This window comes from Duganella sp. 1224 (assembly GCF_013408245.1).
GTDB lineage: Bacteria > Pseudomonadota > Gammaproteobacteria > Burkholderiales > Burkholderiaceae_D > Rugamonas.
In genome coordinates, this window is record NZ_JACBYS010000002.1 from 398511 (window position 1) to 455028 (window position 56518).

50 protein-coding genes (2 of these 50 only partly in view) are annotated in these 56518 nt (G+C 67.6%); 25 read left to right on the forward strand and 25 right to left on the reverse strand.

Annotation, left to right across the window (positions count from 1 at the left end; all coding sequences use genetic code 11):
- From FHW58_RS13805 to FHW58_RS13815, 3 genes are all read left to right on the forward strand, one after another.
- Positions 1-1184 carry the 3' portion of an ABC transporter ATP-binding protein gene (locus FHW58_RS13805; RefSeq protein WP_179673715.1) on the forward strand. It extends 571 nt beyond the left edge of the window, so only the last 1184 of its 1755 coding nucleotides appear in the window; its start codon lies beyond the left edge, outside the window; it ends in the stop codon at positions 1182-1184.
- Positions 1174-2964, forward strand: coding sequence for an ABC transporter ATP-binding protein (locus tag FHW58_RS13810; protein WP_179673716.1), 1791 nt, complete (start codon positions 1174-1176; stop codon positions 2962-2964). The genes FHW58_RS13805 and FHW58_RS13810 overlap by 11 nt, the downstream gene beginning before the upstream one ends.
- A gap of 169 nt (positions 2965-3133) precedes the next feature.
- The gene (locus tag FHW58_RS13815; RefSeq protein WP_373996676.1) at positions 3134-5194 is read left to right on the forward strand and encodes a diguanylate cyclase; all 2061 of its coding nucleotides are present in this window, start codon (positions 3134-3136) and stop codon (positions 5192-5194) included.
- 33 nt (positions 5195-5227) lie between these two features.
- Here the strand turns inward: FHW58_RS13815 and FHW58_RS13820 are convergent, their stop codons facing one another.
- Together FHW58_RS13820 and FHW58_RS13825 are read right to left on the reverse strand one after the other, a co-directional pair.
- The gene (locus tag FHW58_RS13820) at positions 5228-5563 is read right to left on the reverse strand and encodes an apolipophorin (protein WP_179673717.1); all 336 of its coding nucleotides are present in this window, start codon (positions 5561-5563) and stop codon (positions 5228-5230) included.
- A gap of 81 nt (positions 5564-5644) precedes the next feature.
- Complete coding sequence (locus FHW58_RS13825) at positions 5645-6100, reverse strand: hypothetical protein (RefSeq protein ID WP_179673718.1); 456 nt, start codon at positions 6098-6100, stop codon at positions 5645-5647.
- A gap of 152 nt (positions 6101-6252) precedes the next feature.
- On the opposite strand from FHW58_RS13825, the gene FHW58_RS13830 reads away from it, so the two are divergent.
- On the forward strand, positions 6253-7302 hold the full coding sequence (locus tag FHW58_RS13830; RefSeq protein WP_179673719.1) for a hypothetical protein: 1050 nt from the start codon (positions 6253-6255) through the stop codon (positions 7300-7302).
- A 57-nt stretch (positions 7303-7359) separates the two neighbouring features.
- The gene (locus tag FHW58_RS13835) at positions 7360-8895 is read left to right on the forward strand and encodes a S10 family peptidase (RefSeq protein ID WP_179673720.1); all 1536 of its coding nucleotides are present in this window, start codon (positions 7360-7362) and stop codon (positions 8893-8895) included.
- A 140-nt stretch (positions 8896-9035) separates the two neighbouring features.
- Here the strand turns inward: FHW58_RS13835 and FHW58_RS13840 are convergent, their stop codons facing one another.
- Positions 9036-9305, reverse strand: a complete 270-nt coding sequence (locus tag FHW58_RS13840) for a DUF2164 domain-containing protein (protein ID WP_179673721.1) — start codon at positions 9303-9305, stop codon at positions 9036-9038.
- A 10-nt stretch (positions 9306-9315) separates the two neighbouring features.
- The gene (locus FHW58_RS13845; RefSeq protein WP_179673722.1) at positions 9316-9915 is read right to left on the reverse strand and encodes a TetR/AcrR family transcriptional regulator; all 600 of its coding nucleotides are present in this window, start codon (positions 9913-9915) and stop codon (positions 9316-9318) included.
- A 191-nt stretch (positions 9916-10106) separates the two neighbouring features.
- On the opposite strand from FHW58_RS13845, the gene FHW58_RS13850 reads away from it, so the two are divergent.
- Positions 10107-10868 (forward strand): SDR family NAD(P)-dependent oxidoreductase, encoded by a 762-nt coding sequence (locus FHW58_RS13850; protein ID WP_179673723.1) that lies wholly within the window; start codon positions 10107-10109, stop codon positions 10866-10868.
- A 311-nt stretch (positions 10869-11179) separates the two neighbouring features.
- Here the strand turns inward: FHW58_RS13850 and FHW58_RS13855 are convergent, their stop codons facing one another.
- Complete coding sequence (locus FHW58_RS13855) at positions 11180-12229, reverse strand: LysR family transcriptional regulator (protein WP_229265319.1); 1050 nt, start codon at positions 12227-12229, stop codon at positions 11180-11182.
- Between the two features lie 109 nt (positions 12230-12338).
- On the opposite strand from FHW58_RS13855, the gene FHW58_RS13860 reads away from it, so the two are divergent.
- Positions 12339-13178, forward strand: a complete 840-nt coding sequence (locus tag FHW58_RS13860) for a phytanoyl-CoA dioxygenase family protein (protein WP_179673724.1) — start codon at positions 12339-12341, stop codon at positions 13176-13178.
- Positions 13178-13993 (forward strand): sugar phosphate isomerase/epimerase, encoded by an 816-nt coding sequence (locus FHW58_RS13865; RefSeq protein WP_179673725.1) that lies wholly within the window; start codon positions 13178-13180, stop codon positions 13991-13993. The genes FHW58_RS13860 and FHW58_RS13865 overlap by 1 nt, the downstream gene beginning before the upstream one ends.
- On the opposite strand, the gene FHW58_RS13870 is transcribed toward FHW58_RS13865, so the two are convergent.
- A complete protein-coding gene (locus FHW58_RS13870) occupies positions 13984-15912 on the reverse strand; it encodes a CHASE domain-containing protein (RefSeq protein WP_218892761.1) in 1929 nt (642 codons plus the stop codon). The genes FHW58_RS13865 and FHW58_RS13870 overlap by 10 nt on opposite strands.
- 3 nt (positions 15913-15915) lie before the next feature.
- A complete protein-coding gene (locus FHW58_RS13875) occupies positions 15916-17001 on the reverse strand; it encodes an HD-GYP domain-containing protein (RefSeq protein ID WP_179673726.1) in 1086 nt (361 codons plus the stop codon).
- A gap of 115 nt (positions 17002-17116) precedes the next feature.
- Here FHW58_RS13875 and FHW58_RS13880 point away from each other — a divergent pair, with 115 nt between their 5' ends.
- The 8 genes from FHW58_RS13880 (at position 17117) to FHW58_RS13915 (ending at position 26917) form a co-directional block, all read left to right on the forward strand.
- Positions 17117-17575 carry a MarR family winged helix-turn-helix transcriptional regulator gene (locus FHW58_RS13880; protein WP_179673727.1) on the forward strand — a complete coding sequence of 153 codons (459 nt, stop codon included), beginning with the start codon at positions 17117-17119 and terminating at the stop codon, positions 17573-17575.
- A 5-nt stretch (positions 17576-17580) separates the two neighbouring features.
- Entirely contained in the window at positions 17581-18321 is a 741-nt protein-coding gene (locus FHW58_RS13885) for a 2OG-Fe dioxygenase family protein (RefSeq protein ID WP_179673728.1), read from the forward strand.
- 52 nt (positions 18322-18373) lie between these two features.
- Entirely contained in the window at positions 18374-19729 is a 1356-nt protein-coding gene (locus FHW58_RS13890) for a response regulator (protein ID WP_179673729.1), read from the forward strand.
- A gap of 301 nt (positions 19730-20030) precedes the next feature.
- Positions 20031-20741 carry a CerR family C-terminal domain-containing protein gene (locus FHW58_RS13895; protein WP_179673730.1) on the forward strand — a complete coding sequence of 237 codons (711 nt, stop codon included), beginning with the start codon at positions 20031-20033 and terminating at the stop codon, positions 20739-20741.
- Positions 20738-22228 (forward strand): efflux transporter outer membrane subunit, encoded by a 1491-nt coding sequence (locus tag FHW58_RS13900; protein ID WP_229265320.1) that lies wholly within the window; start codon positions 20738-20740, stop codon positions 22226-22228. Before FHW58_RS13895 ends, FHW58_RS13900 begins: the two co-directional genes overlap by 4 nt.
- Positions 22229-22243: 15 nt before the next feature.
- Positions 22244-23353 (forward strand): efflux RND transporter periplasmic adaptor subunit, encoded by a 1110-nt coding sequence (locus FHW58_RS13905; RefSeq protein WP_179673731.1) that lies wholly within the window; start codon positions 22244-22246, stop codon positions 23351-23353.
- A gap of 8 nt (positions 23354-23361) precedes the next feature.
- Positions 23362-26487, forward strand: a complete 3126-nt coding sequence (locus FHW58_RS13910; protein ID WP_179673732.1) for an efflux RND transporter permease subunit — start codon at positions 23362-23364, stop codon at positions 26485-26487.
- Positions 26459-26917 carry a GyrI-like domain-containing protein gene (locus FHW58_RS13915; RefSeq protein WP_179673733.1) on the forward strand — a complete coding sequence of 153 codons (459 nt, stop codon included), beginning with the start codon at positions 26459-26461 and terminating at the stop codon, positions 26915-26917. Before FHW58_RS13910 ends, FHW58_RS13915 begins: the two co-directional genes overlap by 29 nt.
- A 67-nt stretch (positions 26918-26984) precedes the next feature.
- Here the strand turns inward: FHW58_RS13915 and FHW58_RS13920 are convergent, their stop codons facing one another.
- From FHW58_RS13920 to FHW58_RS13940, 5 genes are all read right to left on the reverse strand, one after another.
- Entirely contained in the window at positions 26985-28406 is a 1422-nt protein-coding gene (locus FHW58_RS13920; RefSeq protein ID WP_179673734.1) for an efflux transporter outer membrane subunit, read from the reverse strand.
- Positions 28403-29587, reverse strand: a complete 1185-nt coding sequence (locus FHW58_RS13925) for an HlyD family secretion protein (RefSeq protein WP_179673735.1) — start codon at positions 29585-29587, stop codon at positions 28403-28405. The genes FHW58_RS13920 and FHW58_RS13925 overlap by 4 nt, the downstream gene beginning before the upstream one ends.
- Positions 29588-29591: 4 nt before the next feature.
- Positions 29592-31223 (reverse strand): MFS transporter, encoded by a 1632-nt coding sequence (locus FHW58_RS13930; protein WP_179673736.1) that lies wholly within the window; start codon positions 31221-31223, stop codon positions 29592-29594.
- A 108-nt stretch (positions 31224-31331) separates the two neighbouring features.
- Positions 31332-33752: a catalase gene (locus FHW58_RS13935; protein ID WP_179673737.1), complete on the reverse strand. Its 2421-nt coding sequence runs from the start codon at positions 33750-33752 to the stop codon at positions 31332-31334.
- An 84-nt stretch (positions 33753-33836) separates the two neighbouring features.
- A complete protein-coding gene (locus FHW58_RS13940; protein ID WP_179673738.1) occupies positions 33837-34190 on the reverse strand; it encodes a YqjD family protein in 354 nt (117 codons plus the stop codon).
- 185 nt (positions 34191-34375) lie between these two features.
- Between FHW58_RS13940 and FHW58_RS13945 the strand changes: the two genes are divergently transcribed.
- A complete protein-coding gene (locus FHW58_RS13945; protein WP_179673739.1) occupies positions 34376-36844 on the forward strand; it encodes a hypothetical protein in 2469 nt (822 codons plus the stop codon).
- Positions 36845-37302: 458 nt separating this feature from the next.
- Positions 37303-38424: a branched-chain amino acid ABC transporter substrate-binding protein gene (locus FHW58_RS13950; protein ID WP_179673740.1), complete on the forward strand. Its 1122-nt coding sequence runs from the start codon at positions 37303-37305 to the stop codon at positions 38422-38424.
- On the opposite strand, the gene FHW58_RS13955 is transcribed toward FHW58_RS13950, so the two are convergent.
- A complete protein-coding gene (locus tag FHW58_RS13955) occupies positions 38387-38971 on the reverse strand; it encodes a biliverdin-producing heme oxygenase (protein WP_179673741.1) in 585 nt (194 codons plus the stop codon). The two genes, FHW58_RS13950 and FHW58_RS13955, sit on opposite strands and share 38 nt — an antisense overlap.
- Positions 38972-39091: 120 nt before the next feature.
- Here FHW58_RS13955 and FHW58_RS13960 point away from each other — a divergent pair, with 120 nt between their 5' ends.
- The gene (locus tag FHW58_RS13960) at positions 39092-40726 is read left to right on the forward strand and encodes a response regulator (protein ID WP_179673742.1); all 1635 of its coding nucleotides are present in this window, start codon (positions 39092-39094) and stop codon (positions 40724-40726) included.
- Here the strand turns inward: FHW58_RS13960 and FHW58_RS13965 are convergent.
- From FHW58_RS13965 to msrA, 8 genes are all read right to left on the reverse strand, one after another.
- Positions 40713-41168, reverse strand: a complete 456-nt coding sequence (locus tag FHW58_RS13965; protein WP_179673743.1) for a response regulator — start codon at positions 41166-41168, stop codon at positions 40713-40715. The two genes, FHW58_RS13960 and FHW58_RS13965, sit on opposite strands and share 14 nt — an antisense overlap.
- An 8-nt stretch (positions 41169-41176) precedes the next feature.
- A complete protein-coding gene (locus FHW58_RS13970) occupies positions 41177-43399 on the reverse strand; it encodes an ATP-binding protein (RefSeq protein WP_179673744.1) in 2223 nt (740 codons plus the stop codon).
- Between the two features lie 71 nt (positions 43400-43470).
- Complete coding sequence (locus FHW58_RS13975) at positions 43471-43956, reverse strand: arsinothricin resistance N-acetyltransferase ArsN1 family B (RefSeq protein ID WP_179673745.1); 486 nt, start codon at positions 43954-43956, stop codon at positions 43471-43473.
- Complete coding sequence (locus FHW58_RS13980; protein ID WP_179673746.1) at positions 43956-44654, reverse strand: TetR/AcrR family transcriptional regulator; 699 nt, start codon at positions 44652-44654, stop codon at positions 43956-43958. The genes FHW58_RS13975 and FHW58_RS13980 overlap by 1 nt, the downstream gene beginning before the upstream one ends.
- An 18-nt stretch (positions 44655-44672) precedes the next feature.
- A complete protein-coding gene (locus tag FHW58_RS13985; RefSeq protein WP_179673747.1) occupies positions 44673-45404 on the reverse strand; it encodes a YoaK family protein in 732 nt (243 codons plus the stop codon).
- Between the two features lies 1 nt (position 45405).
- Positions 45406-46407: a cupin-like domain-containing protein gene (locus tag FHW58_RS13990; RefSeq protein WP_179673748.1), complete on the reverse strand. Its 1002-nt coding sequence runs from the start codon at positions 46405-46407 to the stop codon at positions 45406-45408.
- Between the two features lie 24 nt (positions 46408-46431).
- The gene (locus FHW58_RS13995; RefSeq protein WP_179673749.1) at positions 46432-46830 is read right to left on the reverse strand and encodes a DUF1842 domain-containing protein; all 399 of its coding nucleotides are present in this window, start codon (positions 46828-46830) and stop codon (positions 46432-46434) included.
- Between the two features lie 109 nt (positions 46831-46939).
- The gene (gene msrA, locus FHW58_RS14000) at positions 46940-47443 is read right to left on the reverse strand and encodes a peptide-methionine (S)-S-oxide reductase MsrA (RefSeq protein WP_179673750.1); all 504 of its coding nucleotides are present in this window, start codon (positions 47441-47443) and stop codon (positions 46940-46942) included.
- Positions 47444-47638: 195 nt separating this feature from the next.
- Here msrA and FHW58_RS14005 point away from each other — a divergent pair, with 195 nt between their 5' ends.
- Complete coding sequence (locus FHW58_RS14005; protein ID WP_179673751.1) at positions 47639-48046, forward strand: response regulator; 408 nt, start codon at positions 47639-47641, stop codon at positions 48044-48046.
- Here the strand turns inward: FHW58_RS14005 and FHW58_RS14010 are convergent, their stop codons facing one another.
- The gene (locus FHW58_RS14010; RefSeq protein WP_179673752.1) at positions 48047-48700 is read right to left on the reverse strand and encodes an energy transducer TonB; all 654 of its coding nucleotides are present in this window, start codon (positions 48698-48700) and stop codon (positions 48047-48049) included.
- 56 nt (positions 48701-48756) lie between these two features.
- On the opposite strand from FHW58_RS14010, the gene FHW58_RS14015 reads away from it, so the two are divergent.
- A complete protein-coding gene (locus FHW58_RS14015) occupies positions 48757-48996 on the forward strand; it encodes a hypothetical protein (RefSeq protein WP_179673753.1) in 240 nt (79 codons plus the stop codon).
- A gap of 244 nt (positions 48997-49240) precedes the next feature.
- Here the strand turns inward: FHW58_RS14015 and FHW58_RS14020 are convergent, their stop codons facing one another.
- Together FHW58_RS14020 and FHW58_RS14025 are read right to left on the reverse strand one after the other, a co-directional pair.
- Positions 49241-50074, reverse strand: coding sequence for an alpha/beta fold hydrolase (locus FHW58_RS14020; RefSeq protein WP_179673754.1), 834 nt, complete (start codon positions 50072-50074; stop codon positions 49241-49243).
- 243 nt (positions 50075-50317) lie between these two features.
- Positions 50318-51583, reverse strand: coding sequence for an aminotransferase class V-fold PLP-dependent enzyme (locus FHW58_RS14025; protein ID WP_179673755.1), 1266 nt, complete (start codon positions 51581-51583; stop codon positions 50318-50320).
- A gap of 107 nt (positions 51584-51690) precedes the next feature.
- On the opposite strand from FHW58_RS14025, the gene FHW58_RS14030 reads away from it, so the two are divergent.
- Positions 51691-52656 (forward strand): LysR substrate-binding domain-containing protein, encoded by a 966-nt coding sequence (locus FHW58_RS14030; protein WP_179673756.1) that lies wholly within the window; start codon positions 51691-51693, stop codon positions 52654-52656.
- Positions 52657-52680: 24 nt separating this feature from the next.
- Positions 52681-53430 (forward strand): ABC transporter substrate-binding protein, encoded by a 750-nt coding sequence (locus FHW58_RS14035; protein WP_179673757.1) that lies wholly within the window; start codon positions 52681-52683, stop codon positions 53428-53430.
- Here FHW58_RS14035 and FHW58_RS14040 read toward each other — a convergent pair.
- A complete protein-coding gene (locus FHW58_RS14040) occupies positions 53418-54305 on the reverse strand; it encodes a LysR family transcriptional regulator (protein WP_179673758.1) in 888 nt (295 codons plus the stop codon). The genes FHW58_RS14035 and FHW58_RS14040 overlap by 13 nt on opposite strands.
- Positions 54306-54409: 104 nt before the next feature.
- Here FHW58_RS14040 and dld point away from each other — a divergent pair, with 104 nt between their 5' ends.
- Entirely contained in the window at positions 54410-56119 is a 1710-nt protein-coding gene (gene dld, locus FHW58_RS14045; protein WP_179673759.1) for a D-lactate dehydrogenase, read from the forward strand.
- A protein-coding gene (locus FHW58_RS14050; RefSeq protein WP_179673760.1) for an FUSC family protein crosses the window boundary here: on the forward strand, positions 56112-56518 show its 5' portion. Its footprint extends 655 nt past the window's final position; the window shows 407 of its 1062 coding nt (coding positions 1-407); it begins with the start codon at positions 56112-56114; the stop codon falls past the right edge of the window. Before dld ends, FHW58_RS14050 begins: the two co-directional genes overlap by 8 nt.

Consider the following 56518-nt stretch of genomic DNA (forward strand, 5'->3'; position numbering starts at 1 on the left):
TGAAACGCTTCAGCGCCCTCAACGGCCACGTGCAGGAAACCCTGTCCGGCGTGCGCACGCTGCGCGCCCTCGGCCTGGAACAACGCAGCGCGCGGCAATTCTCCGAACTGGCCGCGCAAGCCTCCGACGCCAGCCTGCGCGCGCAAGTGTGGGAAGCGGCTTACGAGCCGGCCGTCGGCCTGACGCTGACCGCCGCCACCGGCCTGACGCTGGGCCTCGGCGGCTACCTGATCTGGCACAACCAGCTGACCATCGGCGCGCTGACCAGCTTCACCATGTACCTCGGGCAGCTGATCTGGCCGATGTTCGCCGCCGGCTGGGTGCTGTCGCTGATCGAGCGCGGACGCGCCGCCTGGCAGCGCCTGCAGCCGATGCTGGACGCGCCGCTGGCCATCGACGACCACGGCACACTGACCGCCGTCCCGGCCGGGCCGCTGTCGCTGCAAGGCATCAGCTACGCCTACGCCGAGCAGAGCACGCCGGCCATCAGCGACATCACGCTGGAACTGAAGCCCGGCCAGACGCTCGGCCTGGTCGGCCCCACCGGCAGCGGCAAGTCGACGCTGCTGCGGGTGCTGCTGCGCCAGGTCACGCCGCAACACGGCCGCGTGCAATGGAGCGGCCGCGCGCTCGATGACTACAAGCTGCAAGCGCTGCGCGCTGCCATCAGCTGGGTGCCGCAGGAATCCTTCCTGTTCTCCGCCTCGATCGCCGACAACATCGCGCTGGCGCGGCCGGACGCCACGCGCGCGCAGATCGAACACGCCGCCAACCTGGCCGCCATCCACGACGACATCCTGCTGTTCGCCGACGGCTACGACACCCAGGTCGGCGAAAAGGGCATCACGCTGTCCGGCGGCCAGCGCCAGCGCGTCGCCATCGCCCGCGCGCTGTTGGCCGACAACGACCTGCTGCTGCTCGACGATGCGCTGTCCGCCGTCGACACCGGCACCGAAACGCGCATCCTGCAACACCTCGAAGAACTGCGCGCCGCCCGCCAGGGCCGCAGCGCCGTCATCGCCAGCCACCGCCTCAGCTCCGTGGTCAGCGCCGACGTCATCGTGGTGCTGCGCGATGGCCGCATCAGCGAAACCGGCAGCCACGAGCAGCTGCTGGCACTGGACGGCTGGTATGCCAGCCAGTGGCGCTATCAACAATTGGAAGCCAGCCTTGATGAAGCCTGAAACAAAGTCCGACACCGCCTCCACGCGCGGCCAGATGCGCCAGGCGCTGTCGCTGCTGCGCCGCGCCGCCCTGCCCGACCAGCACCACCTGGGCTGGGCCATCCTGTGGCTGATCGCCGCCGCGCTGCTTGAAGTGCTGGGGCCCATCATGGGCAAGGCGCTGATCGACGAACACCTGCTGCCGCACCACCTGGACTGGCCGCGCATGGCCGCGCTGCTGGCCGGCGTGGTGCTAACCGGCTGGATCGCCAGCGGCCTGCGCTACCTGCAACTGGTGCGCCTGTCCGGCCTCGCCATGCGCTCGGTGATGCGCCTGCGCGAGATGGTCTACACCCACGTGCTGCTGCTGCCGATGTCCTTCTTCGACCGCGCCATCACCGGCCAGCTGGTGTCGCGCGTCACCAACGATACTGAAGCGGTCAAGAGCCTGTACATCCAGGTGCTGTTCGTGATGCTCGACTCCACCATCGTGCTGGTCGGCACCGTGTGTGCCATGGCCTTCCTCGACTGGCGCCTGATGCTGATCGTGCTGGCGCTGCTGCCGGCGGTGCTGCTGATCGTCTGGCTATACCAGCGCTGGAGCGCGCCGGCCGTGACGCGCGCCCGCGCGCTGCGCAGCGAGATCAACGGCCAGATGGCCGAATCCATCGGCGGCATGAGCGTGCTCCAGGCCAGCAACGCCGAACAGCGCTTCGGCCAGCGCTTCGCCAACACCAACCAGGAACACTACACCGCGCGCCTGGCCGAGCTGCGCGCCAACGCCTGGCTGCTGCGCCCCGCGCTGGACCTGTTCAACATCATCCTGCTGGCGGCGGTGATCTTCGTCTTCGGCCACCGCGAAATGACCGCCACCGAGGTCGGCATCCTGTACGCCTTCATCAGCTACCTGGCGCGCGTGATCGAGCCGCTGATCCAGATCACCATGCAGTTCAGCCAGTTGCAGCAATCGGTGGTGGCCAGCGCGCGCGTGGCGACGCTGCTGGACGAAGGCGCGGCCAGGGAGCATACCGGCGCCCGCGCCGTGCGCGCCGCCGCCAACGACAGCAACGCCCCCGCCATCGCCATCCGCCACCTGGACTTCGCCTACAACCCCGGCCAGCCGGTGCTGCACGACCTGTCGCTGGAGATCCCGCAGGGCGATTTCGTCGGCATCGTCGGCCATACCGGCAGCGGCAAGTCGACGCTGCTGTCGCTGCTGCTGCGCTTCTACCCGGCGCCGCACGGCAGCATCCTGGTGCACGGCGTGCCGCTGGACGACATCGACAACGAACGCTTCCGCGCCGAAGTGGGCCTGGTGCCGCAAGACCCCTTCCTGCTGGCCGCCTCCGCGCGCGACAATATCGACATGGGCCGCGGCCTGACGCCGGCGCAGATCGAGGCCGCCGCGCGCGCCGCCCACGCGCACGACTTCATCGCCGCGCTGGACCAGGGCTACGACACGCCGCTGGGCGAAGGCGGCTCGCGCCTGTCGGTCGGCCAGAAGCAGCTGATCGCCATCGCCCGCGCGCTGGCCGGCGCGCCGCGCATCCTGCTGCTGGACGAGGCCACCTCGCACATCGACTCGCAAACGGAGCAGATCGTGCAGGTGGCGCTGGACGAGTTGCGCGGCAAGGTGACGGTGATCGCCATCGCCCACCGCCTGTCCACCATCCGCGACGCCAACCGCATCATCGTGCTCAATCATGGCCGCATCACGGAAACCGGGCCGCACGAGCAACTGATGCAGATCGACGGCGGCTTGTATCAACGTCTATACCTTTTGCAGCAACTAGCTGCTTAATGTAGTTTAAAAGCCATCGAAAACTGTGCGATTTGCGGGAAAAATCGTGCCCCGCCGGGCTTTCTCGCTTGCAACACGCATATAATTGTCTAGACATTGCGAGGTTTGCGGGGGCGTCAAGTTGGCTGGATCAAGAAAACGTGGATGGCGGCACAGCGGGCGGGTGGCCGTGGCGGCAGCCATGGCGCTGGCGCTGGCGCCGGCGTGGGCGCAAGACCCGGCCACGCTGGATGAACGCATCCTCGACATCCGCGAACAAAGCCGCTTCGTCCCCGACAAGGCGCTGACGCAGCTGCAGAAACTGCAGCCCGAACTGGCCGGCGCGCCGCCGGCCACCCGCGCCGAATTCCTCACGCAGATGAGCGCCGTGCGCATGCGCCTGGGCCAGAACGACATGGGCATGGAGGCCGCCGAACAGGTCATCGCGCTCGGCAAATCGCTGCACGACAACGCCCTCATCGCCAAGGGCATGCTGGCCAAGACCTATGTGCTGTTTGCCCAGGCCGACGTTGAGGCCGCCCACCGCCTGGCGTTCGAGGCCGAGGCGCTGGCCATGACCACCAGCGACAGCGCGCTCAAGGTGCAGGCCACCATCACCGCCGGCCAGTCCTACGCCGAGCAGGGCAACTTCCCGGCCGCGCTGCTGAAACTGCAGCATGCGGTGGACCAGGCGCGCCCGCCGGCCGGCGACCGCATCAGCCTGGTGGCCGCGCTCAACGCGCTGACCAAGCTGCACGTGCAGATGAAGGAATACGACAACGCCGGCGAAACGCTGACCGAGCTGCTGGCCGAAACCGAGCAACTCAACTCGCCCGGCCGCATGGCCATGGCCAAGAACACCGAGTACGGCCTGGCCATGGACGCGGGCCAGCCCAAGCGCGCCTTGCGGGTGCTGCAGGAAAGCCTGGCGCTGGAGCGCAAGCTGGGCGCGGAACGCATGGTCGGCGTCACGCTGGTCAACCTGTCCGACAACGCGCTCAAGGACCGCGACTACGCGCGCGCCGCGCAATACGCGCAGGAGTCGCTGCTGTCGGCGCAGAAGACCGGCGACAAGAGCACCGAGGCCACCGCCCGCATCAACCTGGGCCAAACCTATCTCGGCACCGGCCGCCTGGCCGAGGGCAAGAAGCAGTTCGAGCTGGGCCTGGCGCGGCTGGAGCAGGAGAACAACAAGCCCGATCTGCAGGCGGCGCTGCGCGAATACGGCGAGGCGCTGGAACGCGCCGGCGACCTGGCCGGCTCCATCGCCGCCTACCACCGCGAACGGAACATCTCCAACGAGCTGTTTGAGAAGCGCCGCCAGCAGGCCATGCTGGAGCTGCAGGAAAAATACGAGGCCGAGAAAAAGCAGCGCCAGATCGAGCTGCTGAGCCGCGAGAACCAGGTCAAGGGCGCCGAGATCGACAACCGCCGCCTGCAGCAGCGCGTGTGGTGGCTGCTGGCCCTGGTGTTCGCGCTGGCGGCGGCGGTGGTCGGCCTGTTATACCGCAAGGTGCGCCACACCAATGCCCAGCTGGAGGTCAAGAACCTGGAGCTGAAGGCGCAATCGACGCTCGATCCCTTGACCTCGCTGTACAACCGCCGCCACTTCCAGGACTACATGCGCAGCCTGACCACGCACGACCAGGCAGGCGACACCGTCGGCGCGCTGTTCCTGCTGGACGTCGACCACTTCAAGCATATCAACGACAACTACGGCCACGCGGCCGGCGACGCGGTGTTGAAGATGATCGCCGAGCACCTGCGCATCGCGCTGCGCGAAACCGACATGATCGTGCGCTGGGGCGGCGAGGAGTTCCTCGCCTTCCTGCCGGCGATCCCGCGCCACGGCGTGGACGAGGTGGCGCGCCGTATCCTCACCACCATCTCGTCGCAGGCGCTGAAGTACGGCGAGCATGAGATCACGGTGAATGTGTCGGTGGGCTTTTCGCCGTATCCGCTGGTGCCGGGCGGTGGCGAGGCGCTGGCATGGGAGCGCGCGGTCAACCTGGTCGACATGGCGCTGTACCTGGCCAAGGCCCACGGCCGCAACCGCGCCTACGGCGTGCGCGGCTTCGAGAACTTCCACCTGACGTCGATGGAAGCCATCGAACAGGACCTGGAACGCGCCTGGCGCGCCGGCTTCGTCGACCTGACGGTGGTGCTGGGCGGCGAACCCGGCAGCCATCCGCCGACGCCCACCGAACACACCAACGTGGTGTCGATCAAGCAGGCCGCGCACAAGCACTGAGCCGCCGGCGCGCGCCCTGCGGCGGCATTATCATTACTTCTTGGCCTCGCGCTCCTCGGCCGCGCTCTGCATCTTCTCGCCGGCGCGTTCCAGCTTGCGGCCGGCCTCCTTGGTGGCCTGGTTCAGACTGTCGCTGGCCTTGTCGGCGGCCTGGTCGAGTTTCTGGCTGGTGTCCTTGGCGGCCTCGGACAGCTGCTGGCTGGCCTGCTGGGTTGCACTGTCCAGCTTGGCGCCGGCCTGCTCGGTGGCCTGATCGATCTTGCGGCCGGCACGTTCGGCCGGACCGGCCTCGCTCGGATCGTCCTTCTTCTGGCAGCCGCCCAGCAGCGCCAGCGCCGTCAACGTCACCGCTACATAACGCATCATCATATTTATCTCCTGAAAGAATGACTTCTTGCCAAGAGCATACAACGACCGGCGCCGACGCAGCGCACGGCAGATACGGCCCGCTTACAGGCTTTCGACGATCTTCTTGGGCGGCGGTGGCGGCGTGAAGGCGATGGTTTCCGACTCCGGGCCGGTATCGGCCATGTCCGACTGGGCCAGCCAGTGCTGCAGCTTTTCCATGCGGCGGATCAGGATGCCCTTGTTGCTGATATAGCCCACCTGCTCGAAGTTTTCCGGCTTGCTGACCATCTTCGACACCGTCGGCAGATTCTCCGCCAGCCGCTCGAAGGCCTTGCGCGCCTTGTGCTCCCACTTGACCAGATTGGGCTCGTTGAAGCGGTTGCTTTCGTAGTAAATCGTCAAGGTGCGGTCATGGTTGCCGAAACCGACAATGGCCGCGCCCATCCGCACCGTCTCCAGCACGTCGCCCTTGATCGCCGCCGTCGGCACGAACAACGCAGCACGGCCGGTGGCGTCCGGCCGCTCCAACGGCAAATCCTGTCCCATCACTCTGGTCATCTTGCTTCCTGTCTTTATCGCCACGGAGTTGCTGCTAGGCTATTTTTTTCATTCTATATCGCTCTTTTCGCCAATACAAGGAGAAAGCGCACCGCCGTGGCGCGCCCGGCAACTCCCTTATAATGCGGGCTGAACCTGATAACCGCCTCACCATGACCACCTCCGCCTCCCGTTTCGGCGCCATTCCGGAAGCCGCCGTCGACACCGCCGCCGGCCACCTGCGCGACACGCTGACCATCGCCATCGAACACCGCCCGCCGCACGCCGCGCTGATCGTCTACGACACCCGCACCGACCTCAATCGCGCGCTGACCGAGGCCTACCGCCGCGCCGCGCCGGACGCCCGCTTCATCGACTTCGACGCCACCACGCCGGACGCCGTGCTGGCCCTGTTCGACCAGTTGCACGCCGGCGACCTGGTGGTGCTGGTGCAATCGACCAGCTTCCGCATGGACGCCTACCGCATCCGCATCGAACTGTTCAAGCGCGGCCTGAAGGTGATCGAGCACGTGCACCTGTCGCGCATGCCCGGCGCGCAGGGGCTGCACTACATCGACTCGCTGGCCTATGACCCCGCCTACTATCGCGGCGTCGGCCACGCGCTGAAGCAGCGCATCGACCGCGCGCAACACGGCATGGTCGATACCGGCAACGGCGAGCGGCTGGTGTTCGCCTCGCCGTTCGAAGCGGCCAAGCTGAACATCGGCGACTACAGCGGCATGACCAACATCGGCGGCCAGTTCCCGCTGGGCGAAGTGTTCACCGAGGCGCAGGACCTGGAAGCGGTCAGCGGCCGCGCGCGCATCCACGTGTTTGGCGACACCAAATTCCTGGTCAACCGCCCGGCCACGCCGCTCACCATCATCGTCGACCAGGGCCGCGTGGTGGGCACTGAAAACAGCACGCCGGAATTCGACAACATGCTGGCCATCATCCGCGAACACGAGGGCGAGGTATGGCTGCGCGAACTGGGCTTCGGCATGAACCGCGCCTTCTCGCGCGAGCGCATGGTGGACGACATCGGCACTTATGAGCGCATGTGCGGCATCCACCTGTCGCTGGGCGCCAAGCACGGCGTCTATACCAAGCCGCAGCTGAAACGCAAGGACGCCCGCTACCACATCGACGTCTTCGCCGTCACCGAGGGCGTGTACCTGGATGACCAGCGCGTCTACCAGGACGGCGCCTGGCGGCTGGCATGACATTTGCCGGGAGGCTGTGCTACTGTTGCGCTGGTTCTATTTTTCTCTAAGGATGCCATGCGCCGCTCACCCCACTCAGCCGTCTCCCAGCTGCTTCGCACCACCGCCCTCGCCAGCCTGCTGCTGGCCGCCCTGCCCGCCGTTACTGCGCATGCCGCTGATGCGCCGGGCGCTGCCGCCGCGGCCGACGCCAAGGGCAACAAGCCCGACCTCGACCTGCCGCCGCTGTCGGAAGACAAAACCATCCACCAGACCATCCGCCTGAACGGCAAGCCGTTCAACTACGACGCCACGGTCGGTTCGATCAAGGTGCGCGATGCCAAGGGCAAGGTGATCGGCGAAGTGGTGTACACCGCCTACACCGTGCCCAACAGCGGCGCCCAGCGGCCGGTGACGTTCGCCTTCAATGGCGGCCCCGGCGCCTCGTCGGTCTACCTGAACCTGGGCGCCATCGGCCCGCGCCGCGTGCAGTTCGGCGCCGCCGGCGACACGCCGTCCGACTCGTCCGAGCTGCAGGACAACCCGCACACCTGGCTGGACATGACCGACCTGGTCTTCATCGACCCGATCGGCACCGGCTACAGCCGCGCGCTGGAAGAACCGGCCAAGGCCAAGACCGATTTCTACGCCACCGAGGCCGACATCAAATACCTGTCGCGCGTGGTGTATGACTGGCTGGTCAAGAACGGCCGCCTGCGCTCGCCCAAATTCCTGATGGGCGAATCGTACGGCGGCTACCGCGCGCCGCGCCTGGCGCGCGAGCTGCAGACCCAGGTCGGCGTCGGCATCAAGGGCCTGTTCATGGTCTCGCCCTACCTCGACCCGGCCGCCATCGGCGACGACACCGCGCTGTCGCCGCTGCCGTGGATGATCAACCTGCCGTCGATGGCCGCCTCCCACCTCGAAGCCGAGAAGCGCCTGACGCCGGACGCCATGCGCGGCATCGAAGCCTACACCCGCGGCCAGTTCGCCACCGACCTGCTGGCCGGCCGCTCGGACCCGAACGCCGTCACCCGGCTGGTCGGCAAGGTCAGCGAACTGACCGGCATCGACGCCGGCCTGGTCGCCCGCCTCGACGGCCGGCTCGACATCAACACCTTCCTGCGCGAACTGCACCGCAACGACCGCAAGATCGGCTCGGTGTACGACGCCAACGTCACCGCCTACGACCCATTCCCGTCGTCGGCCGAGCGCAAGTCGGGCGACCCGATCCTGAACGCGCTGATCGCCCCGACCACCAGCGCCATGGTCGACTTCATCACGCGCGAAGTGGGCTGGAAATCGGACGCGCAATACAAGGCGCTGTCGTATGAAGTGAACAGCGCCTGGGACCGCGGCGCCAGCCAGGACAAGCCGGTGAGCGACCTGCGCCAGGCCATGGCCAACGACCCGAAAATGGGCGTGCTGATCGCGCACGGCTACAACGACCTGTCGTGCCCGTACTTCACTTCCGCGCTGATCCTCGACCAGATGCCGGCCGCCATGGCCGCCCCGGCCAAACTGTCGGTCTACCCCGGCGGCCACATGTTCTACAGCCGCGACGGCTCTGCGCAATCCTTCAAGCGCGACGCGCAAACCTTGTTCACCAAGTGAGGTAGCGTGCGGGAATCGCAAAACCCACACTGCGGCGCACTGGGGTCGGACCCCGCATGGGGTCCGACCCCGACCTTTTCGGGTTGCGACAACGCTCAATCCGGCAGCGCGACTTCGTCCCCAACTGGCCGCGTAAAGCCCTAGCGCCGGCGCGGCTGGTCGATCTTGCGCCAGTACTGCGACGCTTCCTCATGCACTTCAAATTCAAGGTCCGCCACCCGGACCTGAAGATGCTGCTGCACGTCGGCCACCGCCTGGTTGTAGATGACCGGGCCGATCTCCTCCAGTACAAATCCCAGCAAGCCGCCGGCGGCGATATTGCCGATTTTTTCGTCCATGTTCACGTCAAAGTAACGCTGGATGGAGCGAACCAATTCCTCGCGCACTTCCTTTTTTAACTCAATCGCCACGAAGGCCTCCTCAAAGATCGTTATCCACCGGGGACGGCCACCCCGCCAGCGCCTGCGCCGCGATTGCATCCAGCGTGGCGCGTTCGACGCCAGCCTTGGCCTGCACCGCCATCCCATGCAGCACCATCAGCACGAAACCCGCCAGGATCGCGGGATCCGCATCGGCCGGCAGATCGCCCTGCCGTCGCGCCAGTTCCAGCCGCTGGCGCAGCGTCTGCTCGCCGGCGTTGCGCGCGTCGATCAGCGCGGCCTGGATGGCCGTCACCTCGTCCGAGCCGGCCAGCGCGCCATGGATGCCCAGGCAACCGCGACGGTCCTGGTAACGGGTGTGCAGTTCCGCCGCGTCCGCCAAAATTTTCTCGACCACCTTGCGCGCGCTCGGCTGCGCCATCGCGGCCGGGAAAAACGCCAGGTACTCCGCGTAATAGCGGGTCAGCACCTGGCGGAACAAATCCTCCTTGTTGCCGAACGCCGAATACAGCGCCGGACGCGCCACGCCAGTCGCCTCGGTCAGATCGGTGTACGAGGTACCCTCGTAGCCCTTGCGCCAGAACACCCGCAGCGCGGCTTCCAGCGCCTGGTCCACATCAAACTCGCGGTGACGACCCATGATCTTGCTTCCTCCTGTAATGAGCCACCCATGGTAAAGCACCGGGCGCGCCGCGTCAAAATATCGTACTGATCGTTATTTTACCCTTGACGGACGCTCGGCGGATAAGATAACGTTCGTTACCGTACTGGTCGTTATGAAATGTGCCGATCCCCGGCGCAATGCCGGCCAGTCGCTTGCAGGGGAAATCCATGTCGCAATCATTGAAGGGTAAAACAGTACTGATCACGGGCGGCTCGCGCGGCCTGGGCGCGGCCATGGCGGAAGCGTTCGCCGCGCATGGCGCCGAGGTCGCCATCAGCTACGCCGCGTCGGCCGACAAGGCGCACGCCGTGGTGGAAAAACTGAGGGCCATGGGCGCGCGCGCCATTGCCATCCACAGCGATCAGGCCCAGCCCGGTTCCGCCCGGCCGCTGATCGACGCCGTGTTCGCGGAATTCGGCAAGCTCGATATCCTGGTCAACAACGCCGGCATCGCCATCCAGGGCACGCTGGTGGATGATCCGGCGCTGGACGAAGACAAGTTCAACCGCCAGTGGCAGGTCAACGTGATGGGTTCGATCGCCAACACGCGCGCGGCGGCACCGCGCCTGACGGATGGCGGCCGCATCATCTTCATCGGTTCGCTGCTGGGCGCCTACGTGCCGTTCAAAGGCGTGGCCGATTACGCCGGCACCAAAACGGCGCTGGTCGGCTACGCCCGCGGCATCGCGCGCGACCTCGGCGCCCGCAACATCACGGTCAACGTGGTACAGCCAGGCGCCATGCCGACCGACATGAACAAGGAAGTGGCCGGCGAGCTGCCGGAGATGGAGACGTTCCTGAACATGCACCCGATCCGCCGTTTCGCCACGCTGGAAGAGGTGTCGGAAGTCGTCTGCTTCCTGGCCGGACCGCATGGCGGCTACATCACCGGCGAAACCCTCAACATCGCCGGCGGCCTGGGCATCTAACCCCGCCACACCGGGGTCAGTGCCGACATTCGGACACGCACTCAACGTTAATACGCATCAGCTCGTGTCTAAATGTTGGACCTGACCCCGCCGTTCGCTCAACATCGCCGGCGGCCTGGGCATCTAACCCCGCCACAACGCACAACAGGGTCAGTGCCGACATTCGGACACGCACTCAACGTTAATACGCATCAGCTCGTGTCTAAATGTTGGACCTGACCCCGCCGTTCACCGCTCAACGTTAATACGCATCAGCTCGTGTCTAAATGTTGGACCTGACCCCGCCGTTCACCGCTCAACGTTAATACGCATCAGCTCGTGTCTAAATGTTGGACCTGACCCCGCCGTTTATGTTCGGACACGCACTCAACATTAATACGCATCAGCTCGTGTCTAAATGTTGGACCTGACCCCGCCGTTTTGACCCCGCCGTTTAAGAGGCCGGAGGCTTGCAGTTCGCGGTCCCACGGCGGCACGGGGTGGTATTCGGCGACCAGGAAGTCGATCAGCGCGCGCACTTTGGGGGATGGCTGGCGGCTGGCGGGGTACAGCGCGCTCAGATGGTTGAGCGGCAGTTCCCAGTCGCCCAGCACCGGCACCAGTGTGCCTTCCAGCAGGCTGCGCCAGGCGAGGAAGGTGGTGTTGTAGACGATGCCCAGCCCCTGCTGCGCCGCCTGCTGCAGCACCAGGCCATTGTTGGCGGTGAAGGCGGCCGGCACGCGCACCGATTGCTGTTGGTCGCCGCGCGCGAAGTGCCATTGCGTGCCGTCGGTCAGATGGCTGAAGTGCAGGCAGCGGTGCTGCAGCAAATCCTGCGGCGTGGCCGGCACGCCGTGCCGCGCGAGGTACGACGGCGACGCGCACAGCACGCCGCGGCACGGCGCCAGCGGCCGCATCGCCAGCGCATGCACGTCCGGAATGCCGCCCACGCGGATGGTCAGGTCGAAGCCGTGTTCGATCGGGTCGAGCAGCGCGTCGTCGACGAACAGCATCGGCTCCAGCGCCGGGTGCAGCAGCGCGAACCGCGCCAGCGCGCCGGCCAGCCATTCGCTGCCGAAGCTGGACGGCGCCTGGATGCGCAGCGGCCCGGCCAGCTCGTCGCCGGCCTGCGCCACCACCCGCGCCGCTTCCCGCGCCTGTGCCACCGTCGCCATGCACGGCGCCAGGTAGGCCTGGCCGACGTCGGTCAGGCTCACTTCGCGCGTCGAGCGGTGCAGCAGCCGCGCGCCAAGCTTGTCTTCCAGTTGCAGGATGTGCTTGCTGACCATGGCGCGCGTCAGCCCCAGGCGACGGCCGGCCTCGCTGAAGCTGCGCAGCCTTGCCACCTCGACAAATATTTCCATCGCCCGTAACTGGTCCATGCGTCGATTGTCGCCACTTCAGCGACAATGTGTCAACCTTTTACCGATTGTGACGCCCCGCCGGTCGCCGTAAAATGCCATGCATCGACTTTCCGCCATGGAGCCAGACATGCTGACAGAAGCACAAAAACAACAATATCAACGCGATGGGTTCATCGTTATCCCCGGTTTCAAGAGTGCCGGGGAAATCGCCACGCTGCGCGCCCGCGCCGGCCAGATTGTCAACGATTTCGACCCGAGCGCGCAATCCGGCATCTTCAGCACCATCGAGCAGGAAAAGACCACCGACGATTACTTCCTCGGCTCCGACAACACCATCCGCTGCTTCTTCGAAGAGGAAGCCTTCGGCCCGGACGGCCAACTGAAACAGGCCAAGGAACTGTCGATCAACAAGATCGGCCACGCCATGCACGACCTGGACCCGGCCTTCCGCGCCTTCACCGCCGACGCCCGCCTGGAAGAACTGGCGCGGGAACTGGGCCTGAGCGATCCCCGGGTCTGGCAGTCGATGTACATCTTCAAGCAGCCGGGCATCGGCGGCGAGGTGCGCTGGCACCAGGACGCCACCTACTTCGACACCGATCCGGTCAGCGTCACCACCTTCTGGTTCGCGCTGGAAGACGCCACGCTGGACAACGGCTGCATGTGGGCCGAACCGGGCGGCCATCGCGGCCCGATGCGCGAACGCTTCCTGCGCAACGGCGACCACGTGCGCATGGAAAAACTGAGCGATATGCCATGGCCGGACAACAGCACCGCCGTGCCGCTGGAATGCAAGGCCGGCAGCCTGGTATGCTTCCACGGCCTGCTGCCGCACTACAGCGCGCCGAACCGCTCGCCGGTGTCGCGCCACGCCTACACGCTGCACGTGACCGACGGCGCCACCCGCTACTCGCCGCAAAACTGGATCCAGCGCGACGACAAGCTGCCGGTGCGAGGTTTCCTGTAATGCGGATCGAAATTTTCGCCGCCCACTGGGGCAACAACGAGCTGCCGGCGCCGGTGTTCATCGAGCGCGTCAAGGCGGCCGGTTTCGACGGCATCGAGATGTCGCTGCCGCTGGACGCCACCGCGCGTGACGACTGGACCCGTCAGATCGCCGACGCCGGCCTGGGCCTCATCGTCGCCCAATGGGAGACGGTGTTCCACCCGACCTTCGCACCGCACAAGCAAGCGCTGGCCGAACTGCTGCACAACGCCTGCGCCGCCAGGCCGCTGCACGTCAACTCGCACACGGGCAAGGACTACTTCACGACGGAGCAGAACAGCGAGCTGCTGGAACTGGCGGCCGACATCTCGCGCCAGCACGGCGTGCCGATCGTCCACGAGATCCACCGCAGCCGCTTCAGCGGCCATCCGATGCTGCTGCTGCCCTACCTGAAGCAGATGCCGCAGCTGCAGCTGACCGCCGACCTGTCGCACTGGTGCTGCGCCTGCGAGTCGCTGCTGGAAGACCAGCCGGAGACGCTGGCCGCAACCCTGCCGCACGTGCGCCACATCCACGCCCGCGTGGGCCACGCGCAAGGGCCGCAGGTGGCCGACTTCCGCGCGCCGGAATCGCAGGCGGCCTTGCAGGCGCACCTGTCGTGGTGGGACGAGGTGATCCGCCTGCGCCGCGCCGCCGGCGCCGAGCGCATGACGCTGACGCCGGAATTCGGCCCGGTGCCGTACACCCAAACCCTGCCCTACACGCAGCAGGAAGTGTCCAACGCGTGGGAGCTCAACGTGGCGATGCTGCAGCTGCTGCGCCAGCGCTACGCCTGAAGCGTCTCCTCTTCCGGCGCCGGCGACAACGGCAGCACCAGCAGCACGCTGGTGCCGCCTGCCGGCACCGACTCCACGCGGATGGTCCCTTTCAGCACGCCGGTCACAATGTTATAAACGATATTCATCCCCAGGCCGGAACCGCCCTGCCCCATCTTGGTGGTGAAGAAGGGATCGAAGATCTTGTGCAGCACCACGTCGGTCATGCCGATGCCGTTGTCCTTCAGCTGCAGCGCCACCAGATCCTTGCCCTCGCGCCGCGCGCTGATCGCCAGCACGCCGCTCTCGCGGCCATCGAAGCCGTGCAGCAGCGCGTTGCCGATCAGGTTACTCAGCACCTGGCTCAAGCTGCCCGGATACGAATCGAACACCAGGTCGGCCGGCACGTCCACCGTCACCGCGCAGGAGGCGCGCCGCAGCTGCGCCGCGTAGGTGGCCAGCGTATCGTGCAGCACCTCGTCCAGGCGGAAGCGGCGCCGCTGGCCGCTGGCCTGGTCCACCGCCACCTGCTTGAATGAGGTGATCAGATCGGCCGCCCGCGTCAGCGAATGCGCCATGATGTCGCAGGCCTTGCGGGCGTCGGCCAGGTGCGCGTCCAGCGCCGAGCGTTTCAGGCCGCCGTCCTCGCGCAGGCGGCGCTCGAAGTCGCGCACCATGTCGGCCAGCGCGGTGGCGGTCAGCAGGCTGTTGCCGATCGGCGTATTCAGCTCGTGCGCCACGCCGGCCACCAGCGCCCCCAGCGACGCCATCTTCTCCGACGTCTGCAGATTGGTCTGCGCCTGCTTCAGCGTGGCCACCACGCGCGACAGGTCGTTGCGCGCATGCTCGGCGTGCTGCTTCTGCAGCTCCAGTTCCTTGAGGCTGAATTCCAGTCCCTGGCGGGCATCCGACTCGCGCCGGTTGGCCACCATCAGCGCGGCGATCAGCGCGCTGATGATCACGCCCGCCATGCCGATCAACAGCACCGGCAGCTGCGAGCGGCCGTAGCGCGCGCCGGAACGGCCCTCGAACTTGACGATCCAGTGGCGCTGCGCCACCGGCAGCACCGTCTGCGCGGTCAGCCCCGGCACGTTCTCGCCGCGCTCCTGGTGCGACTCGACCTTGCCGTCGCTGTCGTACAGCAGCGTATCGATGCCGGCCGGCGGCGGTTTCCCCTGCTGGAAGCCGCCGTCCTCGATGCGCACGTGCAGGTGCTCCAGCAGCGCCGGGTCGAGCAACTCGCGCATCAGCGCGTTGACGCGGAACACCACGGCCACGAAGCCTTCCAGCGCCGCGCGCCGCTGCGCCGTGGTGTCCAGCGGCACGCCGTTGCGGTACACCGGCGCGCGCGCCACGAAGCCCGGCTCGCCGCTGGCGTCCTGCACCAGCGTGATGCGCTCGGTGGCGACGATGTCGCCGCTGTCGCGCCCCAGCTCCAGCGCCTTCAGGTGCGGCGGCAGCGCCGACAGATCGAGGCCGAAGGCGTTCTCGTTGCCTTTCAGCGGCTCGGTGTATTCGATGATGTAATGCAGCGGACGGCGCGTGGCCGGGTGCACGTGAAAATCCGGATAGCCCCGCGGCGCCAGCGAAGTGTCGCACCGGACCTGCTCCACAAACGCCGGCAGTTCCGCCTCCGGCACCACGCGCACAAACTGCAAGGCCTGGTAGCCGGGATAGCGCTGGTCGATCTTCAGCTCATTGACGAAGCGGTTGAAACGCAGGCGGTCGATCTGGTCGTTGACCGCGTACACGCCCTTCATGCTGTGCAGCGTGTCGAAGTAGATCTGCAGCCGGTTCTGCAGGTCGCGCGCCACCTTTTCGGTGTCGCGCTGGAAGCCGGCGCGGATTTGCTGCTTCTGCTGCTCCTCCATCACGAAGTAGCAGGTCCACGCAGTCAGGCAGATCCCGACAAAGAACGCCAGGTAGCCGCGCCCGCGCATGATTCAGGCGGCGGAATCGCTGTAACGGTTGGCGATGGCCATGAACTCCTCCTCCACCGTCAGCATGGCGTCGACCACGTCCGGATCGAAATGCTCGCCGCTGCCCTGGCGTATCATCTCCATCGCCGTCTCGTGGGTGAAGGCCGGCTTGTAGACGCGCTTGGAAATCAGCGCGTCGTACACGTCGGCCACCGCCATCAGGCGCGCCGCCATCGGGATGGCGTCGCCCGCCAGCCCCTGCGGATAGCCCGAGCCGTCGTACTTCTCCTGGTGCGAGTAGGCGATTTCGCGCGCGTAGCGCAGGAAGGTGTTGGTGTAGCCCAGCGTGTTCTCAACGTTGGCGATGGCGTCGCGGCCGTACACGGTGTGCTGCTTCATGATCTCGAACTCTTCGTCGGTCAGGCGGTCGGGCTTGAGCAGGATGGCGTCCGGGATAGCCACCTTGCCGATGTCGTGCAGCGGCGCCGCCTTGAACAGGGCCTTGATGTTGGCCTCGCTCAGTTCCTCCTCGAAGCGCTTGTGCTGGCGCAGCTGGCGCGCCAGCGCCGCCACGTAGTGCTGCACGCGGCGCAGGTGGTTGGCGGTTTCGTACTCGCGCGTTTCGGCCAGCGACGCCAGCGCCCAGATCATCGCGTCCAGCATCTGGCTCAGTTCCAGCGTCACCTCCTCCACCACGTGCTCCAGCAGATTGCGCTGCTGCTTGAGCAGCTCGCGCGAGTGGCGCAGCTGCAGGTGGGTGTCGATGCGCGCGCGCAGCACGCTGGCCACCACCGGCTTGGACACCACGTCGGCCGCGCAGGCGTCCAGCGCGCGCTGCTCGTCCGGCGCGCGTTGCAGGAAAATGACAGGGATGTCGGCGGTGTCGGGGCTGGACTTGAGCTGCTGGCAGACGCTGTAGCCGTCCACGTCCGGCAGTTCGGCGTCCACCACCACCAGGTGCGGGCGCGGCACGTGCTGCATGATGTCCAGCGCCGCGCGGCCGCTGTTGGCCAGCCGGACTTCGTACTGATCCTCCAGCATGCCGTTCATCTGGATCAGGTTGTCCGTCGCTTCATCCACGATGAGTACGATGGCCTTTTTGACATTCATGCGCCGCTGCTCCCCGAGTGTTCTTACCACCATCATAACCGAGCGGAATTGCCGGCCAAAACTATTTTTCCCCGTCGAGCTTGCAATTATATAGTGCACTACCTATACTGGGAACATGGATACGCAAACCACCCCCACCTCCGGCGTGCCGCAACTGGACCAACAGCTGTGCTTCGCCCTGTACTCAACCTCACTGGCGATGAGCAAGCTGTATCGCAAGCTGCTGCGCGGCCTGGGGCTGACCTACTCCCAGTACCTCGTGATGATGGTGCTGTGGGAGAAAAACGAACTGACCGTGTCGGAGGTCGGCGAACGCCTGTTCCTCGACTCGGCCACGCTGACGCCGCTGCTCAAGCGCATGGAGGCGGCCGAGCTGATCACCCGCACCCGCGCCGCCAGCGACGAGCGCCAGGTCATCATCAAGCTGACGCCGCACGGCGACGCGTTGCGCCACGAGGCGGCCAAGCTGCCGCCGTCGATTTTGCAAGCCACGCAATGCACGCTGGACCAGGTGGTCGGCATGAAACAGCAGCTGGACGAATTGCGTTCCAGCCTGATGGCCTCCGCCGGTTGAGCGCCATGACGACACCCCTGTACACGCCGCTGGCGGACGCCGTGACGGCCCTGCGCCAGGACGGCTACGCGCTGCTGCAGCCGGAGGACGTGGCCACGCTGGCCGGCCTGCCGCTGGCCGCGCTGGATGCGCTGATTCCCAGCTGGGACGCGCTGGAACCGGACCAATACCTGAAGGACGGCGGCCGCTACCGGCGCCGCCGCCATTCCTGCTTCGTGCAGGACGGCGGCCAGCTGACGCAGACGCCGCACCGCGCCCACTGGCAGCCGCTCGAATACAACGCCCTGCACGGCGGCATGCACCGCCTGTTCGCGCCGGTGCAGCCGGCCACCGTGGCGCAGCCGGCCTGGCCGGCGCTGATCGCCGCCATCGGCCAGCTGTGCAGCGCGGCGCGCCGCACCAGCGCGCCGTGGTATGTTGAGGCGCACCAGTTCCGCATCGACACCACCGACGGCATCGGCCGGCCGACGCCGGAGGGCGCGCACCGCGACGGCGTCGATTTCGTCGCGGTCATCCTGATCGCCCGCGACGGCATCAAGGGCGGCGAAACGCGCGTGTTCGAGGCCGATGGCCCCAACGGCAAGCGCTTCACCATGACCGCGCCGTGGACCATGCTGTTGCTGGATGATGCGACTGTCATCCATGAATCCACACCGATCCAGCCGCTGGCGCAACACGGCCATCGGGACACGCTGGTGCTGACCTGGCGCGCCGGCGCATTCCAGGGGCAGGAAACTTCCCCTTGAGGGGGTAATCCGCTATAGTTTGCCAACCAACTACGCACCAGGAGGGTGGTCTGTGGACACCAGCTACGAAATACAGCCCGATGAAGTTGAAGTACTGATCGTCGAGGACAGCCCCACCCAGGCCGAGCGTCTGCGCCGGCTGATCCAGTCGATGCGCTACAACGCCCGCGTGGCGCCCAACGGCCGCCTGGCGCTGGAGGCCATCCGCGAACGCAAGCCGCACCTGGTGCTGTCGGACATCGTCATGCCGGAGATGGACGGCTACGCGCTGTGCCGCGCCATCAAGGCCGACCCGGAACTGCGCGACATCCCGGTGATCCTGGTCACCTCGCTGATGGACCCCAAGGACATCATCCGCGGCATCGAGTGCGGCGCCGATAACTTCATCCGCAAGCCGTACGCGGAGGACTATCTGCTCAACCGCATCGGCCACATGCTGATGAACCAGAAGCTGCGCAAGAACCAGAACATGGAGATCGGCATCGCCCTGTACCTGGGCGAGCAAAAGCACTTCATCAACGCCGACCGCCAGCAGATCCTCGACCTGTTAATCTCCACCTACGAGCAGGCGGTGCAGGTCAACAGCGAGCTGCAGGCGCGCGAGCGCCAGGTGATCGAGCTCAATATGCGGCTGGCGCACCACGCCGGCGAGCTGGAAACCATCAACCGCGAGATCGCGCTGAAGAACCTGGAGCTGGCGGAAGCGAGTCGCATGAAGTCGGCGTTCATTGCCAACATGTCGCACGAGCTGCGCACGCCGCTGAACGCCATCATCGGCTTCACCGGCGCCCTGCTGATGAAGCTGCCCGGCCCGCTGACGCCGGAGCAGGACAAGCAGCTCAACACCATCCGCACCAGCGCGCGCCACCTGCTCTCGCTGATCAACGACATTCTGGACGTGGCCAAGATCGAAGCCGGCAAGGTCACGCTGGAGCTGGAAACGGTGCTGTGCCAGGACGTGGTGCGCGACGTGGTGGACACGCTGCGCCCTCTCGCACTGCAAAAAAACCTCGCGCTGGAGATCGATCTGGCCGATCCGGCCATCGTGCTGGAAACCGACCGCCGGGCGCTGACGCAGATCTTGCTCAACCTCGGCAACAACGCCATCAAGTTCACCGAGGCCGGCGTGGTGCGGGTGACGCTGAGCGAGCGGCCGGGCGAGAACGGCCAGAACAGCATGATCGAATTTTCGGTGGCCGACAGCGGCGCCGGCATCCGCGAGGAGGACCAGGCCAAACTGTTCCAGGCCTTCTCGCAGCTGGACTCGACCTCGACGCGGCATGCCGAAGGCGCCGGCCTGGGCCTGTACCTGTGCCAGAATCTGGCCAACCTGATCGGCGGCTCGCTGTTCTTCAAGAGCGACTTCGGCCACGGCAGCACTTTCACGCTGGCGCTGCCGGCGAAGTGACGGCGCGGTGAGCGCGCAGTAATCGTTTAACCATTACAAAAGATGACTATAATAACAACGTAGTTCTACGGTATTGCAGTGCAACATAAAGAGGGGTATAGTTTGAACTGTCTCCTCCAATACGTTCGCTGAACATTGGAATTCAACCCGCGCCGAGTAGCCGCGGGTTTTTTTTTGCCTGTGCGCCTGCAATATTTTCAGACGGCTAACGTCTACATCCTCGCAACAGCCGTTGCGGCAATAAGTTAAACAAACGATTTAGTTATATCATTTGTTTAAATTGTGTGATGTAATGCCGTCCATGAACGCCAAACCTACCCAACCTACTCAAGCCGATACCAGCCAGCCCGCCGACGACGCCCGCAAGACACGGTCGGACGGTGAACAGTCGCGCGAACGCCTGCTGACGGCGGCCATGCGCCTGTTCGGCGAACAGGGCTTCTCCAAGACCTCAACCCGCGAGATCGCACAGGCGGCCGGCGCCAACGTGGCGGCCATCAGCTACTACTTCGGCGACAAGGCCGGCTTGTACCAGGCCTGCTTCACGGCCATCTGCAAGCCGGTCGACGACAACATCGCGCTGTTCGACCAGCCGCATTTCACGCTGCGCGAATCGCTGCACGGCTACTACCGGCAGATGATCGCACCGCTGCTGGCCGGGGCCGACGCCGATGTGCTGCTGCGGATGTTCTACCGCGAGATGCTGGAACCCACCGGCATGTGGCAGCGCGAGATCGAGACCAACATCAAGCCGGAGCACATGGCGCTGGTGGCGGTGTTGTGCCGCCATCTGGGCCTGTCGCAGCCGACCGACGACGTGCACCGGCTGGGCTATGCGATCGGCGCCATGTGCGTGCAGATGCTGATCGCCCGCGACGTGGTGGCGCAGATCACGCCGCACATGATGGCGTCGCCCGAGGCCATCGCCGACTGGGCGGGGCACCTGGTGGTGTATGCCGAGGCGCTGGTGGCAGCGGAAAAAACCAAACTACTTCAACAAGGGAAAGCATGAGAGTCTTTTTACGCGCGATGGCGGTGGCCGTCGCGGCGACGCTGAGCGCCTGCGCGGTGCAGGGACCGGCGACGCGGGTGGATCCGCTGGCGCCCCAGCAGTGGCAGGCGCCCTTGCCGCACAACGGCAGCCAGGCCGATCTCGCCGCGTGGTGGCGCGGCCAGGCGGATGGCCTGCTGGTGCAGCTGATCGAGTCCGCGCAGGCGGTCAGCCCGACGGTGGCGTCGGCGGCCTCGCGCATTGCGCAGTCGCGCGCCGAGCGCGTGGCCGCTGGCGCCGTGCTGGCGCCGAACGTGGATGCTGCAGCCAGCGCCAATCGCTCCAACCAGCAATCGGCGCTGCCGATGGGGACGACCTCGCAACTGGCGTTGAACGCCTCCTGGGAGATCGACCTGTTTGGCGCCAACCGGGCGGCGCGCGACGCGGCGCAGGCGCGCCTGGAAAGCGCGCACGCCGGCTGGCATGATGCGCGCGTGTCCGTCGCCGCCGAGGTGGCGAACCAGTACTACGGCCTGCGCGCCTGCGAACAGTTGATGACGGTGGCGCGGCAGGACGCGGTGTCGCGGGCCGATACGGCGCGGCTGACGGAGCTGAGCGCCAGCGCGGGCTTCCAGTCGCCCGCCAGCCTGTCGCTGGCTCGCGCCAGCGCCGCCGATGGCAACAGCCGCTACATCGCCCAGCGCGCGACGTGCGACGTGGATGTCAAGGTGCTGTCGGCGCTGACCGCGATACCCGAGCCTGAACTGCGCGGCAAGCTGGCAGCGTCGGTACGCGCCGCCAGCGCCGGTGCGGGCGGTGCGGAGGCTGCCTATGCGTCCTTCTCCGCGCCGGCCATGGCGATCGGCGAACTGCCCGCGCGCACCCTGAGCCAGCGCCCGGACGTGTTCACGGCGGAGCGCGAAGTGGCCGCCGCCAGCGCGGACGTCGGCAACGCACAGGCGCAGCGCTATCCGCGCCTCACCTTGTCCGGCTCGGTGGGCGTGGCCAACTTCCGCGCCGCCGGCGACAACACCAGAACCGACACCTGGACCATCGGCCCGGTCGCGCTGTCGCTGCCGCTGTTCGACGCCGGCCGCCGCCGCGCCAACGTCGACGCGGCCAGCGCGCGCTACGAAACGGCCGTGGTCAGCTACCGCGCCACGGTGCGCCAGGCGGTCAGCGAAGTCGAACAGGCGCTGGTCAACCTGGACAGCACCGCCTCCCGCGCCGGCGACGCCCAGACCGCGCTGGAAGGGTACCGCGCCAACTACGCCGCCGTCGATGAGCGCTACAAGAACGGCATGGCCAGCCTGTTCGAACTCGAAGACGCGCGCCGCACGCGCCTGGCCGCCGAACAAACGGTGATCAACCTGCAGCGCGAACGCAGCGCCGCCTGGGTTGCCCTCTACCGCGCCGCCGGCGGCGGCTTCGCGCCCGCCGCCGCAACTGCCGCACCCGCCACCTCTGCTGCTGCACTCGCGCCCGCCCTCGCCAGCGCCGCCCACTAACTTGCCCCGCTCACCATGAAAACCACACTGAAACCACTCGCCTACATCCTGGCGGCCGCCTTTGCGGTGGCAGCCGCCGGCATCGCCGCCTACTCCGAAGCCGCCGACGACAAACAAGCCGACACCGCGAAACCGGCGCTAACCGTCACCGTCACCCAGCCCAGCGCCGCCAGCCTGCCGATCAAGCTGGCCGCCAACGGCAACGTCGCCGCGTGGCAGGAAGCCAGCGTTTCCAGCGAATCGAGCGGCCTGCGGCTGACCGAAGTGCGCGTCAACGTCGGCGACGTCGTCAAGGCCGGCGAAGTGCTGGCCGTGTTCTCCGCCGACACCGTCAACGCCGATCTCGCGCAAGCGCAAGCCGCCGTCCACGAAGCCGAAGCCAATGCCGCCGACGCCGCCGCCAACGCCGCCCGCGCCCGCACGCTGCAAAACTCCGGCGCCCTGAGCGCCCAGCAGATCAGCCAGTACAACACCGCCGAACAGACCGCCAACGCCCGCATCGCCTCCGCCAAGGCCGCGCTGGCGAGCCAGCAGCTGCGCCTCAAGTACACCAAGGTGGTGGCGCCGGACAGCGGCATCATCTCGGCCCGCAGCGCCACCGTCGGCGCAGTCTCCAACGCCGGCACGGAACTGTTCCGCATGATCCGCCAGGGCCGCCTCGAATGGCGCGCCGAAGTGGTGGCCGCCGACCTGCGCCACCTCAAGCCGGGCGTCAACGCGATAGTCAAAGCCGCCAACGGCAGCGAAGTCACGGGCAAGGTGCGCATGGTCGCGCCCACGGTCGATCCGCAAACCCGCTCGGCGCTGGTCTACGTCGACCTGCCGCAAAGCGCTGGCAGCAAAGACGCGCCGTTCAAGGCCGGCATGTTCGCCAGCGGCCAGTTCCAGCTAGGCGCATCGGACGCCATGACCGTGCCGCAGCAGGCCATCGTCGTGCGCGACGGTTTCAGCTTCGTGTTCCGCCTCAACGCCGACAAGCACGTCACGCAAGTGAAAGTGCAACCGGGCCGCCGCCTCGGCGACCGCATCGAAGTGCTGGGCGGCCTCAAACCGGATGCCCAGATCGTCGTGCGCGGCGCCGGCTTCCTCAACGACGGTGACCTGGTCAGCGTCGTTGCCAGCTAAGGACCGCCATGAACTTTTCCGCCCTCTCGATCCGGAACCCGATTCCGGCGATCATGCTGTTCGCCCTGCTGTCGCTGGCCGGCTTCATGGCCTACAAGGCCAATCCGGTGCAGGACTTCCCGGACATCGAGCTGCCCATCGTCACCGTCACCGCCACGCTGGACGGCAGCGCACCGGCGCAGCTGGAAACCGAAGTCGCACGCAAGATGGAAGACTCGATCGCCACGCTGCAAGGCGTCAAGAACATCCACACCACCGTGCTCGATGGCGTGGCCACCATCGCAGTGGAATTCATCCTGGAGAAAAACATCTCCGACGCCGTCAACGACGTGCGCGACGCGGTGGCCCGGGTCAAAGCCGACATGCCGGCCGAGCTGCGCGACCCGACCGTCACCAAGGCCACCACCGCCGGCCGCGTGGTGCAGACGTTCACCGCCGCCGCTGCCGCCGGTCCCGGCGAACCACTCGACGCGCAGGAACTGAGCTGGTTTGTCGACAACACGGTGTCCAAGCGCCTGCTGTCGGTGCCCGGCGTGGGCTCGATCAAGCGCGTCGGCGGCGCCAGCCGCGAGATCCGCGTCGAACTGGACGAGGCCCGCATGGCCGCGCTGCGCGTGTCGGCGCTGGACGTGTCGCGCCAGCTGCACCAGGTGCAGAAGGAAGCGCCGGGCGGGCGCGGCGACGTCAGCGGCGCCGAGCAATCGGTGCGCACCATCGGCACCGTCGCGACGGCGGCCGAACTGGCGGCGATGGAACTGCCGCTGCCGGACGGCCGCCGCGTGCGCCTCGACCAGGTGGCCACCGTCACCGACAGCGTGGCAGAGCAGCGCGCCATCGCGCTGCAGGACGGCAAACCCGTGGTGGGCTTTGAAGTCTTCCGCACCAAGGGCGCCAGCGAAACGGCGGTGGCCAGCGGCGTGCGCGCCGCCATAGCCGAACTACAGAAGAACAATCCGCGCGTCGAACTGACACAGGTGATCGACAACGCCCACCCGGTCCAGGAGAACTTCGACGGCTCGATGGAGCTGCTGTACGAAGGCGCCATCCTCGCGGTGCTGGTGGTGTGGTGGTTCCTGCGTGACTGGCGCGCCACCGTGGTGGCCGCCGCCGCGCTGCCGCTGTCGGTGCTGCCGGCCTTCCTCGGCATCTACCTGTTCGGCTACACGCTCAACACCGTCACGCTGCTGTCGCTGGCCCTGGTGGTGGGCGTGCTGGTGGACGACGCCATCGTCGAAATCGAAAACATCGAACGCCACCTGCGCATGGGCAAAACGCCGATGGAAGCCGCGCTGGAAGCGGCCGACGAAATCGGCATGGCGGTCATCGCCACCACCTTCGCGTTGGTGGCGGTGTTCCTGCCGACGGCCTTCATGAGCGGCATTCCCGGCCTGTTCTTCAAGCAGTTCGGCTGGACCGCCGTGATTGCGGTGCTGGCGTCGCTGGTGGTGGCGCGTCTGTTGACGCCCATGATGGCCGCCTACCTGCTCAAGCCAACCGCGCACCGCGAGGAAAAGGACGGCTGGCTGATGTCGCGCTACATGCGCGTGATGAAGTGGTGCCTGCAGCACCGGCTGGTCACCGCGCTGGCGGCCGGCGTGTTCTTCATCGCGTCGATCATGCTTACCGGCCTGCTGCCGACCGGCTTCGTGCCGGCCGCCGACCGCGCGCAAACCCAGATCAACCTCGAATTGCCGCCGGGGTCCACGCTGGCGGAAACCAGTGTGGTGGCCGAACGCGCGCGCCAGGCGGCAATGCAGGTCAAGGGCATCAAATCGGTGTTCAGCTCCATCGGCGGCGGCTCCAGCGGCGATGCCTTCGCCCCCGGCGCGGCAGCCGAAGCGCGCAGCGCCGTGCTGACGCTGACCACCGCGCACCGCACCGACCGCAAGGAATCGATGGCCGACCTGGAAGCGGAAATCCGCCACAAGCTGGATGCCATTCCCGGCGCCCGCTTCAAGGTCGGGCCGCCGGACAACGGCGTCAAGATGCAGCTGGTGCTGCGCAGCGAAGACCCGGTGGCGCTGAAGGAGGCCGCGCAAAAGGCGGAGCGCGAACTGCGCACGCTCAAAGGCGTGGGCAATGTGCGCTCGACCGCCTCGCTGGTGCGGCCGGAGATCATCGTCAAGCCGGACTTCGCCAAGGCGGCGGACCTGGGCGTGACGGCCGCCTCGATCGGCCAGACCGTGCGCGTGGCCACCGCCGGCGACTACGACACCGACCTGACCAAGATGAACCTGCCGGAACGCCAGGTGCCGATCCGCGTCAAGCTGCCGGACGCGGTGCGCGCCGACCTGGACGCCATCGGCCGCCTGACGGTGCCGGGCAAGAACGGCCCGGTGCTGCTGGCCACCGTGGCCGACATCAGCATGGAAAGCGGCCCGGCGCAGATCAATCGCCTGAACCGCAGCCGCAACGTCACGCTGGAAGTGGAGCTGGGCAAGCGCGCGCTGGGTGAGGTCAACACCGAGGCGCGCGCGCTGCCCTCGCTGAAAAACCTGCCGCCGTCGGTCAAGATCGCGGAACTGGGCGATACCCAGGAGATGGCGTCGCTGTTCGCCAGCTTCGGCATCGCCATGCTGATCGGCGTGTTGTGCATCTACTGCGTGCTGGTGCTGCTGTTCAAGGACTTCATGCAGCCGGCGACGATTCTGGCGGCGCTGCCGCTGTCGATCGGCGGCGCCTTCGTGGCGCTGCTGATCACGCGCAGCGCGCTGTCGATGCCGTCGATGATCGGCCTGATCATGCTGATGGGGATCGTGACGAAAAATTCAATCCTGCTGGTGGACTATGCTATTCTGGCGCGCCAGGCCGGCATGGGGCGTTTCGAAGCGCTGGTCGATGCCTGCCACAAACGTAGCCGTCCGATCCTGATGACCACCATCGCCATGGGCGCGGGCATGATGCCGCTGGCCCTGGGCTGGGGCGCCGACCCGAGCTTCCGCTCGCCGATGGCCATCACCGTGATTGGCGGCCTGATTACCTCAACGCTTTTGAGCTTGCTGGTGGTGCCCGCGGTGTTCACCTACGTCGACGACTTTGAACACTGGCTGCAGCGCATGATGCGCAAGCTGCGCCGCCAGCCGGCCGTTCAGAATGGAGACGTGCATGCACTACGAGATAAAAGAACTGCCTGAGGTCCGTGTCGCCTACCTGCGTTACAAGGGGCCGTTCGGCCCTGGCGTGGGCGAGTTCTGGAAGGAAGTATTCACGCCGTGGCAGCAGGCGTTCCATTTGACCGGCAAGGTGACGTATGGCGTGGCGCAGGATGATCCGTCCACCACGCCGGCGGCCGAGTGCCGTTACGACGCCTGCGTGGAAGTGCCGGCGGAGTATGCGATCCAGCCGCCGGCCAAGGAAGCACACCTGCCAGCCGGCCGTTACGCCGTGGCCCGGTTCAAGGGCACGGGGGCGGATGTGTCGAAAGCCTGGGCCGAATTCTTCGGCCAGTTGTCAGCGGAGGGCAAGGTGGCCGACGGCCCGTGCTTCGAACGCTACCCGGCGGACTACGCGATGGACCCGGCCACCGGCATCTTCACCGCAGAACTCTGCATCGCCGCAACATAACCCCCAGTCCGATGGGGTCTGTCCCCGTACCGGGACAGACCCCGGCGTGCGAGGTGCGGCGTCAAAGTCAGCGCCAACCGCCGCCCATCACGCGGTACAGGTCGACCGACGCCACCAGCATCCGGGTCTTCAGCTGCAAGCGCCCCACATCCGCGCTGTACAGCGTGCGTTGCGCATCCAGCTCTTCCAGGTAAGACGCATAGCCGTTGCGATAACGGTTATGCGCGATGCGCAGCGTCTCGGCCGCCGTGGCGCGGCGGGCGTCGTTCTGCACCGCCTGTTCGCGCAGGCGCACAATCGCGCCCAGGCCATTCTCGGTTTCCGAAAACGCCGACCGCACCGCGCTCTCATACGCATACACCGCCTGATCGCGCTGCGCCGCCACCGAGTCAGTCTGCGCCTGCACCCGGCCACCGTCGAACACCGGCGCGGCCACGGCGGCGGTCAGGTGCCACAGCGCGGTCGGCGCGTTCAGCAAATCGTGCCACTTGAGGTTTTGCACGCCGCCGGCCGCCGTCAGCTTGAACGACGGCAGCAGCTGGTCGCGCGTCGCCTGCAGGTTGGCGTTGACCGCCACCAGGTTGTACTCGGCGCGGGCGATGTCGGGACGGCGGCGCAACAGCTCGGACGGCAGCCCTTCCGGCACTGGCGGCGCCTGCAGATCGGCCAGCTCGACGCCGCGCGCCACCGGGCCGGGATTGCCACCGGTGAGGATGGACAGTGCGTTCTCCTGCTCGAAGATCTGCCGCTTCAGCTGCGGCACGGTTTCGGCGGTGGTCTGGTATTCGGCTTGCGCCTGCAGCCACTCCAGCCGCGAGCTGTAGCCGACCTCGAACTGGCGCTTGGCCAGGTTGGCCGATTCCTCGCGCAGCTTGAGCGTGGCCTCGGTCAGCGCCAGTTGCGCATCCAGCCCGCGCAGGTTCAGGTAGCCCGAGGCCACGGTGGCGGCGATCGACAACGCCACCGCGTCGGCGTTGGCCTGCTCGGCCTGATAGGTGGCGGTGGCGGCGTCGGTCAGCGCCGACAGCCTGCCCCAGGCGTCGATTTCGTAACTGGCCTGGAATTCGGCCTGGTAGACGTTGGTCACGTACGGCACGCCGTTCCACGCCAGCTGGCGCGTGCGGGTCGGCGTGCTGTCCACCGAGACGTTGGCCTTCTGCCCGGCTTCGGCCACGCCCACCAGCGCGCGGTACTGCGCCACGCGGGCGCGCGCCACGCGCAGGTCGCCGTTGTTCTGCAGCGCTTTTTCCACCAGCGCGGTCAGCGCCGGGTCGCCAAAGCTCTGCCACCACTGCCGCGCCACCGGCCCGCTGCCCTGCTGCTGCACCGCCGTGCGCCAGGCGCTGGGCACCTGCAACGTCGATGGCGGCGGCGGCGCGACGGTCGCCGCGCAACCGGCCAGCATCGCCGCCACGGCCACCGTCACGGCGGCGGCCACGCCGCGCCGCGCGGCAACAAATGTCCGAATGTCGGCACTGACCCCGGTCATGGTTTGGCTCCGTCGCGGACCTTGACCGAGGTGTCGATGCTGACAATGACCGACATGCCGGGCGCCAGCCGGCGCGCGTTGGCCTGGCCCTGGTCGATGCGGATGCGCACCGGGATGCGCTGGGCGATCTTGACGAAGTTGCCGGTGGCGTTGTCGGCCGGCAGCACGCTGAATTCCGAGCCGGTGGCCGGCGAGATCCGCTCCACCACGCCGGTCAGCTGCGCGCCGTCCAGCGCGTCGACCTTGAAGGTGGCCGGCTGGCCGACCTGCACGCCGTTCATCTGCGTCTCTTTCAGGTTGGCGATCACCCACAGCTGCTTGGGCACCAGGCCCATCAACTGTGCGCCGGTGTTGACGTAGGCGCCCTTGCGCACCGTGACCTGGCCCAGTTGGCCGTCCTCCGGCGCCGTGATGCGGGTGTTGTCCAGGTCGACCTTGGCGGCCTTCAGCGCCGCCTCGGCATTGGCCACCGCCGCTTCCAGCGACTGCTTGTTGACGGTCACCGTCAGCACCTGCTGCTTGGCGATGTCCAGGCTGGCGCGCGCCTGCGCCACCGCCGCCGAGGTCTGGGCGCCGGCGGCGCGCGAGGCGTCCTGTTCGCGCAGCGACAGCGAGCCGTCCTCCGCCAGCGCGTTCACGCGCCGCAAATCGGCCACCGATTTGGCCGCCTGCGCCTGGGCGTTGGCCAGCGTGGCCTGGTTCAGCGCCACGCTGGCTTCGGCCGCGCGGCGCGCCTGGACCCAGTTTTCCAGCGCCGCCTTCTGCGCCGCCAGTTGCGCCACCGCCTGCTCGTAGCGCTGCTGGTAGATGCGGTCGTCGATCTGCGCCAGCAACTCGCCCTGCTTCACGTACTGGAAGTCCTGCACCTTGACGTCGACCACGTAGCCCGGCAACTGGGTGCCGATCAGCGTCACCTGGCCGCGCACCAGCGCGTTCTCGGTGGAGACGATGGCGCTGGTGAACGGCGGCAGCCGCCACGCGTACAGCACCACCAGCACGCCGACCAGCGCCACCAGCGCGAACAGGATGGCGGAGATGATCTGCCCGCGCCGGTCCGGCGCCGGCGCGCTGGGCGCGGCCGCGGCGACGGCTGCCGCGGCGGCGGCGGCGGCCACCGCTGCCACCCGGCTGTCGGACGAGGAAGCGTTGTTCGGAGCGTTGTTTGGAGTGTCGTTAGCCATGGGTTCAGCGGGATCCGGAGTTGTTGAGGGAGACATTGGCCATGCCGGTCTGGGCGTTGTGCGCCGACTTCGGCTGGCAGGCCACGCAGGCGGTCCACAGGTAGCGGATCAGCAGCCACGCCATGGTCAGCAGCGCCAGCAGGGTAATACCGAGGAAAACATCGTTATAGGCCAGGATGTTGGCTTCGCGCGTGGCGGCCGCGCTCAGCGACGCCAGCCCTTGCGCGCCGCCGGCCTGGATGCGCGCCGCCACCTGCGGATCGAGCAGCGTCAGGTGCTCGACCAGCACGCTGGAGTGGTACTTCTCGCGCCACACCTGGAAGGTGGTGGTCAGCGCCGTGCCCAGGATGCTGCCCAGCGTCTGCGTGATCGAGAACATCACCGAGAAGCTGACCAGGTTGTTGGGCGCGGCAATCACCGCGCCAAAGCCGGAGATGAAGGTGGGGCCGACAAACAGCGCGCCGCCAAAGCCCAGCAGGAACTGCGACACGTACAGGTCCTGCGGCCGCGTCAGATTGGTGGAGTCGGAGTCCAGGTAGGCGCCCAGCGCCATCACCGCCAGCGCGAACAGCAGCTGGCCGGGAATGCGCGCCGGCGCGATGTACCACGCGCTGGCCAGCAGCCCGGCCACCGAGCCGGCCATCACCACCCACCACAGCGTCAGCATCTGGTCGTTGTTCAGGCCCAGCGCCTGCAGGAAGCCGACCGTGCCGCTGGCCTCGGACTGCACCACGCGGATCAGCAGCACCGACAGCGCCAGCCGCGCCATGTTGCCGTTGCTGAGCCAGCGCGTGTTGAGCAGCGGCCGCGCGCGGTTGTGCTCGACCGCCAGCGCCGCCAGGATCAGCACGATGGCGCCGGCCAGCGCGTAGCCCAGCCACGGTGCCTCCAGCCACCACACGGCGCGCCCCAGTGCCAGCACCGCCGACAACAGCGCCACGCCGGGCGCGAACAGGCCGAAGGTGAGGAAGTCCATTTTCTCGAACACCTTGATGCGGTCGCCCGGCGGCAGCTTGAGGCACAGCACGCAGGCCAGCGACACCAGCGCCAGCCCCAGCTCGAAGAAGTACAGGCCGCGCCATTCGGCGATTTCCAGCAGGTCCGACGAGAACAGCCGCGCCATCGGAATCGCCAGCTGCGAGAAGCCGATGCCCAGGACCGCGCCCTTCAGCCGGTGCTGGGCCGGGAAGGCTTGCAAGGTGTAATACAGGCCCAGCGTGGTCAGCGCGGCGCCGCTCATGCCGTGCGCGGCGCGCACCGCGATGGCCGAGCCGAGGCCGTGGACGAACAGGTGGGCCACCGTGACCGCCGCGTACAGCACCAGGAACAGCTCGGTGAACAGGCGCAGGCCGAACTGCTGGCGGAATTTCACCAGCAGCAGGTTCATCGTCACATTGGTCATCACGTAGGCGGCCGGCAGCCACTGGATCTCGGTGCTGAACACGCCCAGCGAGCCTTGCAGGTACGGCAGGTTGACCGACACCAGCGCGTTACCCAGCCCGCCGGTGATGGCGACGATGAAGCCGACCACCAGGAAGGCGACGCGCTTGGAAAGGGAATGGTTCGGATTGGACGGCGATCCGGGTAAGGTCGGGCGCTCGTGCGGCTGCCAGGTCTGTGGGGCGTAAACGTCCATGCGTCAGGTGTCCTGATTCTATCTTTTGAGGGAGATGACGAATAGCATCAATGACGAGCATATCACTATGCTCGTCATTGTTAAACACTTCGTTGGTATAGGAGATGTTTACAGCGGGGCGGCGTCGCGTTCGCGATGGAAATCGCGGTGGCTGGCGAGCGCCTGTTTGAAGGCCGTCAGCGCCGCGTCCAGCGCGCCGGCGTCAACCTGCCACAGGGCTGGATCGGGCGCGCCGTCGGCCAGCGCCGGCGGGATGCCGGCCGCGTCCAGCAGTTGTTTGCCGTCGCCCAGCGCCAGCAGCGGCTTGCAGTGGCGGTACTGCTGGCGCACGAATTCGCGGGCGTCGGCGTCGCCGGCCAGCATGGCCGCGCTGGCGGCGCCGTCGGCCACGATCACCGCGTCATACAGCACCGACGGGCCGGCTTCCAGCGAGATCTCGATGTCGATCCGGCTGCCATCGGCGGCCGCCAGTTGCCCCAGTTGCGGCGCCACCACGCGCGGCACGGCGCCAGCCGCCAGCAGGTCGGCGTAGACGGCCTTCAGGCTGGCGGCGTCAACGCCGTGGCCGGCCAGGATTGCCACCTTGCGCGCCTGCGGCCCGGTCACGCCCGGCCGCGCCAGCAGCGACAGCGCCGGCGACGGCTCGTAGTGCGGCGACGGGCCGTCGATCGCCAGCGGCATCGGCGCCGGCACCTCGATGCCCAGGCCCTGCGCCACGCCCTCGGCCAGGATCGGGTCGACGTTGGCCAGCATCGACACCAGCCGCACCCGCACCGCCGGCGTCTGCACGCGCGTCAGTTCAAAGCGGAAGGCGTTGACGATGTGGGCCTGCTCGGCCGGCGTCTGGCTGATCCAGAACAGGCGCGCCTGCGCGTAGTGTTCGGCGAACAGTTCGGGCTTGCCGCGCACCTTGTCCTCCGGCGGCTGCGGCTGCTGGCGGAAGGTGGTGGTGAAGCCGGCCATGCCGGCCTGGAACGGGCAGCCGCCGCCCAGCGAATTGGGCTCGTAGGCGACGCGGCCGCGGTGGATAGCCTGGCGGTGCATGCCGTCGCGCTGGTTGTTGTGCACCGGCGCCAGCGGCGCGTTGACCGGGATCTCGTGGAAGTTGGGGCCGCCCAGGCGGCTGATCTGCGTGTCCAGGTAGGAGTGGATGCGGCCCTGCAGCAGCGGGTCGTTGGTGAAGTCGATGCCAGGCACGATGTGGGCGGTGCAGAACGCCACCTGCTCGGTCTCGGCGAAGAAGTTGTCCGGGTTGCGGTTCAGGGTCATCTTGCCGACCACGCGCAGCGGCACCAGTTCCTCCGGCACGATTTTGGTCGGGTCCAGCACGTCGAACGGGAACGACGCGGCCTGTTCCTCGGTGAAGATCTGCAGCCCCAGTTCCCATTCCGGGAAGGCGCCGGCCTCGATCGCTTCCCACAGGTCGCGGCGGTGGAAGTCGGGATCGGCGCCGACGATCTTGGCGGCCTCGTCCCACACCAGCGAGTGCGTGCCCGGCAGCGGGTTCCAGTGGAACTTGACGAACACCGACTCGCCCTGCGCGTTCACCAGGCGGAAGGTGTGCACGCCGAAGCCCTGCATGGTGCGGTAGCTGCGCGGAATGGCGCGGTCGGACATCTGCCACATCAGCATGTGGGTCGATTCCGGCATCAGCGAGACGAAGTCCCAGAAGGTGTCGTGCGCGCTGGAGGCCTGCGGCATGGCGTGGTGCGGTTCCGGCTTGACCGCGTGCACCAGGTCCGGGAACTTCATCGCGTCCTGGATGAAGAACACCGGCATATTGTTGCCGACCAGGTCCCAGTTGCCCTCGTCGGTGTAGAACTTGACGGCGAAGCCGCGCACGTCGCGCACGGTGTCGGCCGAGCCGCGCTCGCCGGCCACGGTGGAGAAGCGCACGAACACCGGCGTGCGCTTGCCGGCCGCCGCGAACGGCGCGGCGCGGGTGATGGCGCTCAGGTCCTCGTAGGCTTCGAAGTAGCCGTGGGCGGCCGAGCCGCGCGCGTGCACCACGCGCTCGGGGATGCGTTCGTGGTCGAAGTGGGTCAGCTTTTCGCGCAGGATGAAGTCTTCCATCGCGGTCGGGCCGCGCAGGCCAACCTTCAGCGAATTCTGGTTGTCGGCCACCGGCACGCCCTGGTTGGTGGTCAGGCGCTGTTCGCTGCCGTCGGCGCGCACGCGGTCCAGGTGGCCGGCCGGGCACACGCCCAGCGGCGGCACGCCGCTGCCGGTCTTGGGCGAAGCGTTGGTTTCGCCGGCGGTGCTGGCGGTGGCCACCGGGTGCGGCACCGGGCAGGTCCGGCCCGGCTGCGGCGTGCGCGCGGCGTCGCCGTGCTCGCCGGCCTTGTTGGCGTTATACGGCAGGGCAGCGGCGGTCTGCTGGCCGCCGGCCACTTTCTCGATCAGCGCGTCCTCCTGCGGGCTGGCGCCGCCGAGGCTATCGGGCGGATTGGCGTTGGATGGTCCGGATACGGTGCTCAAGACGGAACCGGCCCCCATGACGGAGGCCGGCGAGGTTGGATTGGTTGCCATGGATATCCTTAGGAACGAGACGACGAACGGTGCCCGGGCGGCGCTGCCGGTCGTCCCGGCGATACCGGCCGGGCCAACGGGGACTTACTTGGTGCTGCGCGAACCCAGCAGCTTGGAGATGCCGTAACCGGCGGCGGCCGCCACCAGCACCGACAGCAGCGGGTTGGCGCTGACGTGGGTGCGGCTGGACGCGGTGAAATTCTTGTAGGTTTCCACCACTTGCTTGCCGCGCGCGGCCAGGCGGTCGGAGGCGCTTTCGGCGGTGTCGGCTACCTTGTCGACGCCGGTGTGGGCCTGGGCGGCCAGCTTGTCGGTGGCTGGCGGGATTTTTTCAGCGACCTTGTCGATGGTGGCGTGGGCGTCGGCGCGCAGGTCCTTGCCGATCTGGGTGACGCCGTCGCGGGTGTTGTTGATCTTGCTGTCGATGTTGTTTTCCATGATGTGATCCTCTCGTTGTTGAATATTCGTGGGTGGGGAACTGCAACGATAGGCTGAGTCAACGGGCTTGACCGTGCGGAAGCTAACAATGTGAAAAATGGCCGCCGAATGTGAAATGGCACACGGACGCGGCTGCCGTGGCGGCGCATGCTACAGGTGACGCATACCTTTCTTGGAGCGCTGCAATGTTTCCCATCTCTTCCCTGACGCCGTCGGCGGCCGCCGAACTCCAGCCTGTCAGCCGCGCGAGCGAGACCGCGCCGGTCAACAGCGCCACCATCAACGCGGTGGGGTCGGCCACCGACGCGCCGCCGGCGGCCTCGGTGACGGTGGACTTGTCGCCGGTGGCGAGTTTCCTGTTGTCGGTCACCAATGCCCAGCAGCAGCTGGCGCAGGCCCAGGGCAACACCACGCTCGACATCGCGCAGCGCGCCGATACGGTGAATACCGCGGTGCAGAACGTGGTGGATGCGTTCAACCTGCTGCCGACGGTGGATTTCGATCAGGGACAGCCGCTGGAGGCGTCGCTGCTGAACAATCTGGTCAACAGCCTGAACCGGCAGACCAATGATGGCGCCAACACGCAGGCGCAGAATCTGGCGCAGTTGGGCGTGACCTTGCAGCCGCCGCTGCTGTCGGCGCTGAGCGGCGGGCTGTCGCTGGAGCCGGAGGTGCTGCGGGCGGCGTTCAACGCCAATACGCAGCAGACCACGTCCACGCTGGACAACACGCTCAACAATTTCCGCACGCTGGCGACCGAGTTTGCCGAGCAGTTGAGCGCGGCCGGCAGCGCGCAGTTGCCGGGCCTGGGCACCAATCCGTTCCAGAGCCTGACGGCGCAGCAGCGCGCCGGGCTGACGCCGGAGGAGCTGGCGGCCAATACCCGATTGCAGTTGGCGCAGCAGGAGATCAACAATCTGGCGCGCAATCCGCTGCCGGAGACGGCGGCCGACCGGCTGGCGGCGCAGCGCGCGCAACTGGAACAGCCGGATCTGCTGGCGCAGCAGCCGGAGACACCGTCGCCGATCGTGCAGCAGCAAGCGGCGCAGGCCGCGCAGCAGGCGCAGGCGACCCAACAGGCACAGGCCAACGTCGAGCAGGCCAATTTGCAGCAGGCGCTGCTGGATCAGGCGACGTCCGACCAGCAGGCGCAGGCGACGCAGCAGACCGCCGCGCAGCAGTTGCAGGCCAATCAGCAGGCGCAGCTGGCTAATCAGGCGCAAGCGCAGCAACAATTGCAGGCGGACCAGCAAGCCAATGCCCAGCAGTTGCAAGCCAACCAGTTGACCGCGCAACAGGCGCAGCAGACGGCGCAGCAGGCGCAGACCGATCAGCTACAGGCGGCCGACCAGCAGCGCGCGCAACTGGTGCAGGCGGCCACGCAGCAGGCCGACATCACGCGGAACCAGCAGACGCAGGCCGCGCTGAACCAGCAAGCCCAACTCGACCAGACGCGCGCGGCGCAGCAACAGCAGTTACAGCAGACGGCGGCGCAGGTGCAGAACGCGCAGCAGGCGCAGGCGGCCGAAGTGTCGGCGCTGCAGCAAACGCTGGCGCAAACGCGCGCCGCGCAAGACGCCGCCACCGAACAAGCGCGCCAGGCTGGCCAGACGCAGACCACCGCCGCGCAGCAAGCAACGCAGAACGCGGCCGACCTGCAGAACGCCAACCCACTGCAACTCAGCACCCAGGCAGCCATCCGCCAGGCCCAGCAAGCCGCCGAGACGCAAGCGCAGCAGACGCAAAATACCGCCAATACCCAGACGCAGCAGGCCGCGCAGATCAACGCGCAGCAAGCGCAGCAGACCCAGGATGCCGCCGACGCGCAGGCCCAGCAAGCTGCCCAGACCAGCGCCCAACAAGCGCAGCAGACGCGCGATGCCGCCGACGCGCAGGCGCAGCAGGCTGCGCAGACCAGTGCGCAGCAGGCGCAGGCTGCTGCGCAGGCCCAGACTGCCCGCCAGCAGGCCGGCGTTACCGTGACCAGCGCCACCAGCGCCGCGCAGCAGGCGGCGCAGCAGGCCGTGGCCGCGCAGAACGCCGCTCAAAGCGTGCCGAATCTGCCGCCTAACGCCAGCTCAGCCCAGCAGGCCGAAACCGCCCAGGCAGCGGCCGCGCAAGTGGCCATCGCCAACGCCGCCGCGCAGGCCGCCGCGGTGCAGGCGCAAGCCGCGCAAAACGCTGCCGACGCCATGGCAGCACAGAACGCCGCCGCCGTGGCCGCCGCCGCCCAGGCCCGTCTGGCGCAGAACAATACCAGCACCGCCGACGCCGCCACCACCGCCGCCAGCGTGGCAGCCCAGCAAGCCGCCGCCGCACAGGAAACCGCGGCCAGCCTGGCGGCCGCCAACGCCGCTGCTGCCGACGCCGCGCAACAAGCCGCGGCCGCCGCCAATGCCGCGCAGCAGGCCCAGGCCGCACAGGCCGCCGCCGAGCAAACCAGCGCCGCGCAACTGGCCGCCGCGCAAAACGCCGTCAACGCGCCTGCCGATCTGCGCTCGAACCCGGCGCTGGCGGCCGCCATTGCCGCCTACAACATCAACGACCTGGCCGGCAACAACGCCAACGCCGCCCGCGCCGCCACCGACGCCATCCCGCGCGTGGCCGCAGTCAACGCCACCACCGCCACCCGCAGCATCGGCAACGCGCCGTAAGCTGCCGGGCACCCCGGACCCGGACCCGGTCCGCCGCCGAAGCCCGCCCTGCCCCGCCGGAGCCGGCGCCTCCCGCCGAAGCCCGCCTGCCCCACCGGAGCCTGCCCCGCCTGCCGACGCGCGATCCGCCCTACCCGGCGACGCGCGACCTGCCCACCGGAGCCGGCCCGGCCCCCGTCATCCCGGCGAAAGCCGGGATCCATGCGCCGCATGGATTGACTCGCCGTATGCACCGACACGCAGTATGGATCCCGGCTTTCGCCGGGATGACGGGCCGGGCCCCGACCGACGCCGGGATGACGGGCCGGGCCCCGGCCTGTGCCGGGATGACGGGGCGGGCGTGCCGCGGCCGGGCGCCGAATTAAATTCTGGCGACCACCGCTTTGCCGACCCAACTCGCACGATAATATGCTCCATTTTTAGCGATAATCACCGCACACCACCCATCAGGAGATCGCATGAAATTGAAGCACACCGCCGCCGCCCTGGCGCTGCTGACCGCCTTTGGCGCCCACGCCCAGGACACCATCATCAAAATCGGCCACAGCGGCCCGCTGTCCGGCGCCCAGGCCTTCGCCGGCAAGGACAACGAAAACGGCGCCCGCCTGGCGGTGGAGGAACTCAATGCCAAGCCCATCACCGTGGCCGGCAAAAAACTCAAGTTCGAACTGCTGTCCGAAGACGACCAGGGCGACCCCAAGGCCGGCATGGCCGCCGCCCAGAAACTGATCGACGCCGGCGCCCGCTACATCGTCGGCCCCTACAACTCCGGCGTCGCCATCCCCGCCTCGCGCGCCTACAACGACGCCGGCGCCCTGATCGCCAGCGTCGCCACCAATCCCAAGCTGACCCAGCAAGGATACAAGGGCGTCTACCGCGTCAACGCCAGCGACACCCAGCTCGGCTCGAAAATGGCGCTGTACGCCGCCAACGAACTGAAACTCAAAAACGTCGCCGTCATCGACGACCGCACCGCCTTCGGCCAGGGCTTGGCGGAAGAATTCAAGAAGCAGGCCAAGGCCTCCGGCATGACCGTGGCCGGCCACGAGTTCACCAACGACAAGGCGTTCGACTTCACCGCCATCCTGACCAAGCTGAAAACCAGGAACGTCCAGGCCATCTTCTTCGGCGGCTACGCGCCGCAGGCGGCGCCGATGGCGCGCCAGATGAAACAGCTTGGCATCACCGCCAAACTGCTGGGCGGCGACACCATCTGTACCGCCGAAATGGGCAAGCTGGGCGGCGACGCCGTCGGCGACAACGTGCTGTGCTCGCAAGGCGGCGCCATCCTCGACAAGGCCGCCACCGGCCCGGCCTTCAAGGCCAAGTTCAAGGCCCGTTTCAAGCAGGACGCCGACGTCTACGCCGCCGCCTACTACGACGCCGTCATGCTGTACGCGCAAGCCATGCAGAAGGCCAACTCGACCGACGCGCAAAAAGTCCAGCCCATCATCAGCGCCGGCTCCTACCAGGGCGTGGCCGGCACCTACGCCTTCGACGCCAAGGGCGACATGAAGCAGTCGCCGGTCACCATCTTCACCTTCAAGGCCGGCCAGCCGGTGGCGCTGACCAGCTATTAAGCAGCGCCAGCAGCCGGTCGAAGGCCTGCCGGGCGCCCGCGCAGGCCTGCTCGATCTGCGCCGGGGTCGTCACCTCGGCACGCAGCGCGGCCAGGAACGCCTGCCAGCGCGGCCCCGGCGGGCCGTCGCCGCGCAGATAATCCAGCGGATGCGGCGCCAGCCGCTCCGCCAGCCGCTTGTACAGCACCGCCCCGCCCAGTTGCGAGCCCTCGATCACGTACGCCACGCCCCAGCGCCAGGCGGCGTCGTCCTGCGCCGGCCACGGCAGCGCGGCCAGCGGCGGCGGCGGCGGCAGGCCGGCCAGCGCGGCGTCCGCCAGATCGGCGTGCAGCCGCGCCAGGTGGTCGCGCATCGGCAGCGCGCCTTGCGGGCCGTCGGCGTGCCGCGCCAGCGCCGCCTGCAGCGGCGCCAGCCATGCCGCCAGCAACGCCAGATGATCGCGGTAGGCGCGCAGGTCCGGCGCCGGCGCGGCCAGCGGCGTGCGCGTGTCCAGCTCGGCGTGACGGGCGGCGGTGGCGGCGCGCAAGACGGTCAAGACATCCAACATATTCCCCAAATTCAACATCAATAGATAATTTTACACAGCCCGGCCCGCGCACGGTACGTCATGGTACATTCACCAGCCGTCCGCTCAGGTAAAATTTAACCATCCTTATTTGTCGCGCCCATGAACCATACCCACTCGCCCCACTGCTCCGTGCTGCTGCTTGACGACGAAGCCATGGCCGAAGACCTGATCGGCTACCGCCTGTCGCGCCTGGATGACATGCGCCTGCACTACGACAGCCGCGCCGAACTGGCCGTGCAGCTGTGCCAGCAAAGCCAGGCCAACGTCGTGCTGGTCGACCTGCGCATGCCGGGCCCGGACGGTTTTGACGTCATCAGCATGCTGCGCGCCGACCCGGCCACCGAGCATGTGCCCATCATTTTGCTGTCGAGCGAGGACAACGCCGACATCAAGGCCCGCGCCTTCCAGCTGGGCGCCAACGACTACCTGGTCAAGTGGCCCGAGGCGCGCGAGCTGGAGGCGCGCATCCGCTACCACTGCGCGGCCCACCAGGCGCGCGTGCAGCGCGACGCCGCGTTCGCCGAACTGCGCCAGCGCGAGGAGGAACTGCGCGCCAGCCAGGCCGCGCTGCACCAGTCACAGAAGATGGAGGCCATCGGCCAGCTGACCGGCGGCGTGGCGCACGACTTCAATAACGTGTTGCAGGTCATCGGCGGCAACCTGCAGCTGGTCAAGATGATCGGCGGCGTCAACGCCCAGGGCATGGCGCGCATCGACAACGCCCTCAACGGCGTCGAGCGCGGCGCCCGCCTGGCGGCCCACCTGCTGGCCTTCGCGCGGCGGCAGCCGCTGCAGGCGGCGGTGGTGGCGCTGGCACCGCTGCTGGCCAATATGGACGACATGCTGCGCCGCGTGCTGGGCGCGCGCGCGCTGGTGGTCACCGACCTGGCGCCGCAGCTGTGGCATACCGAGGTCGACGTCGGCCAGCTCAACAACGTGATCCTCAATCTGGCCATCAACGCCCGCGACGCCATGCACGGCGACGGCACGCTGACCATCCGCGCGCGCAACCTGCCGACCGGCGCGCCGCTGCCGGACAACCACGGCCCCAGCCGCTGCGACTATGTGCTGATCGAAATCGCCGACACCGGCGCCGGCATGCCGCCGGAGGTGCTGCAGCGCGCCTTCGAGCCGTTCTTCACCACCAAGCCGACCGGCCAGGGCACCGGCCTCGGCCTGAGCATGGCGTATGGCTTCGTCAAGCAGTCGGGCGGCGAGATCGCGCTGCAAAGCGAAGTCGGCAAAGGCACCTGCGTGCAGATCTACCTGCCGCGCAGCCACGGCGCGCCGGCGGCGGCGCTGGCCAGCGAGGCGCCGGCGCTGAGCCGCGGCGTCGAGACCATCCTGGTGGTGGAGGACGAGGACGACGTGCGCGCCGCCACCGCCGACCTGCTGGCGGCGCTGGGCTACGAGGTGCTGAGCAGCGCCAACGCCGAACACGCCGCCCACCTGATCGAGGACGGCGCCCATATCGACCTGCTGTTCACCGACGTCATCATGCCGGGCCGCGTCAGCAGCCTGGAGTTGAGCGAGCTGGTCAAGCGCAAGCTGCCGCGCGCGCAGATCCTGTTCACCTCGGGCTATGCGGAAGGGGTGCTGGCGCACGACGGCAAGCTGCCGGCCGGCGTCCATCTGCTGCACAAGCCGTACACGGCCGAAACGCTCAGCGCGCGCATCCGCCACCTGCTGCGGCGCGGCGCGGCAGCGCCGGCGTCCGCCTCTACTGCGGCTTGATGTAGCGCTGCGACCCTGGCGGCGGCTCGTTGAGCACCGCCCAGAAGATGCCGAGGTCGGCGATGGCGCGCACGAACTCGGTGAAGTCGACCGGCTTGACCACGTAGGCGTTCACGCCCAGCTCGTAGCTGCGCACCAGGTCCTGTTCTTCCTTGGACGAGGTCAGCATCACCACCGGGATGCTTTTCAGGCTGGCCGAGTTGCGGATGTCGGCCAGCACTTCCAGGCCGTCCACCTTGGGCAGCTTCAGGTCCAGCAGCACCACCGCCGGATTGCCCTGCTCGCGCGTGGCGTAGGCGCCGCGCGCGTGCAGGTAGTCGAGCGCCTCGGCGCCGTCGCGCACCACGATCACCTCGTTGGCGAGCTGGCTGCGCTCCAGCGCGATCAGCGTCAGTTCCAGATCGTTCGGGTTGTCTTCCACCAGAAGGATGGGCTTTAACATAGTCTTTCTCAATCAGTCTTGGGCAGGGCAAACGAAAAAGTCGCGCCCTCTCCCGGCACGGAGTTGGCCCAGACGCGGCCGCCATGGCGCTCGACGATGCGGCGCACATTGGCCAGGCCGATGCCGGTGCCATGAAAATCTTCCATGCGGTGCAGGCGCTGGAATACGCCAAACAGCTTGTGCGCGTATTCCATGTTGAAGCCGACACCATTGTCGGCCACGTGAAACACGGTCTCGCCCGGCAGCTGCTCGCTGCTGATGCGGATCACCGCCGGATCGCTCTTGCCGGTGAACTTGACCGCGTTCGACAGCAGATTATACAGCGCCAGCTGGAGGAAGGCCGGATCGGCGGTGACCTCCGGCAGCGGCGCGACGATCCACTCGACCCGGTGCGGCGGCAGGTCCGGCGCCAGCTTGTCGATGACGCCGCGCACCAGGTCGTCCATGCGCACGCGGACCGGCCGCAGCGCCGCCCGTCCCATCTGCGAAAAACTCAGCAGGTCGTCGACCAGCTTGCCGGCCAGCCGCGCGGCATCCTTGATGTTGGCCAGGAAGCGCTGGCGCCGTTCGGGGTTGTCGCTGCCGGCGGTTTCCATCAGCAGGTCGGAGAAGCCGACGATGTGGCGCAGCGGCGCGCGCAGATCGTGCGACACCGAGTACGAGAACGCCTCGAGCTCCTTGTTGGCGCGGCCCAGCTCCTCGGCCAGGTCGGCCATCTGCTCGGCGCGCTCGAGCGCGATGCCCAGCAGCGCGGTGCGGAACTCCAGCGCCAGCTCGACCTCGCCCTCGCGCCACGGCGTGCTGGTGCCGTGCACCGTCTCGCGCCAGATCTGGAAGCTGGTGCGCGGCGACAGCTGGCCGCTGCGCGTGGCCTGCTTGTCGTCGGGCCGCCCGGCCCAGTCGATCTGCACCACGTGCTCGGGCCGGAACCACAGCAGGTAATGCGGGTGGATGCGCGAAATCTGCATTGCCAGCAGGCCGCTGGCGCTGTCGGTGTAGGCCGCCGCCGGCGCGTAGCGGGACGACAAGTGGGCGCTGTGGAACACGTCGCCGTGGATCTGCTGGCCCAGCCAGCCGGCCAGCGCGCGGATCTGCGCATCGGACGGCGTGTCGCCGAAGGTGATCAGGCGCTCGCCGATGACGATGGCAACACCGCCGGCGCGCGCGAAGTGCAGCAACTCCGGCAGCACGCTGCGCAAATTCTCGATGAAGTCGGCGCCCTGGGTCAGGCCACCGAGGATGCGCACCATCGAGCGCCGCACGTCGAGGCGGAACGCCAGCTCGTCGGCGTCGCTGCGGTTCTTGATGTGCAGCGCCAGGATCTGGCCGATCTGTTCGCACACCGTGCGCTGGTGGAAGCTGAGCGGGCGCGGCGCGGCGTGGTGGCAGGAGATCAGCCCCCACAGCTTGCCCTTGACCACCAGCGACACCGACATCGACGCCAGCGTGCCCATGTTGCGCATGTATTGCAGGTGCACCGGCGACACGCTGCGCAGCGCGGCGAACGACAGGTCGCTGGGCTGGCCGGTCAGCGGATGCAGCGGCGGCAGCAGCGCCGCCGGCGTGTAGTTGGCGTCCTGGATCAGGCGCACGCGGTTGGCCACGTACAGCTCGCGCGCCTGGCGCGGGATGTCGCTGGCCGGGAAGCGCTGGCCCAGGTAGCTGTCGTAGCCCTCGGCCAGGCATTCGGCCAGCACCGTGCCGTGGCCCTGGTCGTCGAAGGAATACACCATCACGCGGCCGAAGCCGGTCAGCGCGCGGATGTCGGCGGCGGCCAGCCGGCTCAGTTCCTCGATCGAATCGGCGTCGGTGATCTTGTTGAGGAAATCGCCCAGCAGCGGATACAGTTGCAGCAAGTCGGCGCCGTAGCTGCCGCGCGTGGGTTCGAATTCGAGGATGTGCAGGCCATCCCAGGCGTGCGCCAGCACGTCGAACGGCTGATCGCGCAGGCTGATGGTGGCCAGATGCGCCGGGCGCTCGCGCAGGCGGTCGGGCGCCAGTTGCGGCGCCAGCGCGGCGGCGTTGTCGGCGCCGATGACCCGCGCCAGCGGCTGGCCCAGCGCCGCCGCCGGCGCCACGCCGGTGAAGGCCGCCAGATTGTCGCTGACCTGCAGCACCGTGCCGGCGCCCTCCAGCGCCAGCAGAAAACCGTGCGGCTGCACCCCGCCCGGCGTGCGGATCGGTTCGCGCTCGCAGCTGGTGAGGTCGATGGCAGTGCTATCCTGGGGCATGGTGCGGACGGAAAAATCCTAAACTAACAGGCCTGCATCATACCAAGTTCTGCCGTGGTGGGACGCACAAATCAATCCAGTTTCAATTCCCAGTAGCCGACGTCGATCCAGCGCTCGAACTTGCGCCCCACCTCGCTGAAATGCGCGACCTTGACGAAGCCAAGGCGCTCGTGCAGCGCCACGCTGGCCGGATTGGGCTGGGCGATGCCGCCGATGGCCAGGTGGACGCCGCGCGCGCGCAATGCGTCCAGCAGCGCCGTGTACAGCGCGCTGCCGATGCCCTGGCCGCCGCGCCCCTGCTCGACGTAGACGCTGGTTTCGGCGGAAAAGCGGTAGGCGCTGCGCACCCGCCACCGGGTGGCGTAGGCGTAGCCGGTGACGCGGCCGTGGTCCTCGCGCACCAGCCATGGCAGGATGGCGCCGAGATCGCGGATGCGCTGCGCCATCTCGTCCACCGTCACCGCGCGCTCCTCGAAGCTGATGGTGGTGGTGGCGACGTAGTGGTTGTAGATGGCGGCGATGGCGCCGGCATCGTCCGGCGTGGCGGGACGGATCATCAGTTGTCCGGCGCCGTGTGCAGCGTGGCGAACACCGGCGACGACACCGGGCCGATGTCCGGCAGCGGCATGGTGGCGATGGCGCGCGCCTCGTCGGCCGCCAGCCCCACGCCCTGCAGCACCATGGCCAGCATCTCCTCGACGTGGCGCGGGCCGGCGCCGCCCTCGGTCAGCTGGGTTTCGATGCCGAAGAACACCGAGCCCAGTATCATGTCGCGCACCACCAGCGCGCTGGCGGCGCGCAGCCGGCCGCTGGCCAGGCCCAGTGCCAGGTCGCGCATCAGGTAGCGGTCCAGGCGCCGGCCGCGCACCGCGTGCGCCGGGCCGATGCGCGTCAGGAAGGTGCCCCACACCGGGTAGCGCAGCGCGAAATGCACGTACAGCCGGGTGCCGACGCAGAAACGCTGCGCCGGATCGTCATAGCGCAGCACGTGCGGATCGACCATGCCCAGCACCTCCTCGTTGAGCGCTTCGGTGACGGCCGCCAGCAGCGCGTGCGGGCTGCGGAAATAATTGTAGAAGGTGCCGCGCGCCACGCCGGCGGCAGCGATGAAGTCGTCGATCACCGGCGCGTCCGGCCCCAGCCGGGCGAACACGTCGATGGCGCTGCGGATCAGCAACGCGCGCGTGCGCTCGCGCCGTTCGATGCCGACGCGCTTCTGGTGAGGGTGCCCGGTGGCGGCCGTGGGTGTATTCATGCGGCAAGTATAGACCAACTAGCGCCGCTCCCGCACGTCGTCCAGCAGCGGCACCAGCGCCAGCACCAGCAGCGCGCCGGCCAGCGGCAGCGTGGCGCCGTAGCCCAGGTACTGGAAGCCCAAGGCGCCGGCCACGCCGCCGGCCAGGAACATCGCCAGCAGCGAGCCGAGCAGCGCCAGCCGGCCGCGATCGGCCACCACCGGCGCGGCGGCGGGGTCACGGTTCCAGTAGCACAGCTTGCCCAGCTCGATGCCGATGTCGGTCACCAGCCCGGTCACGTGGGTGGTGCGGATTTCCGCGCGCGAGGCCTTGGTGATGATGGCGTTCTGCAGCCCCATCACAAAGCACAGCAGCGCCACCGTGGCGCCCAGGTGGCCGTGCGCCGTCGCGCGCGCGCCCAGCAGGCCGAACGCCAGCAGCAGCGCCGCCTCCAGCAGCAGCGGCAGCGCATAGCGGCTGTGCGCCGCGCGCCGCCGGCCCCAGTTGATCAATATGGCCGACACCGCCGCGCCGGCAAAGAACGCCGCCAGCGACGCCAGCCCCGCCAGCAGCAGCGCGCCGTGGCCCAGCGCCAGGTTGTCGGCCAGCGCCGACACCACGCCCGACATGTGCGAGGTGTACTGCCCCACCGCGAAAAATCCGCCGGCGTTGACGGCGCCGGCCACAAAGGCCAGCGAGCGGCCCAGGCGGCGATTGCTGAGGTCGGTGCGCTGCGGACCGGCGTAGCTGCGCAGATAATGCAGGGGCATGTCAGAAGTCCTGGCGGGCCGGATAATCGCTGTAGAAGTCGTTATCCCAGCGAAAATGCGTGGTGGAGACGGTGATGCTGACGTCCAGCGCCTCGACGAAATGCCACCAGCCGACCGGCAGGAACAGCAGCTCGCCCGGCGCCAGCACGCACTCGCGTACCGGCACGCCGGCCATCAGCGGAAAGCGTTCGGTGTCGACGCGGCGCCCGTCCACCGGCGAAAAACAGTGGCGCTGGTTGTACATGCCGGGCGTGTCGCACGGCGCCACCATGCGCACCCGCTTGCGGCCGGCCACCTGGATCATCAAGTTGTTGGTCAGGTCGTGGTGGAACGGCGTGATGGTGCCGGCCGGGCCGAACCAGAAAAAGCCGCCGCGGTCGGGCCGCAGATAGGCGTCCAGCGGCGGCAGGTCGGCCAGCAGCTGGCGCAACGCGGCGCGGTTGTGGCCGTCGTTATTGGCCGTCATGTAGAAGTCGTTGGTGACGCCGGCGTCGCGCACCAGCGCCACGTAGTCGGCAAAGCGCAGGCGGCGGCGGTGCGCGGCGCTGTTGATTTCGTAGTCGGGGTCGGCGTCGCGGCCAAACTGCACCTCCACCTCGTGCTCGCCGAGTTGCGCGGCCAGGTAGTCGAAGCTCCACTTGTCGCGCGCGGCGCAGCCGTCCAGCATGCCGGTGAGGATGACCGGCTGGTTGCGGCGGTAGTAGTCGCGCAGGAAGTCGTCGCCCGTCAGGCCGGCGCGGCGCGGGATGGCGGCCGCCTCCGCCGACGGCGCCAGCCGGTTCAGGCGCGCCTGGATGCCCAGCAGCCAGTCGCGCTTGGCCAGGCGGTTGCGCAACCGCTCGGCGCCACGCAGATAGGGACTGGCCAGCGCCGCCTCGACCTCGGCAAGCGCGACTGCCTCGGCAACGCCGGCCCGCACCATGACGCCGGCCAGATCCCCGGGCTGGCCGCCCAGGATGAGATTTTCGGCTATCCAGCCGCGCCAGGAATCATTGACGTCCATCGCCCCGTTGAGATGGCAAAAAGATCAATATACCACCTCCGGCAGCACTGCGCGCGCCACGCCGTCGCGCACTTCGATCAGGCGCGGAAATAATTTACCGATGCTCATTTTGTAACACGCCTGGCCATCCTTCCACGCGGTCGGCAGCACCATCAGCAGCTGGAACGAGGTGGGCGTTTCGTCGGCGGCGGCGAACATCGGCGGCGTGCCGGCCAGCACGATGGCCTGCAACGCGGTGTCGCCCTCGATTTCCATCAGGTGGCCGCGCACCGATATATCGTGGACTTCGCCGGTGACGGTTTCCAGCATGGCGCTGCCGACCACGCTGTCGGTGGCGCGGTTGACCACCAGATTCAGGCGCAGGGAGGGACGGCCGAGGCTGGCACTGTGGATCTCATAAACGGCGGCAAATAACTGACTCATGGCATTCCTAAAGTGAGGAGGTGAAACACGCTCCGCACTCTAGGACTGCCGCCCGAAAATTGCCTTCCGAATACCTTCGGATTTGTAAGCTACTGTTTTTTAACGCAGTTTACCGCTTGGGCAAGACCCAGCCCGGCCGCACATAATGGCAGGTGTAGCCGTTGGGAATGCGCTCCAGGTAGTCCTGGTGCTCCGGTTCGGCCTGCCAGAACGGGCCCGCCGGCGCCACTTCGGTGACCACTTTGCCCGGCCACAGGCCCGAGGCGTTGACGTCGGCGATGGTGTCCTCGGCCACGGCCTTCTGCTCGTCGTTGACATAGAAAATTGCCGAACGATAACTCATGCCGATGTCGTTGCCCTGGCGATTCGGCGTGCTCGGGTCATGGATCTGGAAGAAGAATTCCAGAATCTTGCGGTAGCTCAACACCGCCGGATCGAACACGATCTCGATCGCCTCGGCGTGGGTGCCGTGGTTGCGGTAGGTTGCATTGTCGACATCGCCGCCGCTGTAGCCGACGCGGGTGCTGACCACCCCCGGCATCTTGCGGATCAGGTCCTGCATGCCCCAGAAGCAACCGCCGGCCAGGATGGCCTTTTCCGTGCTGGTCGTCATATTCGATTCCTTTCAGTAAATGTTACTAGCCAAAATGGAGACACCCCCATAATTCTTCAAGCAAACAGCGAAATACCCACTATAATTGACGCTGGGAAAGCAAATCGCCTCCCTTGCGTGACCACTCCCCGTCGCGCCCTGACTTCCCCGGCCTGGACCCAGCCGAACGCAACGTTTTATTTTTCCGTTCTTATCATGGACCAGACCACATCCCAACGTATTCTCGTCGTTGACGACAACAGCGAAGCGGCCGACATCTCGGGCGAACTGCTGGAACTGCATGGCTATCGCACCGCGGTGGCCTATTCCGGCCTGACCGGGCTGGAAGCGGTCCGCACTTTCGAGCCGCACGCCGTGCTGCTCGACCTCGGCATGCCCGGCATGGACGGCTACCAGGTGGCCGCGGCGCTGCGCGCCGTGCCGGACTTCGACCACGTGGCGCTGATCGCCTTCACCGCCTGGGGCGACGTCGTCACCCGCCAGCGCGTGATCGACACCGGCTTCGACGCCCACGTCATCAAGCCGGCCAACCTCGATCGCATCCTGGGCGCCGTGCGCGAGGCGCTGATGGCGCGCGCGCAGCTGTGCGACAGCGCCGGCTGATTATTTGAGCAGCACCCGGCCGAACGCGGTATCGGTGCGTTCGCCCGCCTGCCCGGCCGCATGGGCAAAGCGGCAGCCCGCCACATAGTCGATCGCCTGCGCGACCAGCGCCGGCGGCTGGCCATTCGGCTCGGCCACCACGCGCACCGGCGCGCCGTCGGCGTTCAGCAGGAAGCGCAGCAGGATGCCGTGGCGGTCGCTGGGGCGCTGGTCGGCCTCGCGGAAGGCGGCAAAGCGCCCGGACGGCGCACAGCTGTCGGCCACCAGCGCCGGACGCGCGGCCACCGGTCCGCCCAGTTTCCACACATACTGCAGCGGGAACACGGTACGCTGGCGCGCCGCCTCCAGATCCGGCTGGAACACACAGCGGGCGATGCCCTGCAGCGCCGCCTCGTCCAGAATGCGCCAGCCGCTGCTGCGCGTGACCAGCGGCCGCAGCACCTTGCCGTCGTCGCCGATTTCAAAGCGGATGGTGGTGGTGCCCTCGATTTCGTAGCGGCGCGCCTCGGCCGGCCACTGCGGCTGCGCGCAGCTGGCCGGGCTGACCAGGGACTGGAATGGCGCTTGCGGCACCGCCTGGCCGGCGCGGCTGGCGAAGTTAATGGCGCCAAACACGGCGGCCACCGCGCCGAGCGCGAGGAGTTTGCGGTTCATGCCGCGATCATACAATGATTTACAATGCCGCATCCCCACCGCTCAGGAGCCCTGGCATGGCCGACGAACCGTATCAGCCCATCAGCTGCGACTTCCACGACCTGCTGGAAGTGCACGCCACCCGGCGCCAGCCGACGCGGCTGCGCTTCCGCGACGCCGCCGGCCAGCCGCAGACGCGCGACGCCGTCATCACCGACGTCTACGCCAGAAACGGCGCCGACTATCTCACGCTGAGCAGCGGCGAAACCCTGCGCCTCGACCAGCTGATCGAAGTCGGCGGCACGCCGCTGGCGTGAAGCCGGCCTGCTGCCGCGCGCCGACGCCGGCGCGGCGGCGTACAGCGCCATCCGCATGCCGGGCCAGCGGGCCGGCATGCGCGTGATCCATATCGACCAGCGCAGCGGCATCGGCCGCGTGACGCAATGGGGTGTGGAGTGATGGAAGCGCCGCCGGCGCGGTGTTGCCGCTGCTGGGCGCGTCCATGCTGCTGGCCGCGGCCGTCGCCTGGGGCGCCGGCCGGGCCACAGCGTGGCGTCGTGCTTAGGACTTGAAGAACGCCAGCAGGTCGGCGTTGATCTGGTCGGCGTGGGTGGTTGGCATGCCGTGCGGGTAGCCTGGGTAGGAAATCAGCTTGCCGTGCTTGAGCAGCTTGACCGACTTGGCGCCGCTGTTGTTGAACGGGACGATCTGGTCATCTTCACCGTGCAGCACCAGCACCGGGATGTCCAGCGCGCGCAGGTCGTCGCTGTAGTCCACTTGCGCGAACTGGTAGATGCAGTCGTAGGCCGCCTTGACGCCGCCCATCATGCCCTGGCGCCACCAGTTCAGGCGCACCGCTTCCTGCACTTTCGCGCCCGGACGGTTGAAGCCATAGAACGGCATGGTCAGGTCCATGTAGAACTGCGAACGGTTGAAGGCGGTGCCCTTGCGGATGTCGTCGAACACGCTCAGTGGCACGCCGTCCGGATTGGTGGCCGACTGCACCATGATCGGCGGCACGGCGCTGACCAGCACCGCCTTGCTCACCAGGCCCTTGCCATGCTGGCGCACATAGCGCGCCACTTCGCCGCCGCCGGTCGAGTGGCCGACGTGGATGGCGTTCTTCACCTTCAGCGCGGCCACCACGGCGGCGACGTCGGCGCTGTAGGTGTCCATGTCGTTACCGTGGTCGGTCTGGGTCGAACGGCCATGGCCGCGACGGTCGTGGGCGATGACGCGGAAGCCGTGCTGCAGGAAGAACATCATCTGGTTGTCCCAGTCGTCCGAGCTCAGTGGCCAGCCGTGGTGGAACCATACCACCGGCGCTTCTTTCGGGCCCCAGTCCTTGTAGAAAATCTGAGCGCCGTCTTTAACTGTTACGAAACCGCTATCCATGTTGAATGCTCCTTGATGAGTGTTGGAAGATGGCGTCGCGGCAGAGGCGATCGCTGGGATGCCCGCTGCCGCGGCAGCGACAGCACCCAGGCTGCCGACGATGGCCGAGCGGCGGGACGAGCTAACCTCGGATGAAGTCTTTTCGGAATTCACGTGATACTCCTGTGTGAGTGATTAGGATGGCAAAGCCAGTCCCCATTGGAACCGAACGGCCGCTCGTTTGTAACCCGCCTAAAGGTAGGCTTATCCCGTTCGAGATAACTCCTTCAAGGCCAACACAAGTTGCTCAAGATCACTTTCGCGCGTGAACAGGCCGGGCGTGACCCGAATGCAGGCGCCGCCCACCGGCCCCTTGCGCGCCACCGTGAAGAGGCGGTATTGCTCGAACAGCCGGTTGGACAGCGCCACGTTCTGCTCAAACGTGGTGTGGCCGCGCAGGCGGAACGAGGTCACCGCGCCGTAGCTGCCCGCTTCGTCCGGTGTCAGCACCTGGATGCCATCCAGCCCGCGCACCTGCCGCACCCAGTGGTCGCGCAGTTCGCGCAGCCGGCGGCCGCGGTTGGCCACGCCGATGTCGTCATGCAGCTTGAGCGCCGCCGGAATGGTCATCAGCGCGGCCGCGTTGACGGTGCCCGAGTGCACGCGCGAGCGGATGTCGCTGGCCGGATAATCCTCGTCGCCGCGTTCGACGCCGATGTCCGCCAGCCGCTCCTTGCGGATGTAAAGAAAGCCCGTGCCCAAGGGCGCACCGACCCACTTGTGCAGATTGGCGCCGATGAAATCCGCGCCCAGGTCGGGCAGCTTGTAATCGAGCTGGCCCCAGGACTGCGCCACGTCGACAATCACGTCGATATGACGCGCCTTGGCCAGCTTGACGATCTCCGCCACCGGCAGCACAAAGCCGGTGCGGTGGTTGATGTGGGTCAGCAGCAGCAGCCTGGTACGCGGGTTGGCCAGCATGGCCTGCTCGTAGACGTCGATGGCGGCCTGGCGGTTGACCGGCTCGGGCATCTTGACCAGCGCCACCCTGGCGCCGTTGCGCTGGGCCAGATCGTTCATCGCGTACTGCATGGCGTCGTAATCCAGGTTGGCGTACATGATGGTGTCGCCGCGCCTGAGCAGACGGTAATTGCAGATCAGGTTTTGCAACGACTCGGTGGCGCCGCGCGTGATGGCCAGTTCCTCCGCCGCCACGCCGGTGTGCGCGGCCAGCAGCGCGCGCAGCTGCTCCATGCCGGCGCGGTCGAACTGGCGCCGCAGGTACATGGAATTGTAGCGGTTGAGGTAATCGATATTGCGCTTGAAGTCCTCCGCCACCGGCCGCGCCATGATGCCGTAATAGGCGTTTTCCAGGTTGACGAAGTCGCCGGCGATGTCATAGCTGCGCGCCACCGCTTCCCAATCCGCCGCCGTCGACGGCGCCGCCAGCGACACGCCGCTCGCCCCCAGTGCCGTCACGCCCGCCGCCGCCCCCAGCAACCTGCGCCGCCCCGCCTGAAATCCATCCATGCCCCGCCTCCCGAAAGTTGATCTTGCAAGCCAGTATAAGGAGAAGTCGCCGCGCTGCACGTTGCCTGATTTATCATTCCATAAATTCCAGTTATAGGGCCCCTGCCATGTTGAGCCGCGAAATCGAGATCTTCCGCGTTGTGATGACCACCGGCTCCGCCACCAAGGCGGCCCGGCTGATGAACCTGACCCAGCCCGCCATCAGCCAGTCGCTGCGCCGGCTGGAACACTCGGCCGGACTGGCGCTGTTCCAGCGCACGGGCGGCAAGCTGCAGCCCACGCCGGAAGCGCGCGTGCTGCTGGCCGAGGTGGAGCGGCACTTCGTGGGCATGGAAGTGATCGAGCAGCGGCTGCGTTCCTTGCGCCAGTTCGGCGTCGGGCGCATCCGCGTGGCCAGCTTTCCCGGCATCGGCGTCGGCTTTCTGCCGCGTGTCCTGGCCGATCTGACGCCAGAGCGGGAACGCACCCTGGTATCACTGCAGATTATGGGCTCGCAGGACGTCCGCAAGCGCATTCTCAGCAACGAGGCCGAGCTGGGCGTGGTGGCCGACGACGTCTCCACCAGCGGCATCGAGGCCACGCTGTTCGCTCACTACTTCGGCGTGGTGGCGCTGCCGGCCGGCCACGCGCTGGCGCGCCACAAGCGCGTGACGCCGGCGATGCTGGCCAAATACCCGTTCATCGCGCTCAATCCGGAGGACAGCGTGAGCCTGCGGCTGGACCGCATCTGCCGCCAGCACGGCGTGGAACTGCGGACGGTGGTGGAGTGCCCGTTCACTATCAGCCAATGTGAACTGGTACGCAACAAGGTGGGCATCGCGCTGGTGAATCCCATCACCGCCTGCGACTACCTGCATGCCGGCCTGGTATTCCGGCCCTTCTCCGAGCGGCTGACCTACACGTCGCTGACGGTGCAGCCGGCCGGCCAGCCGGCGCCCTCTTTCATAAGGCAGATGCTGGGAGCGATGCGCAAGCGGCTGGAAGCCGATATGCTGATGCTGTCGGCAGCGATGTCCGGCGGCGACAGCGTCGGCCCGCTGCATAGCTTCCACCCGCTCACCGGCGCATCATAATCAACACCATCCAAGGAGTGTTTCATGCCAGGAGTGACACGCCGCAGCGCGCTGACGGCCATGGCGGCAGGCGCCGCGGCCGGGGCCTTACCGGTCCTGCCCGGCCTGTCGCATGCCGCCCCGCAGCGCGCGCCGCTGCGCCTGACCATCGTCAACCTGATGCCCTGGGCCGGCAACGACGCGCGCGGCCAGCCGGTCGGCGCGCTGATCGACCTGTGCGGACAGCTGGCCGCGCTGGCCGGCATGCCGATCACCCCCATGCTGGTGCCTTACGGCCGCGCGCCCTATATGCTCAATAGCGGCGGCACGGAGCTGATGCTGGCCATCGATACCAGCAGCAGCAGCAGCAGCGCCATCGAATACGTCGGCACCGTCGACATCGTGGTGCTGGGCCGCAGCGGCTTCCGCTACCAGCGGCTGGACGACCTGTTCGGCCGCACCGTCGGCACGCTGCGCCACAGCGGCTACAGCCCCGGACTGGAGGCCGAAGCGCGCATCCGCAAGCACGCCTTCGACAGCTACGACCAGGGCCTGCGCATGCTGCAGGCGGGCCGCCTGGACGCGGTGATGGGCGTGGACAACAGCATTGCCCACGCGCTGGGCAACGCCGCCGGCCAATTCAGCCCGCGCTATCCGATGGCGCGCGGCCGCGTGGCCCTGTACGCCGACGCCAGGATCGGCGCCGACGCCATCGCCGCGCTGCAAGCCGCCTGCCGCCAGCTGCGCCAGAAAGGCGCGATGGACGAGCTGCTGCAGCGCTATCAGCGCCGGTAGAACTGCTTGACCATCGACGTGAAATTCTTCACCGTCACCGACTTCTCGCGCGGCCGCGTAATCAGCGCGATCGCCGTGCCCAGCTCCTTGTTGCTGATGTCCTGGTAGGTCACGCCCTCGGCGCGGAACTGGCCGATCGACTCCGGAATGATGGCCACGCCGAAGCCCGCCGCCGCCATATTGACGCCCGACGAAATCTGCGGCGACTCCATCTCGATCTTGGGCGAGAACCCCGCCGCGCGGCAGGCGCTGATGATGGCGTCGTGCAGCTCCGGGCCAATCGCGCGCGGATACAGGATGAAGGGATCGCCGGCCAGCTGTTTCAGGTCGATGGTGCGGCGCTTGCCCATCGGGTGCCCGCTGGGCAGCACGGCAATCATCTTCTCCTGCACCAGCGGCGTGACCACCAGGTCGCCGCAATCGAGCGGCAGGCGGATCATGGCGCAATCGACCTGCGCGTCGGCCAGCTTGCCCAGCAGCGCCACGCTGTTGCTCTCCTCGGTGCGGATCTTCACGCCCGGATAGCTCTCGCGGAAGCTGCGCAGCAGCCGCGCCACGGTCGGATGAAACACCGTGGACCCGGCAAAGCCGATCGACAGATGCCCGCTCTCGCCACGCGCCGTTTTCTTTACCTGCTCCAGCGCGTGGTTGGCGTCGTCCAGCACGCGGCGCGCATGTTCGCGGAAGATCTCGCCGGCCTCGGTCAACTCCACCCGGCGCGGATGGCGGATGAACAGCTTGGCGCCGATTTCCCGTTCCAGCTTGAGGATCTGCTGGCTCAACGGCGGCTGCGCGATGCCCAGCCGCTCGGCCGCCACGGTGAAATGCAGGTGCTCTGCCACGGCCAGGAAATAGCGTAACTGGCGAAACTCCATCGTTGTCCTTTCATCTTGAAGTGCACTGACTGATATCTTTTTCGTCTTGAAAAGACTACCACGAAATATTGGATTCGCGCCTGCGCGTCTCGTAAGCTGTACCCATGACGACCTCACTCATTCCCCACCTGATCGGCATCGTCGGCAAGCAGCATGTGCTGACCGGCGACAGCCAGACCCGCCGCTACCGCACCGGCATCCGCTTCGGCAGCGGCAAGGCGCTGGCGGTGGTGCGTCCCGGCTCGCTGGTGGAGCAATGGCGTGTGTTGAAGGCCTGCGTGGCGGCCAACGTCATCGTCATCTCGCAAGCGTCCAACACCGGCCTGACCGGCGGCTCGACGCCGGATGGCGACGATTACGACCGCGAGATCGTCATCGTCAGCATGAGCCGCATGAGAACCGTGCACCTGATCGAAGACGGCAAGCAGGTGGTCTGCCTGCCCGGCGCCACGCTCGACCAGCTGGAACGCGCGCTGGCGCCGCTGGGCCGCGAGCCGCACTCGGTAATCGGCTCCAGCTGCATCGGCGCCTCGGTGTTCGGCGGCATCTGCAACAATTCCGGCGGCGCGCTGGTGCAGCGCGGCCCGGCCTACACCGAACTGTCGCTGTTCGCCCGCGTGGACGCGCAGGGCCGGCTGGTGCTGACCAATCACCTCGGCATTTATCTCGACGGCGATGAGGAAGCCGTGCTGGCCGCCGTCGAGCGCGGCGCCTTCGCGGCCGGCGCCATCGTCGCCGATGCCGGCGCCGTCCACGACCACCGCTACGTGGACCACGTGCGCCAGATCGACGCCGCCACGCCGGCGCGCTACAACGCCGACCCGAGCCGCCTGTACGAGGCGTCCGGCTCGGCCGGCAAGGTAATGGTGTTCGCCGTGCGGCTGGACACCTTCCCGATGGAGAAAGACCCGGTGGTGTTCTACATCGGCAGCAACCGCATCGACGAACTGACCGACGTGCGCCGCGCGGCGCTGGGCCAGTTCACGCACCTGCCCATCGCCGGCGAATACCTGCACCGCGACGCCTTCGCCGTGGCCGAGAAGTACGGCAAGGACACCTTCCTGCTGATCCAGCACCTGGGCGCCGCGCGCCTGCCGGCCATGTTCGCGCTCAAGGCCCGCTGCGACGCCTTCTTCGACAAGCTGCCCTTCCTGCCATCCAACCTGACCGACCGCATCGCCCAGGGAATCAGCGCGCTGCTGCCGCGCCACCTGCCGCCGCGCATGATGGACTACCACCAGCGCTACGAACACCACCTGCTGCTCAAGGTGAGCGCACAAGGCGCGGACGAAGCGCGGCGCTACCTGCAAGGCTACTTCGGCGGCGCCGAGGGCGGCTACTTCGAATGCACGCCGGACGAAGGCGCCAAGGCCTTCCTGCACCGCTTTGCCGCCGCCGGCGCCGCCAACCGCTACCGCGCCGTCCACACCCGCACCGTGGAAAACATCCTGGCGCTGGACATCGCCCTGCCGCGCAATCAACGCAACTGGTTCGAGACGCTGCCGCGCGATATCGAAGAACCGCTGATGCTCACGCTGTACTACGGCCACTTCCTGTGCCACGTCTTCCACCAGGACTACATCGTCCGCAAGGGCCACGACCCGATGGCGATCGAGCACAAGATGTGGGCACTGCTGGACGCGCGCGGCGCCGAATATCCGGCCGAGCACAATGTGGGCCACCTGTACTACGCCAAGGAGGCGCTGCGCCGCCACTACCAGGAACTGGACCCGTGCAACTGCTTCAATCCCGGCATCGGCCACACGTCAAGGCGCGCCTTCTACCGTGAAGAGACGGAGGCCGCGCATGCTTAAAGCACTCGTGGCCAACGCCACCGACAAGGCCAATCTGCTGGAAGGCATGCGCGCCGCCTCGGCCTCCGCCCTCATGCTGCTGGTGGGCTGCGCACTGCACGCGCCGGATTTCGCCTGGGCCGCCATCGGCGCCTTCTGGACCTCGCTGGCGACGGCCTCGGACAGCGCGCGCCACCGCGTGGCGTCGATGCTGTCGTTCGCCGCGCTGTCCACGCTCACCGGCGGACTGACCACCTATGCCGCCAGCTTCGGCACGATGGCCGGTGCCGCTGCCCTCTTCCTGTGGGTGACCAGCGCCGGACTGGCGCGCATCTGGGGCGCCAAGGCCTATCAGGTGGCCATCCTCGCCGCCACCGCCTGCGTGGTGATGGTCGACCGTCCATGGCACGGCGACGCCGG

Excerpts from the sequence above, each read along its gene's own strand:
- dld (WP_179673759.1), top strand. The coding sequence starts at position 54,410 with ATGACGACCTCACTCATTCCCCACCTGATCGGCATCGTCGGCAAGCAG.
- FHW58_RS13870 (WP_218892761.1), bottom strand. The coding sequence starts at position 15,912 with ATGCGCGGGCGCGGCTACCTGGCGTTCTTTGTCGGGATCTGCCTGACT.
- FHW58_RS14005 (WP_179673751.1), top strand. The coding sequence starts at position 47,639 with ATGGACCAGACCACATCCCAACGTATTCTCGTCGTTGACGACAACAGC.
- FHW58_RS13940 (WP_179673738.1), bottom strand. The coding sequence starts at position 34,190 with ATGGAAAACAACATCGACAGCAAGATCAACAACACCCGCGACGGCGTC.
- FHW58_RS13980 (WP_179673746.1), bottom strand. The coding sequence starts at position 44,654 with ATGAATACACCCACGGCCGCCACCGGGCACCCTCACCAGAAGCGCGTC.
- FHW58_RS14015 (WP_179673753.1), top strand. The coding sequence starts at position 48,757 with ATGGCCGACGAACCGTATCAGCCCATCAGCTGCGACTTCCACGACCTG.
- FHW58_RS13875 (WP_179673726.1), bottom strand. The coding sequence starts at position 17,001 with ATGAATGTCAAAAAGGCCATCGTACTCATCGTGGATGAAGCGACGGAC.
- FHW58_RS13885 (WP_179673728.1), top strand. The coding sequence starts at position 17,581 with ATGACGACACCCCTGTACACGCCGCTGGCGGACGCCGTGACGGCCCTG.
- FHW58_RS13985 (WP_179673747.1), bottom strand. The coding sequence starts at position 45,404 with ATGCCCCTGCATTATCTGCGCAGCTACGCCGGTCCGCAGCGCACCGAC.
- FHW58_RS13850 (WP_179673723.1), top strand. The coding sequence starts at position 10,107 with ATGTCGCAATCATTGAAGGGTAAAACAGTACTGATCACGGGCGGCTCG.
- FHW58_RS13810 (WP_179673716.1), top strand. The coding sequence starts at position 1,174 with ATGAAGCCTGAAACAAAGTCCGACACCGCCTCCACGCGCGGCCAGATG.
- FHW58_RS13865 (WP_179673725.1), top strand. The coding sequence starts at position 13,178 with ATGCGGATCGAAATTTTCGCCGCCCACTGGGGCAACAACGAGCTGCCG.
- FHW58_RS14030 (WP_179673756.1), top strand. The coding sequence starts at position 51,691 with ATGTTGAGCCGCGAAATCGAGATCTTCCGCGTTGTGATGACCACCGGC.
- FHW58_RS13830 (WP_179673719.1), top strand. The coding sequence starts at position 6,253 with ATGACCACCTCCGCCTCCCGTTTCGGCGCCATTCCGGAAGCCGCCGTC.
- FHW58_RS13910 (WP_179673732.1), top strand. The coding sequence starts at position 23,362 with ATGAACTTTTCCGCCCTCTCGATCCGGAACCCGATTCCGGCGATCATG.
- FHW58_RS13930 (WP_179673736.1), bottom strand. The coding sequence starts at position 31,223 with ATGGACGTTTACGCCCCACAGACCTGGCAGCCGCACGAGCGCCCGACC.
- FHW58_RS14020 (WP_179673754.1), bottom strand. The coding sequence starts at position 50,074 with ATGGATAGCGGTTTCGTAACAGTTAAAGACGGCGCTCAGATTTTCTAC.
- FHW58_RS13950 (WP_179673740.1), top strand. The coding sequence starts at position 37,303 with ATGAAATTGAAGCACACCGCCGCCGCCCTGGCGCTGCTGACCGCCTTT.
- FHW58_RS13970 (WP_179673744.1), bottom strand. The coding sequence starts at position 43,399 with ATGCCCCAGGATAGCACTGCCATCGACCTCACCAGCTGCGAGCGCGAA.
- FHW58_RS13945 (WP_179673739.1), top strand. The coding sequence starts at position 34,376 with ATGTTTCCCATCTCTTCCCTGACGCCGTCGGCGGCCGCCGAACTCCAG.
- FHW58_RS13920 (WP_179673734.1), bottom strand. The coding sequence starts at position 28,406 with ATGACCGGGGTCAGTGCCGACATTCGGACATTTGTTGCCGCGCGGCGC.
- FHW58_RS13825 (WP_179673718.1), bottom strand. The coding sequence starts at position 6,100 with ATGACCAGAGTGATGGGACAGGATTTGCCGTTGGAGCGGCCGGACGCC.
- FHW58_RS14010 (WP_179673752.1), bottom strand. The coding sequence starts at position 48,700 with ATGAACCGCAAACTCCTCGCGCTCGGCGCGGTGGCCGCCGTGTTTGGC.
- FHW58_RS13900 (WP_229265320.1), top strand. The coding sequence starts at position 20,738 with ATGAGAGTCTTTTTACGCGCGATGGCGGTGGCCGTCGCGGCGACGCTG.
- FHW58_RS13845 (WP_179673722.1), bottom strand. The coding sequence starts at position 9,915 with ATGGGTCGTCACCGCGAGTTTGATGTGGACCAGGCGCTGGAAGCCGCG.
- msrA (WP_179673750.1), bottom strand. The coding sequence starts at position 47,443 with ATGACGACCAGCACGGAAAAGGCCATCCTGGCCGGCGGTTGCTTCTGG.
- FHW58_RS13925 (WP_179673735.1), bottom strand. The coding sequence starts at position 29,587 with ATGGCTAACGACACTCCAAACAACGCTCCGAACAACGCTTCCTCGTCC.
- FHW58_RS13960 (WP_179673742.1), top strand. The coding sequence starts at position 39,092 with ATGAACCATACCCACTCGCCCCACTGCTCCGTGCTGCTGCTTGACGAC.
- FHW58_RS13955 (WP_179673741.1), bottom strand. The coding sequence starts at position 38,971 with ATGTTGGATGTCTTGACCGTCTTGCGCGCCGCCACCGCCGCCCGTCAC.
- FHW58_RS13855 (WP_229265319.1), bottom strand. The coding sequence starts at position 12,229 with ATGGACCAGTTACGGGCGATGGAAATATTTGTCGAGGTGGCAAGGCTG.
- FHW58_RS13935 (WP_179673737.1), bottom strand. The coding sequence starts at position 33,752 with ATGGCAACCAATCCAACCTCGCCGGCCTCCGTCATGGGGGCCGGTTCC.
- FHW58_RS13990 (WP_179673748.1), bottom strand. The coding sequence starts at position 46,407 with ATGGACGTCAATGATTCCTGGCGCGGCTGGATAGCCGAAAATCTCATC.
- FHW58_RS14040 (WP_179673758.1), bottom strand. The coding sequence starts at position 54,305 with ATGGAGTTTCGCCAGTTACGCTATTTCCTGGCCGTGGCAGAGCACCTG.
- FHW58_RS13860 (WP_179673724.1), top strand. The coding sequence starts at position 12,339 with ATGCTGACAGAAGCACAAAAACAACAATATCAACGCGATGGGTTCATC.
- FHW58_RS13835 (WP_179673720.1), top strand. The coding sequence starts at position 7,360 with ATGCGCCGCTCACCCCACTCAGCCGTCTCCCAGCTGCTTCGCACCACC.
- FHW58_RS13905 (WP_179673731.1), top strand. The coding sequence starts at position 22,244 with ATGAAAACCACACTGAAACCACTCGCCTACATCCTGGCGGCCGCCTTT.
- FHW58_RS14025 (WP_179673755.1), bottom strand. The coding sequence starts at position 51,583 with ATGGATGGATTTCAGGCGGGGCGGCGCAGGTTGCTGGGGGCGGCGGCG.
- FHW58_RS13995 (WP_179673749.1), bottom strand. The coding sequence starts at position 46,830 with ATGAGTCAGTTATTTGCCGCCGTTTATGAGATCCACAGTGCCAGCCTC.
- FHW58_RS13880 (WP_179673727.1), top strand. The coding sequence starts at position 17,117 with ATGGATACGCAAACCACCCCCACCTCCGGCGTGCCGCAACTGGACCAA.
- FHW58_RS13915 (WP_179673733.1), top strand. The coding sequence starts at position 26,459 with ATGCACTACGAGATAAAAGAACTGCCTGAGGTCCGTGTCGCCTACCTG.
- FHW58_RS13895 (WP_179673730.1), top strand. The coding sequence starts at position 20,031 with ATGAACGCCAAACCTACCCAACCTACTCAAGCCGATACCAGCCAGCCC.
- FHW58_RS13975 (WP_179673745.1), bottom strand. The coding sequence starts at position 43,956 with ATGATCCGTCCCGCCACGCCGGACGATGCCGGCGCCATCGCCGCCATC.
- FHW58_RS13820 (WP_179673717.1), bottom strand. The coding sequence starts at position 5,563 with ATGATGATGCGTTATGTAGCGGTGACGTTGACGGCGCTGGCGCTGCTG.
- FHW58_RS13965 (WP_179673743.1), bottom strand. The coding sequence starts at position 41,168 with ATGTTAAAGCCCATCCTTCTGGTGGAAGACAACCCGAACGATCTGGAA.
- FHW58_RS14035 (WP_179673757.1), top strand. The coding sequence starts at position 52,681 with ATGCCAGGAGTGACACGCCGCAGCGCGCTGACGGCCATGGCGGCAGGC.